The 51365-nt window shown below is 57.6% G+C and carries 42 protein-coding genes and 1 riboswitch (1 of these 43 cut by a window edge); of the genes, 21 read left to right on the top strand and 21 right to left on the bottom strand.

Annotation, left to right across the window (positions count from 1 at the left end; all coding sequences use genetic code 11):
- The 3 genes from oadA to citS form a co-directional block, all read right to left on the bottom strand.
- Positions 1 to 1276 (bottom strand): sodium-extruding oxaloacetate decarboxylase subunit alpha (oadA, locus tag K2184_RS18130; RefSeq protein ID WP_439237770.1); only part of this gene is annotated, 1276 nt, incomplete at its 3' end.
- 15 nt (positions 1277 to 1291) lie between these two features.
- Positions 1292 to 1543 (bottom strand): oxaloacetate decarboxylase subunit gamma, encoded by a 252-nt coding sequence (locus K2184_RS18125; RefSeq protein ID WP_023320313.1) that lies wholly within the window; start codon positions 1541 to 1543, stop codon positions 1292 to 1294.
- Positions 1544 to 1703: 160 nt separating this feature from the next.
- A complete protein-coding gene (gene citS / locus K2184_RS18120; protein WP_004108277.1) occupies positions 1704 to 3044 on the bottom strand; it encodes a citrate/sodium symporter CitS in 1341 nt (446 codons plus the stop codon).
- Between the two features lie 278 nt (positions 3045 to 3322).
- Here citS and citC point away from each other — a divergent pair, with 278 nt between their 5' ends.
- The 14 genes from citC to K2184_RS18050 all read left to right on the top strand — a co-directional run bounded on the left by citC (position 3323) and on the right by K2184_RS18050 (position 19085).
- Entirely contained in the window at positions 3323 to 4351 is a 1029-nt protein-coding gene (gene citC / locus K2184_RS18115; protein ID WP_032745292.1) for a [citrate (pro-3S)-lyase] ligase, read from the top strand.
- A 30-nt stretch (positions 4352 to 4381) separates the two neighbouring features.
- Positions 4382 to 4675, top strand: a complete 294-nt coding sequence (citD, locus tag K2184_RS18110; RefSeq protein ID WP_004108271.1) for a citrate lyase acyl carrier protein — start codon at positions 4382 to 4384, stop codon at positions 4673 to 4675.
- Positions 4672 to 5541: a citrate (pro-3S)-lyase subunit beta gene (gene citE / locus K2184_RS18105; protein WP_004108268.1), complete on the top strand. Its 870-nt coding sequence runs from the start codon at positions 4672 to 4674 to the stop codon at positions 5539 to 5541. The genes citD and citE overlap by 4 nt, the downstream gene beginning before the upstream one ends.
- A gap of 10 nt (positions 5542 to 5551) precedes the next feature.
- Positions 5552 to 7078, top strand: coding sequence for a citrate lyase subunit alpha (gene citF, locus K2184_RS18100; protein ID WP_004108265.1), 1527 nt, complete (start codon positions 5552 to 5554; stop codon positions 7076 to 7078).
- Between the two features lie 82 nt (positions 7079 to 7160).
- Positions 7161 to 8006 (top strand): triphosphoribosyl-dephospho-CoA synthase CitG, encoded by an 846-nt coding sequence (citG, locus tag K2184_RS18095; protein ID WP_371297967.1) that lies wholly within the window; start codon positions 7161 to 7163, stop codon positions 8004 to 8006.
- Between the two features lie 247 nt (positions 8007 to 8253).
- Positions 8254 to 9075: a 4-hydroxy-tetrahydrodipicolinate reductase gene (gene dapB / locus K2184_RS18090; protein ID WP_163524570.1), complete on the top strand. Its 822-nt coding sequence runs from the start codon at positions 8254 to 8256 to the stop codon at positions 9073 to 9075.
- Between the two features lie 457 nt (positions 9076 to 9532).
- Positions 9533 to 10681, top strand: coding sequence for a glutamine-hydrolyzing carbamoyl-phosphate synthase small subunit (gene carA, locus K2184_RS18085; RefSeq protein WP_017145012.1), 1149 nt, complete (start codon positions 9533 to 9535; stop codon positions 10679 to 10681).
- 18 nt (positions 10682 to 10699) lie between these two features.
- The gene (gene carB, locus K2184_RS18080; protein ID WP_004108241.1) at positions 10700 to 13924 is read left to right on the top strand and encodes a carbamoyl-phosphate synthase large subunit; all 3225 of its coding nucleotides are present in this window, start codon (positions 10700 to 10702) and stop codon (positions 13922 to 13924) included.
- Between the two features lie 138 nt (positions 13925 to 14062).
- Positions 14063 to 14947, top strand: coding sequence for an ROK family protein (locus K2184_RS18075; RefSeq protein ID WP_004108238.1), 885 nt, complete (start codon positions 14063 to 14065; stop codon positions 14945 to 14947).
- Positions 14948 to 15050: 103 nt separating this feature from the next.
- The gene (locus K2184_RS18070) at positions 15051 to 15284 is read left to right on the top strand and encodes a YgdI/YgdR family lipoprotein (protein ID WP_004108236.1); all 234 of its coding nucleotides are present in this window, start codon (positions 15051 to 15053) and stop codon (positions 15282 to 15284) included.
- Positions 15285 to 15433: 149 nt separating this feature from the next.
- Positions 15434 to 15967: a glutathione-regulated potassium-efflux system oxidoreductase KefF gene (kefF, locus tag K2184_RS18065; RefSeq protein ID WP_004108234.1), complete on the top strand. Its 534-nt coding sequence runs from the start codon at positions 15434 to 15436 to the stop codon at positions 15965 to 15967.
- Complete coding sequence (gene kefC / locus K2184_RS18060; RefSeq protein WP_004108233.1) at positions 15960 to 17825, top strand: glutathione-regulated potassium-efflux system protein KefC; 1866 nt, start codon at positions 15960 to 15962, stop codon at positions 17823 to 17825. The genes kefF and kefC overlap by 8 nt, the downstream gene beginning before the upstream one ends.
- A gap of 197 nt (positions 17826 to 18022) precedes the next feature.
- Positions 18023 to 18502, top strand: a complete 480-nt coding sequence (folA, locus tag K2184_RS18055; protein WP_004108231.1) for a type 3 dihydrofolate reductase — start codon at positions 18023 to 18025, stop codon at positions 18500 to 18502.
- 94 nt (positions 18503 to 18596) lie between these two features.
- Positions 18597 to 19085, top strand: coding sequence for a plasmid pRiA4b ORF-3 family protein (locus K2184_RS18050; protein WP_224261041.1), 489 nt, complete (start codon positions 18597 to 18599; stop codon positions 19083 to 19085).
- A 406-nt stretch (positions 19086 to 19491) separates the two neighbouring features.
- Here K2184_RS18050 and apaH read toward each other — a convergent pair whose 3' ends face one another.
- The 6 genes from apaH to lptD all read right to left on the bottom strand — a co-directional run bounded on the left by apaH (position 19492) and on the right by lptD (position 26327).
- Positions 19492 to 20340 carry a bis(5'-nucleosyl)-tetraphosphatase (symmetrical) ApaH gene (gene apaH / locus K2184_RS18045; protein ID WP_004108229.1) on the bottom strand — a complete coding sequence of 283 codons (849 nt, stop codon included), beginning with the start codon at positions 20338 to 20340 and terminating at the stop codon, positions 19492 to 19494.
- A gap of 4 nt (positions 20341 to 20344) precedes the next feature.
- Positions 20345 to 20722, bottom strand: a complete 378-nt coding sequence (apaG, locus tag K2184_RS18040) for a Co2+/Mg2+ efflux protein ApaG (RefSeq protein ID WP_004108227.1) — start codon at positions 20720 to 20722, stop codon at positions 20345 to 20347.
- Positions 20723 to 20724: 2 nt separating this feature from the next.
- Positions 20725 to 21546 (bottom strand): 16S rRNA (adenine(1518)-N(6)/adenine(1519)-N(6))-dimethyltransferase RsmA, encoded by an 822-nt coding sequence (gene rsmA, locus K2184_RS18035; RefSeq protein ID WP_004108225.1) that lies wholly within the window; start codon positions 21544 to 21546, stop codon positions 20725 to 20727.
- Complete coding sequence (gene pdxA, locus K2184_RS18030; RefSeq protein ID WP_163524568.1) at positions 21543 to 22532, bottom strand: 4-hydroxythreonine-4-phosphate dehydrogenase PdxA; 990 nt, start codon at positions 22530 to 22532, stop codon at positions 21543 to 21545. The genes rsmA and pdxA overlap by 4 nt, the downstream gene beginning before the upstream one ends.
- Positions 22533 to 22644: 112 nt before the next feature.
- Positions 22645 to 23931: a peptidylprolyl isomerase SurA gene (gene surA / locus K2184_RS18025; protein WP_004108221.1), complete on the bottom strand. Its 1287-nt coding sequence runs from the start codon at positions 23929 to 23931 to the stop codon at positions 22645 to 22647.
- A 53-nt stretch (positions 23932 to 23984) separates the two neighbouring features.
- On the bottom strand, positions 23985 to 26327 hold the full coding sequence (gene lptD / locus K2184_RS18020; protein WP_024273722.1) for an LPS assembly protein LptD: 2343 nt from the start codon (positions 26325 to 26327) through the stop codon (positions 23985 to 23987).
- A 244-nt stretch (positions 26328 to 26571) separates the two neighbouring features.
- Here lptD and djlA point away from each other — a divergent pair, with 244 nt between their 5' ends.
- Complete coding sequence (djlA, locus tag K2184_RS18015; protein WP_004108210.1) at positions 26572 to 27399, top strand: co-chaperone DjlA; 828 nt, start codon at positions 26572 to 26574, stop codon at positions 27397 to 27399.
- A 30-nt stretch (positions 27400 to 27429) separates the two neighbouring features.
- On the opposite strand, the gene K2184_RS18010 is transcribed toward djlA, so the two are convergent.
- Together K2184_RS18010 and K2184_RS18005 are read right to left on the bottom strand one after the other, a co-directional pair.
- On the bottom strand, positions 27430 to 28128 hold the full coding sequence (locus K2184_RS18010) for a response regulator (protein WP_049593850.1): 699 nt from the start codon (positions 28126 to 28128) through the stop codon (positions 27430 to 27432).
- Positions 28118 to 29743 (bottom strand): ATP-binding protein, encoded by a 1626-nt coding sequence (locus tag K2184_RS18005; protein ID WP_004108206.1) that lies wholly within the window; start codon positions 29741 to 29743, stop codon positions 28118 to 28120. The genes K2184_RS18010 and K2184_RS18005 overlap by 11 nt, the downstream gene beginning before the upstream one ends.
- A 324-nt stretch (positions 29744 to 30067) precedes the next feature.
- Between K2184_RS18005 and K2184_RS18000 the strand changes: the two genes are divergently transcribed.
- Both K2184_RS18000 and citX read left to right on the top strand, forming a co-directional pair.
- Complete coding sequence (locus tag K2184_RS18000) at positions 30068 to 31423, top strand: 2-hydroxycarboxylate transporter family protein (protein ID WP_004108203.1); 1356 nt, start codon at positions 30068 to 30070, stop codon at positions 31421 to 31423.
- 168 nt (positions 31424 to 31591) lie between these two features.
- Positions 31592 to 32131 (top strand): citrate lyase holo-[acyl-carrier protein] synthase, encoded by a 540-nt coding sequence (gene citX / locus K2184_RS17995; protein ID WP_017145010.1) that lies wholly within the window; start codon positions 31592 to 31594, stop codon positions 32129 to 32131.
- Between the two features lie 81 nt (positions 32132 to 32212).
- Here the strand turns inward: citX and rluA are convergent, their stop codons facing one another.
- The 6 genes from rluA to araB all read right to left on the bottom strand — a co-directional run bounded on the left by rluA (position 32213) and on the right by araB (position 42631).
- A complete protein-coding gene (gene rluA, locus K2184_RS17990) occupies positions 32213 to 32872 on the bottom strand; it encodes a bifunctional tRNA pseudouridine(32) synthase/23S rRNA pseudouridine(746) synthase RluA (RefSeq protein WP_004108199.1) in 660 nt (219 codons plus the stop codon).
- A 12-nt stretch (positions 32873 to 32884) separates the two neighbouring features.
- The gene (gene rapA / locus K2184_RS17985; RefSeq protein WP_004108196.1) at positions 32885 to 35791 is read right to left on the bottom strand and encodes an RNA polymerase-associated protein RapA; all 2907 of its coding nucleotides are present in this window, start codon (positions 35789 to 35791) and stop codon (positions 32885 to 32887) included.
- A 187-nt stretch (positions 35792 to 35978) separates the two neighbouring features.
- The gene (gene polB, locus K2184_RS17980; RefSeq protein WP_142448031.1) at positions 35979 to 38336 is read right to left on the bottom strand and encodes a DNA polymerase II; all 2358 of its coding nucleotides are present in this window, start codon (positions 38334 to 38336) and stop codon (positions 35979 to 35981) included.
- Positions 38337 to 38528: 192 nt separating this feature from the next.
- Entirely contained in the window at positions 38529 to 39224 is a 696-nt protein-coding gene (gene araD / locus K2184_RS17975) for an L-ribulose-5-phosphate 4-epimerase (protein ID WP_017145008.1), read from the bottom strand.
- Positions 39225 to 39408: 184 nt separating this feature from the next.
- Positions 39409 to 40911, bottom strand: coding sequence for an L-arabinose isomerase (gene araA / locus K2184_RS17970; protein ID WP_163524566.1), 1503 nt, complete (start codon positions 40909 to 40911; stop codon positions 39409 to 39411).
- A gap of 10 nt (positions 40912 to 40921) precedes the next feature.
- Positions 40922 to 42631 (bottom strand): ribulokinase, encoded by a 1710-nt coding sequence (gene araB / locus K2184_RS17965; protein WP_049593854.1) that lies wholly within the window; start codon positions 42629 to 42631, stop codon positions 40922 to 40924.
- Between the two features lie 337 nt (positions 42632 to 42968).
- On the opposite strand from araB, the gene araC reads away from it, so the two are divergent.
- Positions 42969 to 43814, top strand: coding sequence for an arabinose operon transcriptional regulator AraC (gene araC / locus K2184_RS17960; RefSeq protein ID WP_004098545.1), 846 nt, complete (start codon positions 42969 to 42971; stop codon positions 43812 to 43814).
- A gap of 128 nt (positions 43815 to 43942) precedes the next feature.
- Positions 43943 to 44710, top strand: coding sequence for a DedA family protein (locus tag K2184_RS17955; protein ID WP_004108185.1), 768 nt, complete (start codon positions 43943 to 43945; stop codon positions 44708 to 44710).
- Here the strand turns inward: K2184_RS17955 and thiQ are convergent.
- From thiQ to sgrR, 4 genes are all read right to left on the bottom strand, one after another.
- Complete coding sequence (gene thiQ / locus K2184_RS17950; RefSeq protein WP_016807509.1) at positions 44697 to 45398, bottom strand: thiamine ABC transporter ATP-binding protein ThiQ; 702 nt, start codon at positions 45396 to 45398, stop codon at positions 44697 to 44699. The genes K2184_RS17955 and thiQ overlap by 14 nt on opposite strands.
- Complete coding sequence (gene thiP, locus K2184_RS17945; RefSeq protein WP_163524564.1) at positions 45382 to 46992, bottom strand: thiamine/thiamine pyrophosphate ABC transporter permease ThiP; 1611 nt, start codon at positions 46990 to 46992, stop codon at positions 45382 to 45384. Before thiP ends, thiQ begins: the two co-directional genes overlap by 17 nt.
- On the bottom strand, positions 46968 to 47951 hold the full coding sequence (gene thiB, locus K2184_RS17940) for a thiamine ABC transporter substrate binding subunit (RefSeq protein ID WP_004108177.1): 984 nt from the start codon (positions 47949 to 47951) through the stop codon (positions 46968 to 46970). The genes thiP and thiB overlap by 25 nt, the downstream gene beginning before the upstream one ends.
- A gap of 32 nt (positions 47952 to 47983) precedes the next feature.
- Positions 47984 to 48146, bottom strand: a riboswitch (TPP riboswitch).
- Between the two features lie 37 nt (positions 48147 to 48183).
- Positions 48184 to 49839, bottom strand: a complete 1656-nt coding sequence (sgrR, locus tag K2184_RS17935; protein WP_064398314.1) for an HTH-type transcriptional regulator SgrR — start codon at positions 49837 to 49839, stop codon at positions 48184 to 48186.
- 87 nt (positions 49840 to 49926) lie between these two features.
- On the opposite strand from sgrR, the gene sgrT reads away from it, so the two are divergent.
- Positions 49927 to 50079, top strand: a complete 153-nt coding sequence (gene sgrT / locus K2184_RS17930; protein WP_004108171.1) for a glucose uptake inhibitor SgrT — start codon at positions 49927 to 49929, stop codon at positions 50077 to 50079.
- Between the two features lie 228 nt (positions 50080 to 50307).
- Positions 50308 to 51365, top strand: the 5' portion of a protein-coding gene (locus K2184_RS17925) for a sugar efflux transporter (RefSeq protein WP_004108168.1). It continues 127 nt past the right edge of the window; the window shows 1058 of its 1185 coding nt (coding positions 1-1058); its start codon is at positions 50308 to 50310; its stop codon lies off the right edge, out of view.

The raw sequence follows: 51365 nt of genomic DNA, 5'->3' as shown, positions 1-51365 counted from the left end.
CCGCCAGAACGATGCCCTTCTCCTGCGCCTGACGTTTAACATCGGCTTCCAGCTGCGCCAGCTCCGGCTTCAGCAGGTCCGCCGGGCGGCAGGTGATGGCTTCTGCGCCGTCGAGCACGCGGGCCTGCAATGCCGCATTCACCGGCACCGGGGTGTGGCCGTATTCGCCCTTCAGAATGCCGGCAGTCTCCTTCGCGATGGTTTTGTAGCGCTCGCCGGTCAGCACGTTCAGCACCGCCTGGGTGCCGACAATCTGCGAGGTCGGGGTGACCAGCGGGATGAAGCCGAGGTCCTCACGCACGCGGGGGATTTCCGCCAGCACCTCATCCAGACGGTGGGCGGCGTTCTGCTGCTTCAGCTGGCCCTCAAGGTTGGTGAGCATCCCGCCCGGCACCTGGGCCACGAGGATACGGCTGTCGGTGCCCTTCAGCTGGCCTTCGAAGGCGTGGTATTTTTTGCGCACCTCGCGGAAGTACGCCGCGATGCTCTCCAGCCTGAGGATATCCAGCCCGGTGTCGTACTCTGTGCCCGCCAGCGTCGCCACCAGCGCCTCGGTGGCCGGGTGGCCGTAGGTGGCGCTCATGGACGAAATCGCGGTATCGACGCCGTCAACCCCCGCTTCAATCGCCTTCAGCAGGGCCATCTCCGCCATCCCGGTGGTGGCATGAGCATGCAGGTGCAGCTTCACGTCGTAGCGTTTTTTGATTTCACTCACCAGCTCAAAGGCGGCCATCGGGGTGAGAATGCCGGACATGTCTTTAATCGCAATGGAATCGACGCCGGTTTCCAGCAGCTGTTCGGTCAGGTCAAGCCAGGTCTGTAGCGTGTGCGCCGGACTGGTGGTGTAGGAGAGCGTCCCCTGGGCATGAGCGCCGTGGCTGCGCACCGCCTGCAGGGCGGCTTTCATATTGCGCGGGTCGTTCATGGCGTCGAAGACGCGGAACACGTCCATGCCGTTTTTGACGGCGCGCTCAGTGAAGCGCTCCACCACGTCATCGGCGTAGTGGCGGTAGCCGAGCAGGTTCTGGCCGCGGAGCAGCATCTGCAGGGGGGTCTTCGGCATGGCCTTTTTGAGCTCGCGCAGGCGGACCCAGGGGTCCTCGCCGAGGAAGCGGATGCAGGCGTCAAAGGTGGCGCCGCCCCAGCATTCAAGGGACCAGTAGCCCGCGTCGTCGAGCTGAGCGGCAACCGGCAGCATATCGTCGAGGCGCAGGCGGGTGGCGAAAAGGGACTGGTGGGCGTCGCGCAGGACGACATCGGTAATGGCAACGGTCATGGATTCCTCCGAGAATTAAGGGTTAAGTCGGCGATGGTGGTGGAGAGCGGCGGCAATCACCGGCTTTAAGCGGGCGAAATCGTCAGCGTGCGCGGCGGCGGGCGCAGGTGCCGCCTTCGGCGCGACAGCCGGTTCGGGGAAGAAGCGGTTGACGGCGGCGGACATGCCCTGGATGGCGAAAATCAGCAGAAACAGAAACGCCAGCACGAACCCCATGCCGAGGAACATCAGGGTGAAGCCTTCACCCAGCAGTACAGCTTCAGTCATTGAAAGACCCTAAAGTAAGGGCACGACGGCGTGTTTGAAGGCTAACCAAACGATACTTCCGGCTAAGGAGTAGGGTGGATTTCCCGAAGCCGCCCCCGGCTCTGGCCCCTAATTGGCATCGCTGTGGTTGACGCTCAAACATCGCCATCGTGCGTGTTGGTTACATCATCATGCCGAACACAATGCTGGCGATGACCAGCACAATACCGCCGCCCAGACGGGAGGAGATTTGCGCATAAGAGATAAGATTCATACGGTTACAGGCAGAGAGCACTTCCAGGTCGCCTGAGCCGCCGCGGTTAGCCATGCACAGGCCTGCGGTGATGGCGGATTCGATCGGGAAGAAGCCAATCATCCAGCCGCCGACGGCCGCCCCGACGACAGCACCTACAACGATTACCGCAGCGATGATGACGTTCGCGAAGGTAATCGCGTCGATAATTTCCTGCAGGTCGGTGTAGCACACGCCGACGCCGACCATCAGTACCCACAGCAGCTGCTTAGAGAAGAAGTCAGACAGGCGTTTGGCCCCGGCTTTGATCTCCGGCGAGCAGAGGCCGGAAGCATTCAGCGCCGCGACGATCAGCACCATCCAGGCGAAATAGTGGATTGAGACACCGCCAATGCTTGGCAAAATTTTCTTGGCAATGACGTAGGCCAGCAGGAAACAGGTGGTGGCGAGCACCAGGCCGACCGCCGTTTCGCGATGGGTAATCTGGCCTGCTTTTTCATCATCATCGACTTTAAAGGAGGCTTTACGTACCAGTTCGCCTTCCCCGCTCAGCCAGGTGTGTTTTTTACCGATAATATCGAGCAGTGCGGCAAAAACGATGGCGAAGATATTGGCGATGGTCAGAATGGCAATCGCGGTGGAGTAGTACTCTTCACGGGAGCGGCCGGTGACGGAGTGATAAATTTCGGACAGCGGAACCGCGCCTGCGCCGTTGCCGCCGCCCATAATCGGCAGAACGTACAGCATCATGATGCGGTCTACGGAAATACCGAAGCACAGGCCGATGATAATCCCGAAGATAGATGCGCCGAGGATCCCCATAAGGATCGTCGGAATATAACCCAGCAGCGATTTCAACAGCAGTTTACGGTTAACCGAGAGAATTGCGCCAGTTATCAAAACTGCGATGAATAAGTTCAGGAAGTTGCTTTTATCCATCACATTAGTGATTGCATCAATTTCTTTTTGGGTAAAAATGCCTGCGTAAACGAAATAAGCGGCTACGAGGAAGATCATCACCGGCGCGCCGCCAATATATTTATTAAATATCGGCAGCCGTTTGCCAATTTCGCCAAAGATGGCGCCGATAATAAACATGATGGCGAAGCCGCCAACAATGTCGGTCGGCAGCGCGTTATAAAAATGTGAAAGTAGTAAAGTGATTAACGCAAACGCGTATAGCGGAAGCGGCATGCCGAAGATTTTAAACTTCAGCAGTTCACTTACACCATTTTTCTCCGTCGAAGGAGCCTGGCTCATATTAGTCATATGACGTCACCCTGTTAAAAAAAGGAATAATGCCGTTAGAAAAAGCAATAATAGGACGGCGGCATAATAATAAAGATGCGCTACGGCGATATGTGATTACGTTCACTGATTAGTCGTGTTTTTAATTAATTTAATTGTTTTTATTCTTCTGAATTAATTAACAACATAAAAACCATAAAGCAAATTAAGGTACGGGGAAAAGTGTGATTCAAATAAAAGAACCGCTACGGGAACGGTGGCGAAATATAGCTCGTTTTGGTCAATGAAGCGCGAAAAAAATGAATCTGATATTAAAACGCGTCGTGGTACAGAAAGATCCCCGGCGGCGAGAGGCCGTTGACCTCTTTCTTCATCAGCATCAGCTCTCGCTCGAGGCGGATTGCGAAATAGTGATTGTCGCCGAGTACCAGCGGCGCATTGTTGGCTGCGGCGCGATTGCCGGATGCGTGCTGAAGTGCATTGCCGTCGACCCGTCGCTGCAGGGAGAAGGGCTTAGCCTGAAGCTGCTGACTGAACTGATGACCCTGGCGTATGAGCTGGGCCGCAGCGAGCTGTTTCTGTTCACTAAACCTTATAACGCGGCGCTCTTTTCCTGCGCCGGTTTCTGGCCTATCGCCCGTGCGGGCGACAGGGCCGTTTTGATGGAGAACAGCCGCGAACGCCTGACCCGCTATTGCCGCCAGCTCAGGATGTATCGCCAGCCCGGAGAAAAAATCGGCGCCATCGTAATGAACGCCAATCCCTTTACGCTGGGGCATCGCTGGCTGGTGGAGCAAGCCGCTCGCCAGTGCGACTGGCTGCATCTTTTCGTGGTGAAGGAAGATGCTTCATTTTTCAGCTACCAGGATCGCGTGGCGCTGATCGAGCAGGGGATCGCCGGGATCGATAACGTGACCCTGCATCCGGGATCGTCCTATCTGATCTCGCGCGCCACTTTCCCCGGCTACTTCCTGAAAGACAAAGGCGTGGTTGACGATTGCCACTGCCAGATCGATCTGCAGCTGTTTCGCGAACATTTAGCTCCGGCGCTGGGGGTCACCCACCGCTTTGTCGGCAGCGAACCGCTGTGCGAATTAACCCGTAATTACAACCTGCGTATGCGACAGCTGCTGGAAGCGCCCGGCGACGCGCCGACCATTGAAGTGGTTGAGCTGGCGCGGGTTGAGAAAGAGGGCGCGCCGATTTCCGCTTCCCGGGTGCGCAAGCTGTATCAGCAGCGCCAGTGGTCGGCTATCGAGCCGCTGGTACCGCCGGGAACGCTCGCTTTTCTGATGCATCTGGCGGAAAGCGAACGCCAGACCGCCTGATTTTACCGCCATAACTAAGGATCAGCCTCTATGGAAATGATGATTGACGCCCTGGCCGGCACGCTGGAGTCCAGCGATGTGATGGTCAGGATTGGGCCTGCGAATGAGCCAGGTATTCAGCTTGAAATCGACAGCATTGTGAAGCAGCAGTTTGGCGCGGCGATTGAACGCGTCGTCAGAGAGACGCTGACCCAGCTTGGCGTTACCCGGGCGAACGTCGTCGTCGATGATAAAGGCGCGCTCGAATGCGTGCTGAAGGCTCGCGTCCAGGCCGCAGCGCTGCGCGCGGCGCAACAATCTCAACCGCAATGGAGCCAGCTATGAAACCTCGTCGCAGTATGCTGTTTATCCCCGGCGCCAACGCCGCGATGTTAAGCACCTCTTTTGTCTACGGCGCTGACGCGGTGATGTTTGACCTCGAAGACGCCGTCTCGCTACGAGAAAAAGATACCGCTCGCCTGCTGGTGCATCATGCGCTCCAGCATCCGCTCTACCGGGATGTGGAAACCGTGGTGCGTATTAACCCGCTCAGCACGCCGTTCGGCCTTGCCGACCTTGAGGCGGTGGTGCGGGCAGGTGTCGACATGGTGCGTCTGCCGAAAACCGATAGCAAAGAAGATATTCATGAGCTGGAGGCTCACGTCGAACGTATTGAGCGCGAGTGCGGCCGGGAGGTGGGCAGCACCAAATTAATGGCGGCGATTGAGTCGGCGCTGGGCGTGGTGAACGCGGTAGAAATCGCCCGCGCCAGTCCGCGTCTGTCGGCCATTGCGCTGGCGGCCTTCGACTACGTCATGGATATGGGGACCTGCCGCGGCGACGGCACGGAGCTGTTCTACGCCCGCTGCGCGGTGCTGCACGCGGCCCGCGTCGCCGGAATCGCGGCCTATGACGTCGTGTGGTCGGACATTAACAATGAAGAGGGTTTCCTCGCGGAAGCGAATCTGGCGAAAAATCTCGGCTTTAACGGCAAATCGCTGGTTAACCCGCGCCAGATTGAGCTGCTGCACCAGGTTTATGCCCCAACGCTGAAAGAAGTTGAGCATGCGCGGGACGTCATCGCGGCGGCGGAAGAGGCGGAAGAACGCGGACTCGGCGTGGTCTCGCTAAACGGCAAGATGATAGATGGACCGATTATCGATCATGCGCGCAAAGTCGTGGCGCTGTCGGCTTCCGGCATTCGTGATTAAGGAGGAAATAATGAAAGAGACCGTGGCAATGCTTAATCAACAGTACGTCATGCCGGAAGGATTAGAACCTTACGCAGGGGTAACGGCGAAGAGTCCGTGGCTGGCCAGTGAAAGCGAAAAGCGGCAGCGTAAAGTCTGCGCTTCGCTGGAGGAGGCGATTCGCCGCTCCGGGCTGCAAAACGGTATGACCATCTCCTTCCATCACGCGTTTCGCGGCGGTGACAAGGTGGTCAATATGGTGGTGGCGAAGCTGGCTGAAATGGGCTTTCGCGATCTGACGCTGGCCTCAAGCTCGCTGATCGACGCCCACTGGCCGCTGATCGAGCACATAAAAAACGGCGTGATCCGGCAGATTTACACCTCCGGTCTGCGCGGGAAGCTGGGGGAAGAGATCTCCGCCGGGCTGATGGAAAACCCGGTACAAATCCATTCCCACGGCGGCCGGGCGTATTTAGTGCAAACCGGTGAGCTAACCATTGACGTGGCGTTCCTCGGCGTGCCGTGCTGCGATGAATATGGCAACGCCAACGGCTTTAGCGGTAAATCCCGCTGCGGCTCGCTGGGTTACGCCAAAGTGGATGCCGATGCCGCCAGATGCGTGGTGCTGCTGACCGAAGAGTGGGTGGATTATCCGAACTATCCGGCCAGCATCGCCCAGGATCAGGTGGATCTGATCGTGCAGGTTGATGAAGTCGGCGATCCGGCGAAAATCACCGCTGGCGCGATCCGTCTGACCAGCAACCCACGCGAGCTGCTGATCGCCCGCCAGGCGGCTAAAGTCATCGAACATTCGGGCTACTTCAAAGAGGGCTTCTCTTTACAAACCGGTACCGGCGGCGCATCGCTGGCGGTAACCCGCTTCCTCGAAGATAAGATGCGTCGTAACAATATCACCGCCAGCTTTGGTTTGGGCGGGATTACCGGCACGATGGTCGATCTGCATGAAAAGGGCTTGATCAAAGCGCTGCTGGATACCCAATCTTTCGACGGCGATGCCGCCCGTTCGCTGGCGAACAACCCTAATCATATCGAAATTTCCGCTAATCAGTACGCCAATCCCGGTTCGAAAGGAATCTCCTGCGAACGCCTGAATGTGGTGATGCTCAGCGCGCTGGAAATCGACACCGGGTTTAACGTTAACGTGATGACCGGCTCCAACGGTGTCCTGCGCGGGGCGTCCGGCGGCCATAGCGATACGGCGGCAGGAGCGGATTTAACCATTATCACCGCGCCGCTGGTGCGTGGGCGTATTCCGTGCGTGGTGGAGAAAGTCCTGACTCGCGTCACGCCGGGGGCCAGCGTGGATGTGCTGGTGACCGACCACGGTATTGCCGTTAACCCGGCGCGTCAGGACCTGATTGATAACCTGCGTAACGCGGGCATCCAGCTCATGACCATCGAAGAGCTACAGCAGCGCGCCGAACTGTTGACCGGCAAGCCTGATCCGATCGAATTCACCGATCGGGTCGTGGCCGTGGTGCGCTATCGCGATGGTTCGGTGATCGACGTGATTCGTCAGGTTAAAACCGCTGGTTAAACGCGCTGAGGAGAAAGGCATGAGCGAAGTGATAATAAGCCAGCATCGGCCATTGAGCCGTCAAACGGTGACGGCTGAGGAGATGGTTTCTCGCGTGGGACGGGCGCTACTGACTGAAGTTCGCCTGACGCCGAAGCCGGGTCTGGTGGATATTCGTAATGCCGGCGCGCATCGGGATATGGATCTGGCCACCTTTGAGGCCAGTACGGCGGTTGTCGCCCCGTGGATGGAGAAGTTTTTCATTATGGGACACGACACCGCCAATATCACGCCGGAACAGGTGTTGACGATGCTGCGTCCGGTGGGCATGGCCTGCGAGACGGATATGCTGGAAGCCACCGGCGGGGTGAACACCCATCGCGGCGCGATCTTCGCTTTTGGCCTGCTCTGCGCGGCGGCGGGAAGACTGGTTGCCAGAGGGGAGCCGGTTGAACAGCATCGGGTTTGCGATCAGGTGGCCCGATTCTGTCGCGGCCTGGTGGCGCGCGAGCTCTCCTCCTCTGAAGGAAAGAAGGTGAGCAAAGGCGAAGGGCATTTCCTGCGCTACGGGCTCTCCGGCGCCAGAGGCGAAGCGGAAAGTGGCTTTCACACCGTGCGCACTCAGGCGATGCCGGTATTCAATCGCGTCATGGCGAATACCGGCGACGCCAATCTGGCGTTATTGCAGACCCTGCTGCATCTGATGGCCTGGAATGACGATACCAATCTGGTATCGCGCGGTGGGCTGGAAGGGCTGAATTTTGTTCAGCAGCAGGCGCAAAAGCTGCTGTGGGAAGGCGGAGTGCTGGCCGATGGCGGGCTGGAAGCGCTGCGCCAGCTGGATGATGAACTGATTGTTCGCCATCTTAGCCCTGGCGGCAGCGCTGACCTGCTGGCGGTAACCTGGTTCCTGTCTGGTTTTCCTGCCGGGGAGATGTTCCTGCATTAATTGCCCGGTTTTTCATCGATAGCTGACCCCGGATTGACCTGCACATGGCTGAACCGGGGTTCCAGCCCCATTTGTTCATTCCTTCTCTCTGCCCAATGGCCGATTCCCGGCATAATCGTATAGTTTTTACTGATATCGGCGGCAGTTTGTCATAAATTTCTAATTATCGGTGTTTTTGAGTAGCGGCTCATCGTTGGGCTGGTTACTCTGAAAACAATTTACGTAGTGTTAACAAAAGAGAATAGCTATGCATGATGCACATATCCGCGTGGCCATCGCGGGCGCGGGCGGCCGGATGGGACGCCAGTTAATTCAGGCGGTACAGCAGATGGAAGGCGCGGCGCTTGGCGCGGCGCTGGAGCGCGAAGGTTCCTCGCTGCTCGGCAGCGATGCGGGCGAACTGGCGGGCGCGGGCAAGTCAGGGGTGGTGGTGCAGAGCAGCCTTGAGGCGGTAAAAGACGATTTCGATGTCTTCATCGATTTCACCCGTCCGGAAGGCACGCTGAACCATCTCGCTTTTTGCCGTCAACATGGTAAAGGCATGGTTATCGGCACCACCGGTTTTGACGACGCCGGGAAGCAGGCCATTCGCGAGGCGTCGCAGGAGATCGCCATCGTCTTTGCCGCCAACTTTAGCGTTGGCGTTAACGTTATGCTTAAGCTGCTGGAGAAAGCGGCGAAGGTGATGGGCGACTATACCGATATTGAGATTATTGAAGCGCATCATCGCCATAAAGTCGACGCGCCATCAGGTACGGCGCTGGCGATGGGCGAGGCGATTGCCGGCGCGCTGGATAAAGATCTGAAGGAGTGCGCGGTATACAGTCGCGAAGGCTATACCGGTGAACGCGTTCCCGGCACCATCGGCTTTGCAACCGTGCGCGCCGGGGATATCGTCGGCGAACATACGGCGATGTTTGCGGATATCGGCGAACGTATTGAAATCAGCCATAAGGCTTCCAGCCGGATGACTTTTGCAAATGGTGCCGTTCGCTCTTCATTATGGCTAAAAGGCAAGAAAAATGGTCTTTTTGATATGCGTGATGTGCTTGAATTGAACTCTTTATAACGATTATTACCCATCGTGATGTGGTTATTGCTTTCAATAAGTAATTGATTGCAAGGGGCAATACTTTATTGCCCTTTTTTATTTTTTGATTTTTGCGATTTTTATTGGATGAACTCTCCAAAAAAATACATTATCCACCCTGATTTTGTTGTTTTATTGTAAATTTTGACCATCCGGTCCACTTTTTTACACCTTGAGCGCAGTTTTTACACTCTTGCGCCTCCGCAAGCGTTTTCCCAGGCGAGTTAGTTGATCTTTTTGCCGCTTAAAGCAGAGATTACAGAGTAGTCGCCTGAAACAAGATTAAAAATATCCGCTTTAAGTTGACTTTTACCCGCCATCTCTCCAGAATGCCGCCGTTTGCCAAAATTCTGCGGGCAACAGATTTGCATTGATTCAGATCTACATTATGAATTAATATGCAAATAAAGTGAGTGGATATTCTCTGGAGGGTGTTTTGATTAAGTCAGCGCTATTGGTTCTGGAAGACGGAACCCAGTTTCACGGTCGGGCCATTGGGGCTACCGGCACGGCGGTTGGGGAAGTCGTTTTCAATACTTCAATGACCGGTTATCAAGAAATCCTCACTGATCCTTCCTATTCCCGCCAAATCGTCACTCTAACTTATCCCCATATCGGCAATGTCGGCACCAATGCCGCCGATGAAGAATCTTCTCAGGTACACGCGCAGGGTCTGGTCATTCGCGATCTGCCGCTGATTGCCAGCAACTTCCGCAATACCGAAGACCTCTCTTCTTATCTGAAGCGCCATAACATTGTAGCGATTGCCGATATCGACACCCGTAAGCTGACCCGCCTGCTGCGTGAAAAAGGCGCGCAGAACGGCTGCATCATCGCCGGCGATAGCCCGGATGCGCAGCTGGCGCTGGAAAAGGCAAAAGCGTTCCCGGGCCTTAACGGTATGGATCTGGCGAAGGAAGTAACCACCGCAGAAACCTACAGCTGGACGCAGGGAAGCTGGACCCTTGCGGGTGACCTGCCGGAAGCCAAAGCGGAAAGCGAGCTGCCGTTTCACGTGGTGGCCTACGATTTCGGCGCCAAGCGCAACATTTTGCGCATGCTGGTAGACCGCGGCTGCCGTCTGACGGTGGTTCCGGCTAAGACTCCTGCCGAAGAGGTGCTGAAGATGAATCCGGACGGGATCTTCCTGTCCAACGGTCCCGGCGACCCGGCGCCTTGTGACTACGCTATCGACGCGATTGAGAAGTTTCTGGAAACCAGCGTTCCTGTATTCGGCATCTGCCTCGGCCACCAGCTGCTGGCGCTGGCGAGCGGCGCGAAGACCGTGAAGATGAAGTTCGGCCACCACGGCGGCAACCATCCGGTAAAAGATATTGATAACAACGTGGTGATGATCACCGCGCAGAACCACGGTTTCGCGGTGGATGAAGCGTCTATGCCGGCCAACCTGCGCGTCACCCATAAGTCGCTGTTCGACGGCACCCTGCAGGGGATTCATCGTACTGACAAACCGGCGTTCAGCTTCCAGGGACACCCGGAGGCGAGCCCCGGCCCGCACGATGCCGCACCGCTGTTCGACCATTTTATCGAGTTAATTAAGCAGTACCGTCAGTCCGCGAAATAATCAGGAGTTAAGAGAGCCATGCCAAAACGTACAGATATAAAAAGCATCCTGATTCTGGGCGCGGGCCCGATTGTTATCGGTCAGGCGTGTGAATTTGACTACTCCGGCGCCCAGGCGTGTAAAGCGCTGCGCGAAGAGGGCTACCGCGTCATTCTGGTGAACTCTAACCCGGCCACCATCATGACCGACCCGGAAATGGCCGATGCTACCTACATCGAGCCGATTCACTGGGAAGTGGTGCGCAAGATCATTGAGAAAGAGCGTCCGGATGCGGTTCTGCCGACCATGGGCGGCCAGACGGCGCTGAACTGCGCGCTGGAGCTGGAGCGTCAGGGCGTGCTGGCCGAGTTCGGCGTGACCATGATTGGCGCGACCGCCGACGCGATTGATAAAGCGGAAGACCGCCGCCGTTTCGACGTGGCAATGAAGAAAATTGGCCTCGACACTGCGCGTTCCGGGATCGCACATACCATGGAAGAAGCGCTGGCGGTTGCCGCTGAAGTTGGCTTCCCGTGCATCATCCGTCCTTCCTTTACTATGGGCGGCACCGGCGGCGGTATCGCCTACAACCGCGAAGAGTTCGAAGAAATCTGCGAACGCGGTCTGGATCTCTCGCCGACGAATGAGCTGCTCATTGATGAGTCGCTGATTGGCTGGAAAGAGTACGAGATGGAAGTGGTGCGTGATAAAAACGACAACTGCATCATCGTCTGCTCTATTGAAAACTTCGACGCAATGGGCATCCACACCGGCGACTCTATCACCGTCGCGCCGGCACAGACCCTGACCGATAAAGAGTACCAAATCATGCGTAACGCCTCGATGGCGGTACTGCGTGAAATCGGCGTAGAGACCGGCGGTTCCAACGTTCAGTTCTCGGTGAACCCGAAAGATGGCCGCCTGATCGTTATCGAAATGAACCCGCGCGTCTCCCGCTCCTCGGCGCTGGCCTCGAAAGCCACCGGCTTCCCGATCGCTAAAGTGGCGGCGAAGCTGGCGGTCGGTTACACCCTTGATGAGCTGATGAACGATATCACCGGCGGCCGCACCCCGGCGTCGTTTGAGCCGTCCATCGACTACGTTGTGACCAAAATCCCACGCTTCAACTTTGAAAAATTCGTCGGCGCCAACGACCGTCTGACCACCCAGATGAAATCGGTGGGCGAAGTGATGGCGATTGGCCGCACCCAGCAGGAATCCCTGCAGAAAGCGCTGCGCGGTCTGGAAGTGGGCGCCACCGGCTTCGACCCGAAAGTGAGCCTCGACGATCCGGAAGCGCTGACCAAAATCCGCCGCGAACTGAAAGATGCTGGCGCTGAGCGTATCTGGTACATCGCTGACGCTTTCCGCGCGGGCCTCTCCGTTGATGGCGTGTTCAACCTGACCAATATCGACCGCTGGTTCCTGGTGCAGATTGAAGAGCTGGTGCGTCTGGAGGAGAAAGTGGCTGAAGTCGGTATTACCGGCCTCGACGCCGACTTCCTGCGTCAGCTCAAGCGTAAAGGCTTTGCCGATGCGCGTCTGGCGAAGCTGGCTGGCGTGCGCGAAGCGGAAATCCGCAAGCTGCGCGACCAGTATGACCTGCACCCGGTCTACAAGCGCGTGGATACCTGCGCGGCGGAATTCGCTACCGACACCGCCTATATGTACTCCACCTATGAAGATGAGTGCGAAGCCAATCCGTCCGTTGACCGCGATAAAATCATGGTGCTCGGCGGCGGCCCGAACCGTATCGGCCAGGGCATCGAGTTCGATTACTGCTGCGTCCATGCCTCCCTGGCGCTGCGCGAAGACGGCTACGAGACCATTATGGTCAACTGTAACCCGGAAACCGTCTCTACCGATTACGACACCTCTGACCGCCTCTACTTTGAGCCGGTGACGCTGGAAGACGTGCTGGAAATCGTGCGCATTGAGAAGCCGAAAGGCGTTATCGTGCAGTACGGCGGCCAGACGCCGCTGAAGCTGGCGCGCGCGCTGGAAGCCGCAGGCGTGCCGGTTATCGGCACCAGCCCGGATGCAATCGACCGTGCGGAAGACCGTGAGCGCTTCCAGCACGCGGTTGACCGCCTGAAGCTGAAGCAGCCGGCGAACGCCACCGTGACCGCGATCGAAATGGCGGTCGAGAAGGCGAAAGAGATTGGCTACCCGCTGGTGGTGCGCCCGTCCTACGTTCTCGGCGGCCGCGCGATGGAAATCGTCTACGACGAAATCGACCTGCGTCGCTACTTCCAGACCGCCGTCAGCGTCTCTAACGATGCGCCGGTGCTGCTGGACCGCTTCCTTGACGATGCGGTTGAAGTTGACGTCGATGCCATCTGCGACGGCGAAATGGTGCTGATTGGCGGCATCATGGAGCATATCGAGCAGGCGGGCGTACACTCCGGCGACTCCGCGTGTTCGCTGCCGGCCTACACCCTGAGCCAGGAAATTCAGGATGTGATGCGCGAGCAGGTGCAGAAGCTGGCCTTTGAGCTGCAGGTACGCGGTCTGATGAACGTGCAGTTTGCGGTCAAAAACAACGAAGTCTACCTGATTGAAGTCAACCCGCGCGCGGCGCGTACCGTCCCGTTTGTCTCGAAAGCCACCGGCGTACCGCTGGCGAAAGTCGCGGCGCGCGTGATGGCGGGCAAAACGCTGGCTCAGCAGGGCGTCACTAAAGAGATCATCCCGCCGTACTATTCGGTGAAAGAGGTGGTTCTGCCGTTTAACAAATTCCCGGGCGTTGACCCGCTGTTAGGGCCAGAAATGCGCTCTACCGGCGAAGTCATGGGCGTTGGCCGCACCTTCGCGGAAGCGTTCGCCAAGGCGCAGTTAGGCAGCAACTCGACGATGAAGAAACAGGGACGCGCGTTGCTCTCCGTACGCGAAGGCGACAAAGAGCGCGTGGTGGATCTGGCGGCAAAACTGCTGAAGTTTGGTTTCGAGCTGGATGCAACCCACGGTACTGCGATTGTGCTGGGCGAAGCCGGCATCAACCCGCGTCTGGTGAACAAGGTGCATGAAGGCCGCCCGCACATTCAGGACCGCATCAAGAATGGCGAATACACCTACATCATCAACACCACCGCAGGCCGTCAGGCGATTGAAGACTCCAAGCTGATTCGCCGCAGCGCCCTGCAGTACAAAGTGCACTACGACACCACGCTGAACGGCGGTTTCGCTACCGCAATGGCCCTCAATGCCAACGCGATAGAGAAAGTGACCTCGGTGCAGGAAATGCACGCGCAGATTAAAAAGTAATCTCATCTGCCAGTAAAAGCGCCTCCGGTGGCCAACGCCGGAGGCGCTTTTTTTTGCGTTGCGATAAAGCGAAATAGGGGGAGAGGGTTCATCCTTAATGGAACAAAACCATTTCATGACGCACGCAAGGATAACGACATGGCGATACTTTTGTTTGATTGGGGCGGCACATCGATTAAATATGGCGTCTGGCAGCAGGGGGAGCTGAAGGACACCGCATCGGTTGAGACGCCTGATAGCTGGGAAGAGATGAAAAATCGGCTATTGGAACTTTATCAACAGTTTCAGTCGCGCTACGCCATTGATGGGATCTCAATTAGTGCTCCTGGGTGCGTGGATCCTCAGAGCGGGGTCATTAGCGGCCTGAGCGCCATTCCCTATATTCATCACTTTCCCATCGTCGAAGAGCTTTCCGGGCTGTTTTCACTGCCGGTATGCATTGAGAACGACGCCAACTCGGCGGGTATCGCCGAGGCGGCATTGGGCGCGGGCCGCGAGTATGACAGCGTACTGTTTGTGATTGCCGGTTCAGGTATCGGTGGCGCCATTGTCGACAATAAAGTCCTGCGCCACGGCAGCCATCGCTACGCCGGGGAATTTGGCATGATGACCCTGCACGAGGGGCAAACCTTTAGCGAACTGGCAACCGCCGTCGCTACGGCGCGTCGTTATGCCCGGCGCATGTCGCTGGCGGCTGACTCCGTCTCCGGAGAGGATGTCTTTCGCCTGGCCGAGGAGGGCGACAATATCGCGCAGCAGGAAGTGGCGCAGTTTTACCACTGGATGGCGACAGGCTTACTGAATTTGCAGGTGTGCTACGACCCAGACTGCCTGATTATCGGCGGCGGTATCTCCGCCAGCGATAGGATTTTTAACGGCATCAAGCAGCGCCTGAACGAGCTGGTGAATGAAAAAGATTTAGCAGAATTTTTACCGCAGGTGGTGCTCTGCCAATACCGCAACGATGCTAACCTGATCGGCGCGGCGGTGAACTTCGAACAAAAACAGAGGGATCGGCGCTAACAGGCCACTTCGGAGAGTTCTGGTTTTCTCTCCCCGGACAGTCAGCTAGCCTAAAGTGGTTAGGGTGATAATGAATATGACTGAATAACGGGAGAGAAACACCATGTACAACAAGCCCCTCACCGCCGCTATTTTTGCCGCTGCTGCGCTTTTCACCGTGGCTGGCTGTTCATCTAATCAGTCGCTAAAAACCACCGATGGCAAAACTATTGTCACCGATGGCAAACCCCAGGTGGATGACGACACCGGTCTGGTGTCCTACAAAAACGCGGAAACCGGTCGTACCGAGCAGATCAATCGCGATCAGGTTAAATCGATGGATGAACTGGATAACTAAGCGTTATTCATGGCCCCGCATCGCGGGGTCATCCCTGCCTGAGCGATCCTCGCCCTGAATGAGAGATAAATCACACTTATCATTGTAAGCGATTCAATTAACTGTCTACACTCTTGCTGATTACAACAAGAGCTAACGCAGGCTAATCAATGATCCTCATAATTTATGCGCACCCTTATCCGCAGCACTCGCATGCGAATAAGCGGATGCTTGAGCAGGCAGGGACGCTTGATGGCGTAGAGATACGCTCCCTCTATCAGCTTTATCCTGACTTTAATATTGATATCGCCGCCGAGCAGGCGGCGCTGGCTCGTGCCGATCTGGTTATCTGGCAGCATCCGATGCAGTGGTACAGCGTGCCGCCGCTGCTCAAGCTGTGGATGGATAAAGTGCTGGCGCACGGCTGGGCATACGGTCACAACGGTATCGCGCTGCGCGGTAAATCGCTGATGTGGGCGGTTACTACCGGCGGCGGCGAAAGCCACTTTGATATTGGTTCCTTTCCCGGTTTCGACGTCCTGGCGCAGCCGCTGCAGGCGACAGCCCTCTACTGCGGCATGACATGGCTACCGCCGTTTGCAATGCATTGCACTTTTATCTGCGATGACGAAACCCTACAGGCGCAGGCGCGCCGCTATCGGCAACGCTTAATCGAATGGCAGGAGGCGCACAACCATGGATAGCCATACGCTGATACAGGCGCTCATCTATTTAGGCTCCGCCGCGCTGATCGTGCCGATTGCCGTACGTCTGGGCTTAGGGTCGGTGCTCGGCTACTTAATTGCCGGCTGTATTATTGGCCCGTGGGGGCTGCGGCTGGTCACCGACGCCGAGTCGATTCTGCACTTCGCGGAAATCGGCGTGGTGCTGATGCTTTTCGTTATCGGTCTTGAGCTCGATCCCCAGCGCCTGTGGAAACTTCGCGCTTCGGTGTTCGGCGGCGGGGCGCTGCAGATGGTCGTCTGCGGCGTGCTGATCGGCCTGTTCTGCATGTCGCTTGGTCTGCGCTGGCAGGTTGCCGAGCTGATTGGCATGACGCTGGCGCTCTCTTCAACGGCGATCGCTATGCAGGCGATGAACGAGCGTAACCTGACGGTCACCCAGTTGGGCCGGAGCGCCTTTGCGGTGCTGCTGTTCCAGGATATTGCGGCTATTCCTCTGGTGGCGATGATCCCGCTGCTGGCGGCGAGCGGCGGCTCGACGACGCTGGGCGCGTTTGCACTCTCGGCCCTGAAAGTGGCGGGTGCGCTGGCGCTGGTGGTGGTGCTTGGCCGCTATCTGACCCGGCCGATGCTGCGTTTTGTTGCGCGCTCCGGCCTGCGTGAAGTCTTCAGCGCCGTGGCCCTGTTCCTGGTGTTTGGCTTCGGGCTGCTGCTGGAAGAGGTTGGGCTGTCGATGGCGATGGGGGCATTCCTGGCCGGGGTGCTGCTGGCGAGCTCGGAGTACCGCCACGCTCTCGAAAGCGATATTGAACCGTTTAAGGGGCTGCTGCTGGGGCTGTTTTTTATCGGCGTCGGGATGTCTATCGACTTCGGTACTCTGGTGACTCATCCGCTGCGGATCCTGATTTTGCTGGTGGGATTTCTGGTGATTAAATCCCTGATGCTGTGGTTGATCGCCAGGCCGTTAGGCGTACCTCGCGCGCAGCGCCGTTGGTTTGCGGTGCTGCTGGGGCAGGGGAGTGAATTTGCCTTTGTGGTCTTCGGCGCGGCGCAGATGGCCGATGTCCTGGACGGCGAATGGGCGAAGGCGCTGACCCTGGCGGTGGCGCTATCGATGGCTGCCACGCCAATCCTGCTGGTGTTGCTGACCCGTCTGGAGAAATCCACCAGCGGTCAGGAGCGCGAGGCGGATGAAATTGACGAAGAGCAGCCGCGGGTAATTATTGCTGGCTTTGGCCGCTACGGGCAGATTGCCGGCCGCGTGCTGCTCTCCAGCGGCGTGAAGATGGTGATTCTCGATCACGATCCTGACCACGTCGATACCCTGCGTAAGTTTGATATGAAGGTGTTCTACGGCGATGCGACGCGGGTTGACCTGCTGGAGTCGGCGGGGGCGGAAAAAGCGGAAGTGCTGATTAACGCCATCGACGATCCGCAGACAAACCTGCAGCTGGCGGAGCTGGCAAAAGAGCATTTCCCGCATCTGCAGATCATCTCCCGCGCCCGCGATGTCGATCATTACATCAAGCTGCGCCAGGCCGGCGTTGAGGCGCCGGAGCGTGAAACCTTTGAAGCGGCGCTGAAGTCCGGGCGTATGACGCTTGAGGCGCTGGGCCTGGGAGCCTACGAGGCCCGCGAGCGCGCCGATCTGTTCCGCCGTTTCAACCTGCAAATGGTCGAAGAGATGGTGGCCATGGCGGAAAACGATGCGGCCTCCCGGGTGGCGGTATTCAAGCGCACCAGCGATATGCTGACCGGAATAATCAACGAAGACCGCAACCATTTATCGCTGGTTCAGCGTCATGGCTGGCAAGGAACGGAAGAGGGGAGGCATACCGGTGATATCGCTGATGAGCCGGAAAATAAACCCCCGGCATAAGGGGGAATTCAGGGTGTTACGTTAGCTTTACAAGTAACATTTTGTTTTCAATTTAGATCCTGTCTGGCGGCTCACGGGGCTTACGTGGGCTCGCCAGCAAATCTTAAAATTTTCTGATTCTTTACTCTCCGCCCAGTCGACGAAGTATTACGCTTTCCGTATAGTGGCGGCAATTTTTTGCATTCGGGAATTATTCAATGATCAGTCTGATTGCGGCGTTAGCGGTAGATCGCGTCATTGGTATGGAAAATGCCATGCCGTGGAATCTGCCTGCCGATCTCGCCTGGTTTAAGCGCAATACCTTAAACAAACCGGTAGTGATGGGGCGTCTCACCTGGGAATCTATCGGTCGCCCGTTACCGGGGCGTAAAAATATCGTTATTAGCAGCCAGCCCGGCACCGACGATCGCGTGCAGTGGGTGAAGTCGGTCGATGAAGCCATCGCCGCCTGCGGCGACGTCGAAGAGATGATGGTGATCGGCGGCGGACGCGTTTATGAGCAGTTCCTGCCAAAAGCGCAAAAGCTTTATCTGACCCATATTGATGCGGAAGTGGAAGGCGATACTCATTTCCCGGATTACGATCCGGACGAGTGGGAGTCGGTATTCAGCGAGTTCCACGATGCTGATGCGCAGAATTCCCATAGTTACTGCTTCGAGATTCTGGAGCGCCGCTAAGTTATAGTGCTCTCCACCCCGGTAGCGCAAGGTTGCCGGGGTTTGGTGTATGCTGACATCCTGAATGTATGGCGATCATCAAAAGGAGACTTGCATGAACAAATTCTATCAGTTGAAAATCACCCTCAAAGATGTCAGTCCGCCCATCTGGCGTTCTTTTGTCGTGCCCGCAAGTATCACGCTCGATCGTCTTCATGATGTGATTCAGATTGTGATGGGGTGGGAAGATTGCCATCTTCATAGTTTCAAATTCAAAAAAACGATCTGGCTTGAAGAGCCTAAATCCGCCGATGATGAAGATGAAGCGTTGACCCGCCTAAATGAACTCCTCAAGAAAAGCGGTAACTCGCTGATCTATAACTATGATTTTGGTGATGCTTGGGTGCATGAAATTGTCCTCGAAAATAAAAACTTCATCAAGGAGGACGCTATCCCCACACCTTTTGGCTGTATTGAAGGCAGGATGCGTTGCCCGATGGAAGATAGCGGGGGCCCAGCCGGCCATATGCATTTGCTTGATATCATTAGTGAGCCTCATAAAAATAAAGAGGATTTTGAGGCGCTACTGGATTTTATTGAGTAGCCAGATGCCGATCCGCAGAAAATGATGGAGCATTTGTATACTTTTGACTCTGACGAAGTGAACGCGGCGTTGGTACTGTACGCGCGCTGGTCGAGAGACCGCCCCTTGCCTTTGGCTGAAGAGATGTATTGATAACCAGTCTGCCAGCGGCTGTGTCCATTTGATGTAGACACGATGCCTGGATGGGGTTGGCGCTCTTTCAGCGCTCCGGGAAGGATGAAAAACGACTATAGAAAATGTGATTGTGTTTCTGCCGGATGGCGGCTCGCGCCTCACCCGGCCTGGAAAAGCAGAAATATCAGCCGATCGTGCATGGCCCCTTAGGCCCGAGCAAGCGAGGCCGCCGGGCAATTTCACAACAACGCACTGTGTCAGCAGCCTGAGCGCTTCTTCAGAGCAGCGTTCTTCAGGAGGCGATCGCCTCGCCTTCATCAAGATTTGGCTGCCGGTTTGACGGCTGCGTGAAGTACGTCTTATCTTCCCAGCGCAGGCAGGTCAGATCGCCGCCCCAGCAGCAGCCGGTATCCAGCGCGTAAATACCTTCCGGCGTGCCTTTTCCTTCCAGCGAAGCCCAGTGACCGAAGGCGATGCTGTATTCGCTGGCCACCGGGCCGGGAATCGCAAACCACGGCTTGAGCGGCGCGGGCGCATTTTCCGGCGCCTCTTTGGCATACATATCCAGCTGGCCGTTCGGGAAGCAGTAGCGCATGCGGGTAAAAGCGTTAGAGATAAAGCGCAGGCGCGCCAGTCCGCTCAGTTCGTTGCTCCAGTTGTTCGGCATGTCGCCGTACATCGCATCGAGGAAGAACGGATAGGAGTCGCTGGCAAGCACGGCTTCCACGTCGCGTGCGCACTGTTTAGCGGTTTCCAGATCCCACTGCGGCGTGATCCCGGCGTGGGCCATAACCAGCTTTTTCTCTTCATCGATTTGCATCATCGGCTGACGACGCAGCCAGTTGAGCAGATCGTCGGCGTCCGGCGCCTCAAGCAGCGATTTCAGCCGATCTTTGGGTTTATTGCGGCTAATGCCCGCAAAGACCGCCAGCAGGTGCAGGTCATGATTGCCCAGCACGATGCGTACGCTGTCGCCAAGCTGTTTCACGAAACGCAGTACTTCGAGCGAACCGGGGCCGCGCGCGACCAGGTCGCCCGTCAGCCACAGCGTATCAGTCTCAGGGTTAAACTCCACCTGCTCTAATAGTGCGATCAGTTCATCGTAGCAACCGTGAACGTCGCCAATAAGGTATGTAGACATTGTTTTAATGGATGAGAGTGGGTACTGCGAGACGGAAAACAGGGATTTCAATGGTGAACGGCGCGCCGTTCACATCGATCATCTCATAATGTCCCTGCATGGTGCCCAGCGGCGTTTCAATGACCGCGCCGCTGGTATATTGGTATTCACCGCCGGCCGGAATATGCGGCTGCTCGCCGACAACGCCTTCCCCCTGGACTTCGGTCTCACGACCGTGCCCATTGGTGATAAGCCAGTAGCGGCCAAGAAGCTGAACCTGAGTCCGCCCCAGATTGCGAATGGTGACGGTATAAGCGAAGACGTAGCGCTCTTCTTGCGGAGAAGATTGCGATTCGATATAGACGCTTTGCACCTGTACACAAACTCGGGGCGAATTAATCATGGTTAGCTCTCCTTGGTGGGCGCGTTCTCAGATAACCAGTTAGCTAGCTGACAGTACTGCGCCACGGAAATATTCTCTGCGCGCTTCGCCGGGTCGATGCCCAGCTCGGTCAGAACTTCAACGCTGAACAGATTGCCCAGACTGTTGCGGATCGTTTTCCGACGCTGGTTAAATGCTTCTGTCGTGATGCGGCTCAGCACGCGTACATCTTTAACGGGATGCGGCAGCGTGCGGTAAGGCACCAGGCGCACCACGGCGGAATCAACTTTAGGCGGCGGCGTAAAGGCGCTCGGCGGAACTTCAAGCACCGGGATAATCTGGCAGTAGTACTGCGCCATGACGCTTAGTCGACCATACGCCTTACTGTTCGGCCCGGCAACCAGACGATTGACCACCTCTTTTTGCAGCATAAAGTGCATATCGGCAATGGCATCAGTATAGCTGAACAGATGGAACATCAGCGGGGTCGAGATGTTGTACGGCAGGTTGCCGAATACGCGCAGCGGTTGGCCCATGTTCTGCGACAGCTCGCCGAAGTTCATGGTCATCGCATCCTGCTGATAAATCGTCAGCTTTGGTCCGAGGAACGGATGCGTTTGCAGACGAGCGGCCAGGTCGCGGTCCAGCTCGATAACGGTGAGCTGGTCGAGGCGTTCACCGACCGGTTCGGTCAGCGCGGCGAGGCCGGGGCCGATTTCAACAATCGCCTGGCCTTTCTGTGGATTGATGGCCGAGACAATGCTGTCGATCACAAACCGATCGTTGAGAAAGTTTTGCCCGAAGCGTTTACGGGCTAAGTGGCCCTGATGGACTCGATTATTCATTGAGTATTAACAATCATTTTAATGGCGAGATTAAGCGCCGTGATAAAACTGCCGACTTCCGCTTTCCCCTGGCCCGCAAGTTCAAGCGCGGTGCCGTGGTCAACGGAAGTGCGAATAAATGGTAAACCGAGCGTAATATTCACGCCGCGGCCAAAGCCCTGGTATTTTAGCACGGGCAGGCCCTGATCGTGATACATCGCGAGTACCGCATCGGCATGGTCGAGATATTTCGGCTGAAACAGGGTATCTGCCGGCAGCGGGCCGCTGAGATTCATCCCCTTCGCGCGCATCTCTTCCAGCACCGGAATAATGGTATCAATCTCTTCCGTGCCCATATGGCCGCCTTCGCCCGCGTGCGGGTTCAGGCCGCAAACCAGCACGTGCGGGTTATTGATGCCAAATTTGGTGCGCAGATCGTGATGCAGAATGGTGATGATTTCCCGCAGCAGCTCGGGGGTAATCGCATCGCTTATTGCTTTAAGCGGCAGGTGAGTGGTCACCAGCGCCACGCGCAGCGCTTCGGTCGCCAGCATCATCACCACTTTACTGGCCTGCGAGCGCTCTTCAAAGAACTCGGTATGACCGGTGAAGGCGATCCCCGCATCGTTGATAATGCCCTTGTGCACCGGCCCGGTAATCAGCGCGGCGAATTCGCCGTTCAGACAGCCATCACAGGCGCGGGCCAGCGTTTCCACCACATAGCTGCCGTTGCTGACGTTGAGCACGCCTGGCTCAACCGGCGCATTGAGAGCGACGGGAAGAAGCGTCAGGGTGCCTGCGCGCTGCGGCGTAGCGGGAACGGTAGGGTCATAAGGCAGAAGCGATAAAGGAAGACCGAGCAGGCTTGCCCTGTCGGATAACAGAGCGCCATCGGCGCAAATCACCAGCTCGACCGGCCAGTTGCGCTGTGCAAGCTGCACAACGAGGTCGGGGCCAATCCCGGCAGGTTCGCCGGGAGTGATAACAACTCGATTCATACACTTCATCCTTCAGGCGTTCTCTTACTGGCTGCGCTTCGTCGCCCCAGTCAGAGGCCAGGGCGATTCGCCGAGCCGCCTCGATACACCCTGAGTGATGTTGTGTATGAGGCTAATGCGATTAGTTGCTCAGTACCTTAACGTAGGCGCTGGCGCGCTGTTCCTGCATCCAGGTCGCCGCTTCTTCAGAGAATTTACGGTTCATCAGCATGCGGTAAGCGCGATCTTTCTGCGCGGCGTCGGTTCTGTCGACGTTGCGGGTATCCAGCAGCTCAATCAGGTGCCAGCCGAAGGATGAGTGAACCGGTGCGCTGGTCTGGCCTTTATTGAGGCGCAGAATAGCGTCGCGGAAGGCCGGATCGAAGATATCCGGCGTTGCCCAGCCTAAATCACCGCCCTGGTTTGCCGAACCCGGATCTTCAGAGAACTCTTTTGCCGCTTTAGCAAATGTGGTTTTGCCGCTCTTAATGTCAGCCGCAATTTGCTCCAGCTTTGCCCGGGCCTGATTGTCATTCATGATCGGCGACGGTTTCAGCAGGATGTGGCGGGCGTGAACTTCAGTCACGGAGATATTCTGGCTGCCGCCGCGCATATCGTTGATTTTCAGGATATGGAAGCCAACGCCGGAACGTACCGGACCAACGATATCGCCTTTCTTAGCCGTGCTCAGCGCCTGGGCGAAGATGCCCGGCAGTTCCTGAATACGACCCCAGCCCATCTGGCCGCCTTTCAGCGCCTGCTGGTCGGCTGAGTAGGTGATCGCCAGTTTGCCGAAATCCGCGCCGCTGCGCGCCTGCTGAACCACCGAGTTGGCCTGGTCCTGAGCTTCTGCCACCTGCTCGGAAGTGGGGTTTTCCGGCAGCGGGATCAGAATGTGGCTGAGGTTGAGTTCGGTGCTGGCGTCGTTCTGATCGCCAATCTGCTTCGCCAGGGTTTCAACTTCCTGCGGCAGAACGGTAATACGGCGACGTACTTCGTTGTTACGCACTTCCGAAATCAGCATCTCTTTGCGGATCTGATTACGATAGGTGTTGTAGTTAATACCGTCATAGGCCAGACGGCTGCGCATCTGATCCATGGTCATGTTGTTCTGTTTGGCGATGTTGGCGATAGCCTGGTCCAGCTGATCGTCAGAGATCTTCACGCCCATTTTCTGACCCATCTGCAGGACAATCTGGTCCATGATCAGACGCTCAAGGATCTGATGACGCAGGGTGGCGTCATCCGGCAGCTGCTGCCCGGCCTGGCCGGCGTTAAGTTTTACCGATTGCATCAAGCCATCGACGTCGCTTTCCAGAACAACGCCATTATTGACGACAGCCGCTACCTTATCGACAACCTGTGGGGCAGCGAAACTGGTATTCGCGATCATGGCGATACCGAGAAGCAGCGTTTTCCAGTTCTTCATACTTTTTCCATTTCAATTAACCGCAATTGCGGATTACGTTTAAACCAGCCACATCACAGGGAGCTCTGGTACGGTAAAATGTTCGAACGCAGCATCTGCTGGGTGCCGAGACCGTAATTGGAGCTCAGGCCGCGCAGCTCAATGTTAAAGCCGAAGGTATTGTCGTATTTGCTTTCGCTGCTGCTGTTATCCCAGCCGTTGATCTTACGTTCATAGCCAACGCGGATAGCGTAGCAGCAGGAGCTATACTGCACCCCTAACATCTGGTTCGCTGACTTTCTGGTATTCGTATCGTAGTAATACGCGCCGACGACTGCCCAACGATCGACGATTGGCCAGCTGGCGGTCATTCCCACCTGCGAAATACCATCTTTATACTGCTTAGCGGTGGAATACGAAGGCAGAGTCGCCTGAATGTATTCCGGACTTGCATAACGATAGTTAAGTTGTACTAAACGGTTTTCGTCGCGACGGTATTCCACGGTTCCGCTGCTGGTCGCGACGTTATCCAGACGCGTATCGTACTGAATTCCCCCGCGTAAACCCCAGTCGTCGGTAATGCGCCAGTAGGTATCCCCGGCCCATACCAGTGAACCTCGCGTGTCGTTGTTCTCCCAGTTGATGTTGTCGTCACCGGTACGTGCTTCGGTGAAATAGTAGATTTGACCAACGGAAATATTAAAACGTTCAACTGCGGCGGCATCATAAACGCGAGATGTGATGCCGGTGGAGACCTGGTTGGCGGACGCAATACGGTCCAGACCGCTGTAGGTGCGGTCGCGGAACAGGCCGCTGTAGTCTGATTGCAACAGCGTTGAGTCGTAGCTGCCGATCTTGCTCTGGTCACGATACGGGATATACAGATACTGCATGCGCGGTTCAAGCGTCTGGGTATAGTTCTCTTGCATATCGCGCTCGAAAACCATTTTGCCGTCGACTTTAAACTGCGGCATGACGCGGTTAACGGAGTCTTTATAGTCAGTGCCGTTGGCCGCGTTGTAGCTATCAAGGTTGCTTTGCTGGTAATGGGTGGCCAGCAGTTTTGCCTCAGTATTGATGCTTCCCCAGCCGTTAGACAGCGGCAGGTTGATGGTTGGCTCAAGGTGAAGACGCGTTGCTTCCGGCATTTTGCTGTTCGAGTTAACAAAATGCACCGCCTGGCCATAAAGATGCGTATCAAACGGGCCGACGTCGTTCTGGTAGTAGTTCACGTCCAGCTGCGGCTCGGCGGAATAGGCATTGCTTGAGTCGCGGTCAAAGACCTGGAACTGCTTGGTCGATACGGTGGCATCGAAATTCTGATTCGCGTAGCCGGCGCTGAGTTTCTGCGTGGCATAGCCATCGGTACTGGAACCGTATTTGGAGCTGAAATCGTTAAAGTAGTCCGGGTCGCTGACTTTGGTGTAGTCGGCGTTGAAACGCCACACCTGGTCTACGACGCCTGAATGGTTCCAGTAGAACAGCCAGCGGCGGCTGTTGCTGTCGTTCGAATGATCGTCATGATAAATTTTATCCGACGGCAGGTAGTCGAACTCAAATAAACCGGTCCCTGCTTTGGTCAGATAGCGGAATTCGTTTTCCCACATCACGCCGCCGCGCTTGCTCATATAGTGCGGGGTCAGGGTGGCGTCAAAGTTAGGCGCGATATTCCAGTAGTAAGGGAGATAGAACTCCGCGCCGTTTTTGGTGCTGTATTTAGCGTTGGGGATCAGGAAACCTGAACGGCGCTTATCGCCCACCGGCAGCTGCAGGTAAGGACTATAAAAAATCGGCACTGAACCGAGCTTAAAGCGCGCGTTCCAGATCTCAGCCACCTGCTCTTCGCGGTCGTGGATAACTTCGCTGCCGACCACGCTCCAGGTGTCAGAGCCCGGCAGACAGGAGGTAAAGCTGCCGTTTTCCAGAATGGTGTAGCGGTTTTCACCGCGCTGCTTCATCAGGTCAGCGGTACCGCGCCCCTGACGGCCTACCATTTGGTAATCGCCCTGCCAGACGTTGGTATCTTTGGTGTTGAGATTCGACCAGGCCTTCGGCCCTTTGAGGATCACCTGATTATCGTCATAGTGCACGTTGCCGAGGGCATCAACCGTCCGCACCGGCTGCGGCTGGCCTTCCGCCTGCTGCTGGTGGAGCTGGACCTCATCGGCCTGCAGCCGGCTGTTTCCCTGATTAATATCGACGTTGCCGGTAAATACGGCGTTATCAGGGTAGTTGCCTTTCGCATGATCGGCATCGATCGTCACCGGCAGGTCGTTGGGTTTCCCTTCGACCAAAGGACGATTGTAGCTTGGGACGCCAAGCATACACTGCGTGGCGAGATCGGCAGCGAGGCCCTGTTGGCTATACAAGGCGCTGGCGATCATGGTGGCCAGGAGGCTGGGAATACGTTTTTTCATACGTTGTATTTGTTGTTCCGTCATCGTGTGGCAGCGGCTTGCAAACGGTCAGAGCCTAACTTACTCGTCTAAATCGCGCTAGTGTTAATCCTGCCCGTTTCGAGCCCGAGCGTTAGGCACCGTGTAGAATGACGAGTATGATAAAGCAAATTATAGGCTATGTCCCACAATTGACCGAGGCGTAAACGCTTTGTAACGTGCGGTCAGATATAGCTTAACTGGCGGCAGAGAGATTGGGGAGTCTATGCAGTATTTGGGTAAAATAATTGGCGTTGCGGTTGCGTTGATGATGGGCGGCGGCTTTTGGGGCGTGGTACTGGGCTTTTTAATCGGGCATATGTTTGACCGCGCGCGCAGCCGCCGGCTGAACGTCTTTGCCAACCAGCAGGAGCGCCAGTCGCTGTTCTTCTCGACGACGTTTGAAGTGATGGGGCACCTGACTAAATCTAAAGGGCGCGTCACCGAAGCCGATATCCACGTCGCCAATTTGCTGATGGATCGCATGAATCTTCATGGCGAAGCGCGGACGGCGGCACAGCACGCGTTTCGGGTAGGGAAATCAGATGATTATCCGCTGCGTGAGAAAATGCGCCAGCTGCGCAGCGTCTGTTTTGGCCGCTTTGATTTAATTCGGATGTTTCTGGAAATTCAGCTGCAGGCGGCTTTTGCCGATGGCGATCTGCATCCCAACGAGCGTGAAGTGCTGTTTGTGATTGCCGATGAGCTGGGCATCTCCCGCGCTCAGTTTGAGCAGTTCCTGCGCATGATGCAGGGCGGGGCGCAGTTCGGCGGCGGGTCGCAGCAGCAATCTTACGGCCAGCGCGGCGGCAACGCCGGCTGGCAGCAGGCGCAGCGCGGACCCACTCTGGAAGATGCCTGCAATGTGCTGGGGGTAAAACCGACTGATGATGCCGCCACCGTCAAGCGCGCCTATCGTAAGCTGATGAGCGAGCACCATCCGGATAAGCTGGTGGCGAAAGGGCTACCGCCGGAAATGATGGAGATGGCTAAGCAGAAAGCGCAGGAGATCCAGAAAGCCTGGGAGCTGATCAAAGAACAGCGCGGCTTCTGAACGACCGGCCTCTCCCGGGCGGGGGAGGCGTCACGATGGGCTGGCGGCGCGGCGGTACATACGCCGCGGATGGCCAATCTTGCCGTACAGCATTTCCACCTCCAGAAAGCCGATTTCCACGCAGTGCTCCAGATAGCGACGAGCCGTGGTTTTGCTCAATCCAGCCTCGCTCACCACGTCATCGACCGAAAAGCAGCGTTCTTGATCGCCGGTAAACAGATTTTGCACCAGCGCCAGCGTTTTTTCTTCAATCCCTTTACTACCGCTATCGGCACGATAGTTTTTGGCCTGTAGCTGATACAGCGAATCCACGTTCTGCTGGTCGACAATCTTCCACTCGCGCTGCTGATCGTAAAACTGCACAAACCGTTCAAGGGACTGGCTCAGGCGCTTCCATGACACCGGCTTAAGAATGTAGTCGAAGGCGCCGTTGCGGATTGCCAGACTACAGGTTTCCATATCGCTGGCGGCGGTGATAAAGATCACCGAACAGTTAGCCTGGGCCATGATCGGGTCGTTCATCAGCGTGACCCCTTTGCCGTCCGGCAGATAATTATCCAGCAACACCAGCTGGGGCGGTCTGGCGTTGAGTCTCTGCCGCGCCTGGGCGAGGGAGGCCGCCATGCCTGCCAGCCGCATGCGCGGGTGTTTTTGAATAAGCTCGGCGTGCAGCCGCGCCAGTTCGCTTTCATCTTCGATGATCAGAACATCGACCAGGTCATGATGCATAGTGCGTCTCTTCTTGCGGATGGGCTGGCCCGCTGGCGGGGATAAACAGCGTAAAAATCGCGCCGCGCGGGGCGTTGTCGGCCACTTCAATTGTGCCGCCGGCCTGGGTAACGTAGCGCTCAATAAGATACAGGCCAATACCGTGATCGCCGCGGGTTTTGGTGGTGACGCCGCGCTCAAAAATATGCTCGCGGATCTCCGGACGAATACCGACGCCGCGGTCGGCGACTTCAATCATTAATTCCCGGGCGTTGAGCTGAATCAGAATCTCGACCGGTTCGTGCGGCAGTTCGGCGCGCTGGGTAGCCTCAATAGCGTTATCCAGCAGATTACCGATGATAGAGATAAGCTCGGACTCCATCAATGACGGCAGCGGACGGTCAATGCGGCAGGCCGGGTCAAAGCTCAGTTCAACCCCTTTTTCCCGCGCGCGGGCGGCTTTGCCCAGCAGCAGACCGCACAGCGTCGGCGAATTAAAGTGCGATGAGATAAAGTCCAGCAGCTCCTGGGCATGCTCCGACTGCGCCTGAATGTAGCGAATCGCCTCATCATAGTGGCCCATATGCAGCAGGCCGGAAAGGGTGGTCATACGGTTCAGCTGTTCATGGCGCATGATGCGCAGATTATCAACGTAGCGCTTCACCTGGCTGAGCTGGGCGCTCAGCGAGTTGATTTCGTCGCGGTCGCGGAAAGTGATCACCCAGCCCTGCAGTTCACTCTCCAGCAGGATACGCACCCGGCTGGCGAGAACGGTCAGCTGATTAAAGCGGCACAGCTCGTCGTGGGTATCGTTTTCGAGCATCTCCCCGCTGGCGAAAAACGGCTGCGGCGTAATGACGCTATCGATAGACTTACCGCGCAGCTGATGCGCCGGCTGGCTCAGTCCGAGCAGGCTGCGGGCGGCATGATTTATCACTTCGATACGCCGGTGATGGTCAATTACGATCACCCCTTCGTATATCGACTCCATCATCGCCTTTTGCTGGCGCACCAGCAGGCCGATTTCCCGCGGCTCCAGCGAGAAAATTTGCTTCTTAATGCTGCGGGTGAAGTACCAGGAGAAGATAAACAGCGCAATCAACAGCAGCACTGCAGCGACAAAGATATTGATGACTTTTTCCAGCGTGATGCTGTCGAGATAGCTGGTAAGGTAGCCGACGGAAACAATACCGATGACCCGGCCCGCATCGTCGAAAATCGGCGCTTTGCTGCGCAGGGAAATCCCCAGTCCCCCTTTGCGGATGGTGGTGGCGCTTTTCCCCTCCAGCACCGGCTGGTTATCGCCGCCAACCAGCCGCGTGCCGACCCATTCCGGGTGGACCGAATGAAACAGATGCACGCCTCGCCTGTCGCCAATGACAATAAAGCTGGCGTCGCTGTGGGCGGCGATATTTTGCATAAAAGGTTTTATCGCCAGCGCGTCTTCACGCGCGACCTGTTGGCGTAAATCCGGCATCAGGGCAATTTCTTGCGCCTGTATTTTCGCGCGGGCGCTCATTTCCTGATAAAGCTGACGGCTGGCGTCAAAATAGTAATACACGCCCAGCAGCGCGAAAAGCACTGAGAAAAAAGCGACCAGTGAAATGAACAGCTTAAATTGAAATGAAACCTTCATAATTCTATTGCACCGTATCAGGGATGCGGCACTGTATCATCTTTGGCCATACCGACATCGTGGCTGAGGGAAAACGGTGACCCCCTTCGCAGGCGTCCGGAAACCACAATTATCTGCTGGCGCGGAATTTATCAAGGTTAATCAGGCGCTGGATTTAAAAACCTTAAAAACCACGGCAATAAATCAGAGCGGTTTCACAATAATAATAGAAACCATAAAAACCATAGTGACCATTAAAACTTCTTTTTTAATCTGCCGATCCTCACATTAACTCTGCGCATGGCCCTCTAACCTGAAAAATAATAATAACCAGAGGGCTTAATTATGAGCACCACAGACAATGCATTCTCTGCAACCATCGACCCTATCAATACCCCGAAAGCGCCGCTTAAGCAGCGCTGGTGGCATATCCTCGATAACTGGAAAGTCGGTATTATCCCGCTGCCGCTCTTTCTGCTGGCCGGCGGCCTGATTGCCCTGGACTGTTTAGGCGGCAAGCTGCCGAGCGATATCGTCGTGATGGTGGCGACGCTGGCCTTTTTCGGCTTTGCCTGCGGTGAATTCGGCAAACGCCTGCCGGTTCTGGGTAAGCTTGGCGCAGCGGCCATCTGCGCGACTTTTATTCCTTCTGCGCTGGTTCATTACGGCCTGCTGCCGGAGGTGGTGGTGGAATCGACCACCAAATTCTATAAGTCGACCAACATTCTTTATCTTTATATCTGTTGCATTATCGTCGGCAGCATTATGAGCATGAACCGCACCACGCTGATTCAGGGCTTTCTGCGAATTTTCTTCCCGATGCTGTGCGGAGAAATCGTCGGCATGGTCGTTGGCGTCGGCGTCGGTACCGCGCTGGGGCTGGAGCCGTTCCAGGTATTCTTCTTTATCGTCCTGCCGATCATGGCCGGCGGCGTCGGCGAGGGAGCGATCCCGCTGTCGATTGGCTACGCCGCGCTGATGCATATGGATCAGGGCGTGGCGCTTGGGCGCGTGCTGCCGATGGTGATGCTGGGCAGCCTGACGGCGATTGTTATCTCCGGCTGTTTAAATCAGCTGGGCAAGCGTTTTCCGCATTTGACCGGTGAGGGACAGCTGATGCCGAACCGCCGCAATGAGACGCATCGCGAAACGCCCGTCGAGGGCAAAATGGACGTAACGACGCTGGCCTCCGGCGCGCTGCTGGCGGTGCTGCTCTATATGCTGGGCATGCTGGGGCAGAAGACCATCGGCCTGCCCGCGCCGGTGGGCATGCTGTTCCTCGCGGTGCTGCTGAAGCTGGTGAACGGCGTCTCTCCGCGCCTGCAGGAGGGATCGCAGATGGTGTATAAGTTCTTCCGCACGGCGGTCACCTATCCGATTCTGTTTGCCGTCGGCGTGGCGATCACCCCGTGGCAGGAGCTGGTCAACGCGTTTACCGTAACCAATTTGCTGGTGATTATCAGCACCGTAACGGCGCTGGTGGCGACCGGTTTCCTGGTCGGCAAAAAGATTGGCATGTACCCGATTGACGTGGCGATTGTCTCCTGCTGCCAGAGCGGTCAGGGCGGTACCGGCGACGTGGCGATACTGACCTCCGGCAACCGCATGAACCTGATGCCGTTCGCGCAGATCGCAACCAGGATCGGCGGCGCGATTAATGTTTCGCTGGGTCTGCTGTTCCTCAGTCACTTTCTGGCCTGATTTAACTTTTTTATAACCGCTAAGTCTGCTTTTTCGTGCTAAATGGCGCAGAAAATATCTGCGCCCCGTCTCCAAAACAGGGATCGTTTAGCGATACAATCAGCGCCATTATTCGCGACTGCGACGGCAGCCTGTCCGCTGCCTGTAATTGAGTGAGGAGAGAAACAAATGTCAGTGGATACTCTCGCCCGTGAGGGCGTAAGCATGGAAGCGCTGCTGGCGGCGAAAGAGCAGCGCGCCGCGCGTCAGGCCGACTGGTTAGCCCATTATCAGCGGCCGGTGATTTCGCTGACCCTGGTGACCCCGGGCGCGGTGAAAGACAGCATTCGCTACCGTAATATGATGGGCGTAGCGCTGCAGGCCTGCGATCAGATGCTGTGGAAACACCGCTGGCAGACGCTGGATCGCCAGGTGCTGTGGCTGCCGACCGGTCCGGAAGCGCTGTGGTGCGTCGATCACGCCGCCAGTGAAATCAAAGCCTTCTGTACCGATCTTGAGCATACCCATCCGCTGGGCCGCCTGTGGGATATCGACGTTATTTGCCCGAAAGATGGCCTGGTTGGCCGTCAGTCAATGGGGGAAAACCAGCGCCGCTGCCTGCTGTGCGATGAACCTGCGCACGCCTGCGCGCGCAGCCGCCGTCATGACACCGGGGAGGTTGTCGCCCGCGTTGAGCAGATGATTGATGCGTGGTTTGCCCGCGACTAACGCCGGTGTTCCGCTGCGATGATGAGCGAAGAATTGCCCGGGTATGCCGCTGGCGGCAAGACCCGGGACAGATTTGAACGATCAGAAGTCGATCGGCGCGCGGAACGTCATCGTATTACCGAATGACGGATGTGTGATGGTCAGGGTTTCAGCGTGCAGCAGCAGACGCGGCGCCATGGCCAGCGCTTCCGGCGACGCATAAAAGCGGTCGCCAAGAATCGGATGGCCCAGCGCCAGCATATGCACGCGCAGCTGATGCGAACGCCCGGTAATCGGCTTCAGGCGCACGCGGGCGGTGTTGTCCGTCGCGAACTCCAGCACTTCATACTCGGTTTGCGCCGCTTTGCCGGTTTCGTAACACACCTTCTGCTTTGGCCGGTTCGGCCAGTCGCAAATCAGCGGTAAATCCACCAGACCCTCGGCTTTTTCCGGGTGCCCCCAGACGCGGGCGACGTACTGCTTTTTCGGCTCGCGTTCGCGGAACTGCCGCTTAAGCTCGCGCTCTGCCGCTTTGGTCAGGGCTACCACAATCACGCCGCTGGTCGCCATATCCAGCCGGTGCACCGACTCGGCCTGCGGGAAATCGCGCTGAATGCGCGTCATCACGCTGTCCTTGTGCTCAGCCAGCCGGCCCGGTACGGACAACAGGCCGCTTGGCTTGTTGACCACCATAATGTGCTCATCCTGGTAGAGGATAACCAGCCAGGGATCCTGCGGCGGATTGTAGTTTTCCATCGCCATATTCGCGTTCCGTTACTGGTGGGTGACCACGATTAAGCGCAGAGCATCCAGGCGCCAGCCTGCCTGCGCCAGCGCGTCCATGACTTGCTGACGGTTGCTCTCGATAGCCGCCAGTTCATCATCGCGGATGTTCGGGTTAACGGCGCGCAGCGCTTCAAGGCGCGACAGTTCGGCCGACAGCTTATCGTCGGCTTCTTGACGCGCGGCGTCGATCAGGGCCTGGGCCGCTTTGGCCACCTGGCCTTCGCCCTGCTGCAAAATGGCGTGGACGTCCTGCTGGACGGCGTTGACCAGCTTGCTGCCAGTGTGGCGGTTTACCGCGCTCAGCTGACGGTTAAAGCTTTCGAACTCCACCTGACCGGCAAGGTTGTTGCCGTTTTTGTCGAGCAGCATGCGCACCGGCGTCGGCGGCAGGAAGCGGTTGAGCTGCAGATGCTTCGGCGCCTGGGCCTCAACGACGTAAATCAGCTCCAGCAGCAGGGTACCTACCGGCAGCGCTTTGTTCTTCAGCAGCGAGATGGTGCTGCTGCCGGTATCGCCGGAGAGGATCAGATCCAGACCGTTGATAATCAGCGGATGCTCCCAGGTGATGAACTGCGCGTCTTCGCGGGACAGGGCGACGTCACGCTCAAAGGTAATGGTGCAGCCATCTTCCGGCAGGCCAGGGAAGTCCGGTACCAGCATATGGTCGGAGGGGGTCAGGACAATCAGGTTTTCACCACGGTCGTCCTGGTTGATGCCGACGATATCGAACAGGTTCATGGAGAAAGCGATCAGGCTGGTGTCGTCATCCTGTTCTTCAATGCTTTCCGCAAGCTGCTGGGCTTTTTCTCCGCCGTTGGAGTGGATCTCCAGCAGACGATCTCGGCCCTGTTCCAGCTGCGCTTTCAGCGCTTCATGCTGCTGGCGGCAGGCTTTGATCAGGTCGTCGAAGCCGTCGGTATTTTCCGGCGCGGCGAGATAGTTAATCAGTTCATTATGCACGCTGTCGTAAACGGTACGGCCGGTCGGGCAGGTGTGCTCGAACGCGTCCAGACCTTCGTGATACCAGCGCACCAGCACCGACTGGGCGGTTCTTTCCAGATACGGAACGTGGATCTGAATATCGTGGGCCTGGCCGATACGGTCAAGACGACCGATACGCTGCTCCAGCAGATCCGGGTTGAACGGCAGGTCGAACATCACCAGGTTGCTGGCGAACTGGAAGTTGCGGCCTTCCGAGCCGATTTCAGAACACAGCAGCACCTGAGCGCCGGTATCTTCCTCGGCGAACCAGGCGGCGGCGCGGTCGCGTTCGATAATGGACATCCCTTCGTGGAACACCGCGGCACGGATGCCTTCGCGCTCGCGCAGAACCTGCTCCAGCTGCAGCGCGGTGGCCGCTTTAGCGCAGATCACCAGCACTTTCTGCGAGCGGTGGCTGGTGAGATGGCCCATCAGCCATTCAACGCGCGGGTCAAAGTTCCACCAGGTACCGGTATCGCCTTCAAATTCCTGATAAATCTGCTCCGGATAGAGCATGTCGCGGGCGCGCTCTTCGGCCGTTTTGCGGGCACCCATAATGCCGGAAACCTTGATGGCCGTCTGGTACTGGGTCGGCAGCGGCAGACGAATCGTATGCAGCTCGCGTTTCGGAAAGCCTTTGACGCCGTTACGGGTATTGCGGAACAGCACGCGGCTGGTACCGTGGCGGTCCATCAGCATTGACACCAGCTCCTGACGAGCGGCCTGGGCATCATCGCGATCGCTGTTGGCGGCCTGCAATAACGGCTCGATATCCTGTTCGCCGATCAGATCGCTCAGCGCGTTCAGCTCGGCGTCGTTCAGCTTATTGCCGGCCAGCAGCAGGGCGACGGCGTCGGCAACCGGACGGTAGTTCTGCTGCTCTTCAACAAACTGGGCGAAGTCGTGGAAACGGTTGGGGTCGAGCAGGCGCAGACGGGCGAAATGGCTCTCCATTCCCAGCTGCTCCGGCGTCGCGGTGAGCAGCAGAATGCCCGGCACGCATTCGGCCAGCTGTTCAATCGCCTGATATTCCCGGCTCGGGGCGTCTTCGCTCCAGACCAGGTGGTGCGCTTCATCAACGACCATCAGATCCCACTCCGCTTCGCACAGGTGTTCCAGACGCTGCTTGCTGCGGCGTACGAAATCCAGCGAACAGATCACCAGCTGTTCGGTTTCAAACGGGTTAATTGCATCGTGCTGCGCTTCGGCATAGCGCTCATCGTCAAACAGCGAGAAGCGCAGGTTAAAGCGGCGCAGCATTTCCACCAGCCACTGGTGCTGCAGGGTTTCCGGAACGACAATCAGTACGCGTTCGGCGGCGCCGGAGAGCAGCTGCTGATGCAGGATCATCCCGGCTTCGATGGTTTTACCCAGACCCACTTCGTCCGCCAGCAGGACGCGCGGCGCATGGCGGCGGCCAACGTCATGAGCGATATTCAGCTGATGCGGGATCAGGCTGGTGCGCTGACCGCGCAGGCCGCTCCACGGCATGCGGTACTGTTCGCTCTGGAATTTGCGCGCGCGATAGCGCAGGGCAAAACGATCCATACGGTCAATCTGTCCGGCGAACAGACGGTCCTGCGGTTTGCTGAAAACCAGCTTGCTGTCGAGCAGCACTTCACGCAGGGTAACGTTGGCTTCCTGGGTGTCGAGTCGGGTGCCGGTGTAGGCCAGCAGGCCGTTCTCTTCATTAACTTCGTCAACCTGGAGTTGCCAGCCTTCATGGCTGGTGATGGTGTCGCCCGGGTTAAACATCACGCGGGTGATCGGGGAGTCGTTGCGTGCGTACAGACGGTTTTCGCCGATGGCGGGGAAAAGCAGGGTCACCATGCGCGCGTCCAGCGCAACGACCGTCCCTAATCCCAGTTCGCTCTCTGTGTCGCTAATCCAGCGTTGACCAAGTGTAAAAGGCATATATGTTCGGCTCTTTAGTTCTTTAATTGCAGGCAATAGTTGATCATCTCCATGGAGAATCGGAGATGCGTCAAAATTGGGTCCAGGAATGGAAAGGGCGCTATATTACTGGATGGCGGAACGTTCGTCACGTCCTCCTCACCCTTCATTTTGCGGCTTTTGTGCTGACGGAACGAGTGAGAAAAAATCAAAATAGCCCCAGTTGCCCCGTCACTATTGTAGCAAAATCGTCGTCGACAAAGGGAAGTATTCCTTCGGCGACAGGCTCTAATTGCTTAGAGAGATAGTGCTCATAATCCAGCGGCGACTGCTGATAATCCACTGGTTCCGGCCCGCCGGTAGTCCAGACGTATTTAATGCTGCCGCGCTGCTGATACTGCTGCGGTCTACCCAGCCGAACGTTGTGCTCATCAGCCAGCCGCGCCGCGCGCACGTGCGGCGGCACGTTGCGCTGATACTCCGCCAGCGGACGGCGCAGGCGTTTGCGATAGACCAGTCGATCGTCAAGCTCGCCGTTCATCAGCTTATCAATGGTTTCGCGCACATAATCGCGATAGGGCTGATGGCGGAAAATGCGCAGATAAAGCTCCTGCTGAAACTGCTGGGCCAGCGGCGTCCAGTCGGTGCGTACCGTCTCCAGGCCTTTAAACACCATGCGCTGCTCGCTGCCTTCCTGAATCATCCCGGCGTAGCGCTTTTTACTGCCGGTATCCGCGCCGCGAATGGTAGGCATGAGAAAGCGGCAGAAGTGGGTTTCAAACTCCAGCTCCAGGGTGCTGGCGAGCCCCTCTTTGCCCAGCTCCGTCGCCCACCATTCGTTGACGAAGGCCACCAGCGACCGACCGATAGCGCCAGCTTCCTCTTCGCTGTGGGCCCGCTTGAGCCACACGAAGGTGGAGTCGGTATCGCCGTAGATAACGTCATAGCCCTGGGATTCAATCAGCGCTTTGGTCTGGCGCATAATCGCGTGACCGCGCATGGTAATGGAAGAGGCCAGGCGCGGATCGAAAAAGCGGCAGGCACTGGTGCCGAGCACGCCGTAGAAGGCGTTCATAATGATCTTCAGCGCCTGCGACAGCGGTTTGTTTTTATGCAGCTTGGCTTCGTCGCGCCCGTGCCAGATCTGCCCGACAATCCCCGGCAGGCAGTGCTTATCTCGCGAGAAGCGCGCGCCGAGAAAGCCTTCGGTGCTGTGAGCGTCATCGGGCTGCGCCAGACCTTCAACCAGCCCCACCGGGTCGATCAGGAAGGTGCGGATAATCGACGGGTACAGGCTTTTGTAGTCCAGCACCAGCACAGAATCGTACAGACCGGGGCGTGAATCCATTACGTAGCCGCCAGGGCTGGCCTGCGGCGGCACTTCTCCGAAGTTCGGCGCGACGTAGCCGAGCCGGTGCATGCGTGGAAAATAGAGGTGGCTGAAGGCGGCGACCGAACCACCGTGGCGATCCGCAGGCAGGCCGTTGACCGTCGCGCGCTCCAGCAAAAACGGCATGATCTCGGTTTTATGGAAGATGCGGGTGACCAGCTCGCAGTCTTGCAGGTTGTAGGTGGCCAGCGCCGGTTTATCCTGGTGAAAACGGCGGTCGATTTCATCCATCCGATCCCAGGGATTATCAATGGCTTTGCCCTCGCCGAGCAGCTCGCGGGCGACCGATTCCAGCGCAAAAGAGGAGAAGTTCCAGAACGCGGATTTCAGCGCCTCAATGCCGTCGATAATCAGGCGGCCGTTGGCCTGAGCAAAGAAGACGCCATTCTTAAAACCGTGTTCGCGCCACTCCAGTTCGCTGTTGCCGCGCCCGAGCAGCAGCGGGATGCGATAGCGCTCGGCGTGCTTTTGCAGGACGCGTAAATCGAACTGCACCACGTTCCAGCCGATCAGCACGTCCGGGTCGTGAGCGGCAAACCAGGCGTTAAGCTTTTCCAGCAGCAGCGGGCGGCTGGCGACGTACTCTAGCTGGAAGTTGACGGCAGGGGGCGAGGCGGGCTCCGGCCCGAGCATATAGACAACCCGCTGGCCGCAGCCTTCAAGACCGATGCAGTAGAGCTCGCCGTGGCGGCTGGTTTCAATATCCAGCGAAACCCATTTTAGCGGCGGGCGGTAGTGGGGATTGGGCTTCATCCGGGCGTTGACCAGCTGCTGGCCGCGCGACTCGCCTTCAACCCACACCGGGGCGGTGATAAAGCGCTCCATCAGATAGCGCTCCGGCGGGCGAACGTCGCCTTCATAAACCGTGACGCCGTTTTCGCGCAGCTTTTTTTCCAGCCGCATCAGCTGGCGGTGAGCGCGGCAGTAAAGGCCAAAAACCGGCTGGCGATGAAAATCTTTCAGGCTGAGCGGGGCAAGGCGATGGCCGTTTTCCCCCTGCAGCAGGCGTTCAACCTGCGTGCGCTGGGATTCAGGGATAAACGCCACGGACTCCTGGGGCGGCAGCGTGACCTCAAGCGGGCCGTCATCGGTCGCCAGCCAGAAAGTCAGTTCGGTGCCCTGCGGGGTATCCCGCCAGTGACGGGTCAGTAAAAAACCTTCTCGTGGCTGCGTCACGCCGTGCTCTCATCAGTAAAAACCAGGCCTGATTATAGCCTGGTTCACCGAGTAATGCTGGGATTTTATACAGGTGTGGCGCGGGCTATCTCCCGGAGGCGGCGCTGCGCACCAGTCCGGGCTACCAGTCCTGCAGACGGCTGCGCACCTGTAGCCCGGCTAAGCGCAGCGCGAGCCGGGGAGAGCGCGGGTTTATTGCCCGTAATAGGCTTTCGCGCCGTGCTTGCGCAGATAGTGTTTATCCAGCAGCGTCTGCTGCATCTCCGGCAGCTGCGGCGCCAGCTGGCGGCAGAAGATGCCCATATAGGCGATCTCTTCCAGCACAATGGCGTTATGCACTGCGTCTTCGGCGTTTTTACCCCAGGCAAACGGCCCGTGAGAGTGCACCAGCACGCCGGGCATTTGCGCCGGATCGATGCCTTTTTCACGAAAGGTTTCGACGATCACTTCGCCGGTTTGCCACTCGTACTCGCCGTTGATCTCGTCGTCGGTCATCAGGCGGGTGCAGGGAACCGCGCCGTAGAAATAGTCGGCGTGGGTCGTGCCGGTAGCGGGAATCGACTGTCCGGCCTGCGCCCAGATGGTGGCGTGACGCGAATGAGTGTGGACAATACCGCCCAGCGTCGGGAATGCCTGATACAGCAGACGGTGGGTCGGGGTATCAGACGAGGGTTTTTTCTGGCCTTCAACCACTTCGCCGGTCTCCAGGCTGACCACCACCATATCCTCGGCGGTCATGACGCTGTAGTCGACGCCTGAGGGTTTAATCACCAGCACGCCCCGTTCACGGTCGACGGCGCTGACGTTGCCCCAGGTGAGAGTGACCAGATTGTGCTTTGGCAGGGCCAGGTTGGCTTCGAGAACCTGGCGTTTAAGATCTTCTAACATAATGTGCTCCGAATAGCTGGCGAGTCAGCTTCTCCTCACCCCGACCCTCTCCCGGAGGGCCAGGGAGGAAGCCGTCCCGTGCCCGAACTTTTCTTCCCGGTTCAAGGGTAGGGGAGAAAAGCAGTTTCGCGCCCGAGCGGTACCCTCTCCTTATGGGAGAGGGTAAGGGTGAGGGGACGATCTCTTAGCGTTTTGAACCGTAATACACTTCGTTCCAGCGCAGCGCATCCTTGAAGGAGGGCAGGCGGGTCTCGTTGTCAATCACGGTCAGTTCGATATCCTGTAGCTCTGCGAACTGGCGCATATCATCAAGGGTCAGCGCATGGCTGAAGACGGTATGGTGCGCGCCGCCAGCAATGATCCAGGCCTCGGACGCGGTGCGCAGATCCGGATGGGCTTTCCACAGCGCATTGGCCACCGGTAGCTTCGGCAGCTCGTGCGGCGTTTTCACCGTCTCAATGGTGTTCACCAGCAGACGATAGCGATCGCCGAGATCGATCAGGCTGGCGACGATCGCCGGGCCGGTCTGGGTGTTGAAGATGATGCGTGCTGGATCGGCTTTCCCGCCGATGCCCAGCGGCTGCACGTCGAGAATCGGTTTCTCCGCGGTAGCGATGGTCGGGCAGACTTCCAGCATATGCGAGCCCAGCGCCAGATCGTTGCCTTTCTCGAAGTGGTAGGTGTAATCCTCCATAAAGGAGGTGCCGCCCTGCAGACCGGTTGCCATCACCTTCATGATGCGAAGCAGGGCGGCGGTTTTCCAGTCGCCTTCGCCCGCAAAGCCGTAGCCCTGCTGCATCAGACGCTGTACGGCGAGACCCGGAAGCTGTTTCAGGCCGTGCAAATCTTCAAAGGTGGTAGTAAAGGCGTGGAAGCCGCCCTGTTCCAGGAAGCGCTTCATCCCCAGCTCAATGCGTGCGGCATCAAGAAGGTTCTGCCGCTTATCACCGTGGATTTGCACCGCTGGCGTCAGGCGATAGCTGCTTTCATACTCATCGACCAGGGCGCTGATTTCGCCATCGGTGACCGCATTGACGACCTGTACCAGGTCGCCCACCGCCCAGGTGTTAACCGAGAAACCAAACTTAATCTGCGCGGCGACTTTATCCCCGTCGGTGACCGCCACTTCACGCATGTTATCGCCGAAACGGCACACTTTCAGGTGGCGGGTATCCTGTTTCGAAACCGTCTGACGCATCCATGCGCCGATGCGCTGATGGGCTTCTTTATCCTGCCAGTGGCCGGTTACCACGCTGTGTTGCTGACGCATCCGCGCGCCGATGAAGCCAAATTCGCGGCCGCCGTGGGCGGTCTGGTTCAGGTTCATAAAGTCCATATCGATGCTGTCCCACGGCAGCGCCGCGTTGAACTGGGTATGGAACTGCATCAGCGGTTTATTCAGGATCGTGAGGCCGTTGATCCACATTTTCGCCGGTGAGAAGGTATGCAGCCACACCACCATTCCGGCGCACTTATCATCGTAGTTTGCGTCGCGACAGATATGGGTGATCTCATCCGGCGTGGTACCCAGCGGCTTAAGCACCAGTTTGCACGGCAGTTTGGCTTCCGCATTCAGGCTGTTCACCACATGTTCTGCGTGCTTTGTCACCTGGCGTAGCGCTTCAGGGCCATACAGATGCTGGCTACCGATGACGAACCACACTTCATAATTATCAAAAATTGTCATTTTCATGTCCTTAATGGGTGAAGGCTGCCTGAGATTGCGGCGCGGATTCCGCTTTTGCAGTCGAAGGGAGGTAACGTTGTTCCGCGCTGAGCGACCACTGCTGGTAGCGCTGATAGAGTTGTTCAAAACGTTGCGCCTGCGCCGGGCGAGGCTGCAGGGTGCTTTCCACCCGGCTGGCCATTTGCTCCTGCGCGGCAGGAATATCGTGGTAGACGCCGGCAGCAACGGCGGCGAAGATAGCCGCGCCCAGCGCGCAGCACTGATCGGACGCGACGATTTGCAGCGGGCGATTCAGCACATCGCAGCAGGCCTGCATGATCACCGGGTTTTTGCGCGCGATGCCGCCGAGCGCCATCACGTTATTGACCGGGATCCCCTGTTCGGTGAAGCACTCCATAATGGCGCGGGCGCCGAAGGCGGTGGCGGCAATCAGCCCGCCGAACAGCGCCGGGGCGTCGGTGGCGAGGTTCAGATCGGTAATGACCCCTTTCAGACGCTGGTTGGCATTCGGCGTACGGCGCCCGTTAAACCAGTCCAGCACTACCGGCAGGTGGTCGAGAGACGGATTTTTCGCCCATGCGTCGGTCAGCGCGGGCAGCAGCTGTTTCTGGCTGGCTTTGATCTGTTCTTTAAGTTCCGGGTGGGCCTGCGCCAGCTGCTCCAGCGGCCAGCCGAGAATGCGGCCAAACCAGGCGTAGATGTCGCCAAAGGCGGATTGCCCCGCTTCCATACCGATAAAGTCAGGCACGACGCTACCATCAACCTGGCCGCAAATGCCCTTTACCGTGCGCTCGCCAACGCTCTGTTTATCGGCGATCAGAATGTCGCAGGTGGAGGTGCCGATAACTTTAACCAGCGCATTTGGCTGCGCTCCGGCGCCGACGGCGCCCATATGGCAGTCGAATGCGCCGCCGGAGATGGCGACGGTTTGCGGCAGGCCCAGACGCGCGGCCCATTCGGTGGTCAGCGTGCCGACCGGCAGATCCGCAGTCCAGGTCTCGCTGAACATCGGGTAGGCCAGGTTCCGGTTAATTATCGGGTCAAGTTCATCGAAGAACCCGGCTGGCGGCAGGCCGCCCCAGCTTTCATGCCAAAGGGATTTATGCCCGGCGCTGCAGCGGCCGCGGCGAATATCCTGCGGGCGCGTCGTCCCGGAAAGCAGGGCCGGCACCCAGTCGCACAGCTCAATCCACGACGCGGCGGCCTCGGCGACGGCGCGGTCCTGGCGAGTCACGTGGAGAATCTTGGCCCAGAACCATTCGCTGGAGTAGATACCGCCGATATAGCGGGAGTAATCTTCTTTGCCGGGCTGGTGGCACAGGCGGGTAATTTCCTCCGCCTCCTCCACCGAGGTATGGTCTTTCCACAGCACGAACATGGCGTTGGGGTTGTTGGCGAACTCTTCGCGCAGCGCCAGCACGTTGCCGTCAGCGTCGATGGGCGCGGGTGTTGAGCCGGTGCTATCAACGCCGATACCTACGACGGCAGCGCGCTGTTCGGCGCTAAGGGCGGCGAGGACGTTTTTCAGCGCGGCTTCCATTGATTCGATATAGTCGCGTGGATGATGACGGAACTGGTTGTTCGGGCCATCGCAGAATAGCCCCTCCTGCCAGCGCGGATACCACTCGACGCTTGCGGCGAGCTCTTCGCCGGTCGCGCACTCTACCGCCAGGGCGCGTACTGAATCACTGCCAAAATCGAGGCCAATCGCAATTGCCATACTGTTACTCCATGCTAAAAATCATTCATGGTGCAACAGTAGATATCTGGGCTGAAAACCGTCAGGCCGTATTCGCTAATCTTATGGACTATATTGCTGTGAAGCTGCAAAGTGTGACGCCGTGCAAATATTCAATGTGGACTTTCCTGCCGTCTTTATAGACACTTCAGTTATGCGCCAAAAGTGCCTGAATTGTGCGCCTTGCTCAGTTTTTGCCGAGATGAGGCGGGTTTTAATCCGATTTCTAACGTGCGTCGCAGTACGGGTCTTCAGCCTGAGGATAAAATACAAGGTATGGACAATTGGTGTCCTTAATGTCTCCGGGAGAGCAGAGTTTATGGCCGAAACGCAAAACGATCCTTTGTTGCCGGGTTACTCTTTTAATGCCCATCTGGTGACGGGCCTGACGCCGATTGAGGCCGACGGCTATCTGGATTTCTTTATTGACCGTCCGCTGGGCATGAAGGGCTATATCCTTAATCTGACGATCCGCGGCGAAGGGGTGATCAATAACCACGGGGAGCAGTTTATCTGCCGCCCCGGCGATATGCTGCTGTTTCCGCCGGGAGAGATACACCACTACGGCCGCCATCCCGATGCCCGCGAGTGGTATCACCAGTGGGTCTATTTCCGGCCGCGCGCCTACTGGCATGAATGGCTTAACTGGCCAACGATTTTTGCCCAGACCGGCTTTTTCCGCCCGGATGAGCAGTGGCAGGCGCGCTTTGGCGAGCTGTTCGGGCAGATTGTGGAGGCCGGGCAGGGCGCGGGGCGTTATTCCGAGCTGCTGGCGATCAATCTTATGGAGCAACTGCTGCTGCGCCGTATGGAGGCCATCAATGAATCGCTGCATCCGCCGCTGGATAACCGGGTGCGCGATGCCTGCCAGTACATCAGCGATCATCTGGCGGACAGCCATTTCGACATTGCCAGCGTCGCCCAGCACGTGTGCCTGTCGCCGTCGCGCCTGTCGCATCTGTTCCGCCAGCAGTTAGGGATCAGCGTACTGGGGTGGCGGGAGGATCAGCGCATTAGCCAGGCCAAGCTGCTGCTGAGCACGACGCGGATGCCGATCGCTACCGTTGGCCGTAACGTCGGTTTTGAGGACCAGCTCTACTTTTCGCGCGTGTTTAAGAAATGCACCGGCGCCAGCCCGAGCGAGTTTCGCGCTGGGTGTGAATAAAAAGTAAAGAAAGTGAAATGATGGCCCGGATTTTTAACACAGCCAGTAAACTATACAAACAAATGATGGCTTGACGAAGTATGAACGGCTCCGGAGAATCCGTGCTTCGTTTTTAATCCGGGTACATTATGCAAGCATTGCTGGAACACTTTATTACTCAATCGACGGTCTATTCCCTGATAGCCGTTCTGCTGGTCGCCTTCCTCGAGTCGCTGGCGCTGGTGGGGCTTATCTTACCGGGAACGGTGATGATGGCCGGATTGGGGGCGCTGATCGGCAGCGGAGAGGTTAACTTCTGGCAGGCGTGGCTGGCGGGGATTATCGGCTGTTTGCTCGGCGACTGGATATCATTCTGGCTTGGCTGGCGGTTTAAAAAGCCGCTGCATCGCTGGTCTTTTTTAAAGAAAAACAAAGCGCTGCTGGATAAAACCGAACATGCGCTGCATCAGCACAGCATGTTTACCATTTTGATTGGCCGCTTTGTCGGGCCAACGCGCCCGCTGGTGCCGATGGTCGCCGGGATGCTCGATCTGCCGGTCGCGAAATTCATTCCGCCGAATATCATTGGCTGCCTGCTATGGCCGCCGCTCTACTTCTTACCGGGGATACTAGCCGGGGCGGCAATTGATATTCCGGCCGATGAGAATAGCGCCAGCTTTAAGTGGCTGCTGCTGGGGGCGGCGCTGCTGGCGTGGCTGGCGGCGTGGCTATGCTGGCGATTGTGGCGCAGCGCCAAAAGCGCCGGCGATCGTCTCACCCGCTTTCTGCCGCGTTCGCGCCTGCTGTGGATCGCGCCGCTGATGGTATGCGCCGCCGTCGCGGCCCTGGTGCTCGCCTTCCGTCATCCGCTGATGCCGGTCTATCTCGACATCCTGCATAAGGTTATTTTGCGCTAATTCCCAGTAGCGCCGAGGCGCTGCTGCTGCCGTTGAGCAGCGCGGCGGTCTCGCCATCCCAGGCAATCCGTCCCTCAGCCACGACCACCGACCGCGGCGCGATACGCGCGGCATCTTCCACGCTGTGCGAGACCATTAACAGCGTCAGCTGCTGTTGCCGGCAGATGTCGGCAACCAGGGTCAGCATCTCCTGACGCAGCGCGGGATCGAGCGCGGAGAAGGGCTCATCCAGCAGCAGTACCGGCTGCTGGCGTACCAGACAGCGCGCCAGCGCCGCACGCTGACGCTGGCCGCCGGAAAGCTCGCCCGGCAGCCGCTCTAACAAGGCGTCGATTCCCATCTGCCCGGCAATGGCCTGCAGGCGGGCGGTCTGCGTCGCGTTCAGCTTGAGCCCCGGATGCATTCCCAGAGCAATGTTCTGGCGGATGGTGAGATGGTTAAACAGATTATTTTCCTGAAACAGCATCGATACCGGGCGACGCGCGGGCGGCGTGTAGGTATGGGGCTGACCATCGATCTCGATACTGCCGCTGGCAGGCGGCAGAAAACCGGCAATCAGGTTCAGCAGCGTACTTTTCCCGGCGCCGCTGGGGCCAAGAACCGCAATGCGCTCACCGCGTTCGACGGCAAGCGTGAAACGCATCGGCAGATGCTGATAAAGCCAGGTCACATCATTCAGTTTTAGCATCGCGTCCCGGAAGTTTTTCAATCACGCTAAAGAGTAAAAAGCACAGCAGCAGAAGCAGGAGGGCGGTGACGGCGCCGTCCTGGCTGCGATAAGAGCCAATTTGCTGATACAGATAAAAGGGCAGAGTACGAAAATCTTCGTTGCCGAACAGCGCTACGACGCCGAAATCGCCAATCGACAGCACGCAGGCGAAGGCCAGCGCCTGGGCCAGCGGCCGTTTTAAAGCGCGAAGCTCGACCACCCGGAGGCGGGTAAAGCCGTGCATCCCCAGCGACTCGCAGAGGGTACCGTAGCGGGCGGCGATATCGCGCATCGGGTTTTCCAGCACCTTAAGCGCGTAGGGGATCGCCATCAGCGCATTGGTGAAAACGACGATGGCGTCGGCGGATTCCGGCAGGCCCACGCTATTATTGAGCAGCAGGAAGAAACCGGTGGCCAGCACGATGCCCGGCATGGCGAGGATCAGCATGCCGCTCAGCTCAAGCGCCTGACCGGCGAGAGGGCGACGGCGGGCGCGGAGCTCACGGCTGCTCCACAGCAGCATCATGGTCAGGATGACGCTTAAGAGTCCGGCGGCAAGGGCGATACGCAGCGATGTCCACAGCGCCTGCCAAAGCGCGGGCTGCTGCAGCACGCTAAACAGATTGCTGTTCAGCCCGTCGCCTATCACCGCCAGCAGCGGCGGTAGCAGCAGTAAAAGCGCAGCGCCGATCAGCGCCGTGTCGCACAGCCGGCTATATAGCCGGTCGTCGGGATCGCGCCAGCCGCGGATATGACTGGCCCCGATGGCGAGCGCTTTACTCAGGCGCTGGCTAAGCAACACCAGCCCGAGACAGCAGATCATCTGGATAAGCGCCAGCATCGCCGCGCGCGCCGGGTCGTAGTCGAAATTGAGAGCCTGGTAAATCGCCAGCTCGATCGTCGTGGCCCGCGGACCTCCGCCCAGCGACAGCACGGTCGCAAAGCTGGCGAAACAGAGCATAAAGATCAGCGCCGCAACCGGCGGGATTTGCCGCCGCAGCCACGGCCATTCAACCAGCCGGAAAAAGACGTAGCCGCGCATGCCGAGCTGGGCGGCGATTTGCCGCTGCTCGCCGGGGATATTTTCCAGCGTCTGCAGCAGCAGGCGCGTAGCCATCGGCATATTAAAGAACACGTGCGCCAGCAGGATCCCCTGTAGCCCGTAGGGCGAGAATTCCCACTGCCAGCCGAACGCGTTGCATAATTCAGCCAGCCATCCCTGACGACCGTAGACGCTCAGAATACCGAAGACCGCCACCAGTACCGGCAGGATTAAGGTCATCGCGCAAAGGCGCAGCAGCAGCGTGCGCCCGGGGAAACGTCGCCGGTACAGAGCGCGGGCGAGGAATATCGCCGGTAGCACCGAAAAAAGCGCGGAAAGGAAGGCTTGCAAGAAGGAGAAACGCACCACGTGCCAGAGATAGCCGTCGCTGATAAGCGCTTTCCAGGTGGTCTCCGGGGCGCTGAACCATAGCGCCAGAAAGGCGGCCAGCGCCACGACGACCAGAACGATGGCCGCCGTGAGTCCCGGCAGGAGCCAGCCGAAAGCTAGCGGCTGACGGCGCGTTGCCATGCGCTAATCCAGTTCTGACGTTCGGCGGCCACCTGTTGCGGTGTAAATTCGAGGGTCGTCTGCGGTTTCATCAGCGCGTCAAAGCCTGGCGGAAGCGCAACCTGAGTGACCGGATACATCCAGTTGCCGGTGGGGATCGCATTCTGGAAGCCCGGCGATACCATAAATTTGAGGAATTTTTCCGCCAGTTCCGGCTGCTTGCTGGCCGCGGTGCGGGCGGCGACTTCGACCTGCAAATAGTGTCCTTCAGCGAAGTTTGCCGCGGCGTAGTTATCCTTCTTCTCTTCGATAATGTGGTAAGCCGGGGAGGTGGTGTAGCTCAGCACCAGATCGCTTTCGCCTTTCAGGAACAGGCCGTAGGCTTCGCTCCAGCCTTTGGTGACGGTGACGGTTTTCGCCGCCAGCTTCTGCCAGGCTTCCGGCGCTTTATCGCCGTAGACTTTTTGCATCCACAGCAGCAGGCCCAGACCCGGCGTGCTGGTACGCGGATCTTCATAAATCACCCGCCATTTTTGCTCGCCCTCAACCAGCTCTTTCAGGCTCCTGGGCGGATTTTTCAGCTTGTTTTTATCGTAAACAAAGGCGAAATAGCCGTAATCGAACGGGACGAAGGTGTCGTTGTTCCAGCCGCCGGGTACGTTCACCGCGCTGGCAGGGACGCCGCTTTTGGCGAACAGCTTACTTTGCGAAGCCGCTTCCAGCAGGTTGTTATCCAGCCCCAGCACTACGTCGGCTTTGCTGTTTTTGCCTTCCATCCGCAGACGATTGAGCAGCGAGACGCCATCTTCCAGCGCCACGAACTTCAGCTCGCAGCCGCAGTCGGCTTCAAAGGCTTTTTTAACCGCCGGGCCAGGGCCCCAGTCGGCGGAGAATGAGTCGTAGGTATAAACGGTGAGCAGCGGTTTGGCAAAAGCGGGCGCGGCGGCCAGCGCCAGCAGGGGGAGTAATTTTTTCAACACTTTGCACCTCAGAAAAAGGGGGGGGCAAAGGATTTTGAGAGGGCCTCAAATCCCTTCGCCGGCGTTATCCGGATCAGGTTCGACGGGTATTTTCTCAGCCCATACGCTTTATCTTCGGGTTGCTTCCGCGCTAACCGCGCGTTGAAGCAACTTGAATGAGATTGCGTATGTTTATTAGCACCCCGTTGAGAACGGCAGTTAGTGTAATGATTTTGTCAGCGGACTGAAAGCATTACGGCTCCGGCGGCGCGAACCACGCGGATTTAAAGTCAAACCAGCCGAGCGTGTTCATGCGTACGCCGCGCATACTGCGCTGCCCCTGGATCATCAGCCAGTGGTGAATGAGCGGCACCACGGTTTGATTGGCCAACAGCTGCTGGCTCCAGGTCGCCGGATTCAGCTCACCCGCGCGCCAGCGAGCGGCGTCCTGCTCCCAGTCGATGGGGATACAATTGCGAATCAGGGGAACTTCATACAGCCAGGCAAACAGGGAGAAATCGATCGGCAGCGTAAAGTTGGCGCTGTTGAGCCATACGTCGCTGACCACCTCACCGCGGTGCCACTCCTGATACTCCAGTTCCTGGATCTCCAGCTTAACCTGATGCTCGGCCAGCAGCGTCGCCATGATCCCGCCCATCACGCGATGCTCGACGTGGTCCTGGTAGTAGGTCAGCCTGACCGTTTCAAGACCGGGCGGTTTTTCACAGGCGTGGCTGCGCGCATGATGCCAGCGGGGCAGCAGGCCATACGCCGGGAACCAGTTGCCCTGATAGTGCTCACCCGCGTGATAGAGCAGATTAGCGGGCTGGAATACATAGCTTAGCCACTGGCGTACCGCGCTGTTCGCGCCGAGCGGGCTACGGGCATCGAACAGCAGGTAATAACACCCCTCTTCCAGACGGCTTTCCACCGCCTTTTCGCTTTGCGTGGTGCCCTGTAACGTTAACCCACCGTTGGGCTCTTCGCTGATTTCCGGCAGAACCCAGACGTTCACTTCATCGATCAGCGCCCGGTAGCCGAAATAGTCGTCGAAGGCGTGAATTTTGAGCTGGTTCTGATTATTACGCACAACCGAGTATGGCCCTGTCCCCACGGGGATGCTGGAGAAATTCTCCATCGTTCGCCACTCATGCGGAAGGATCATGGCCGGTACCTGACTTAACAACCACGGTAGCCAGCGATCGGGTTGGCTGAGATGAATGTCGAGAGTCCAGGCGGTGGGGGAGTCGATACGCTCGATGTGAGAGAAGAGCGGCAGCGTGTTACTGCGCTGCAGGGAGGCGATGACATCCTCCATCTCCAGCTCACGCCCATGGTGAAAATGAATGCCTGGACGCAGAAAAAAACGCCAGTGGGTCGGCGCGATCTGCTGCCAATGGTGAGCAATATCGGCTTCCAGTTCCCCATTTTCCTCATTTACTCGCGTCAGGGCGCTAAAAATCTGCCGGGCAATATGGGTTTCCGAGCGGCGCAGCGCGCTGCCGGGCAGCAGATTTTTCATCGGCCGGTAGTAGAGCACGCGCAGGATATGCCGACCCTGGCGAAAGCTGCGGCCTAAATGGGAAACCAGCATTTGGCGGACGGCGGCTTTATCGCCAACCAGCTGCACCAGCTGATCGATTCTGTCCTGCTCCAGCAGATCTTCCGCCCTCTGCTGCTGCAGCGCGAGACCGGTATAGAGAAAAGCGAGCCGGGAACGCTTGCCGCGTCCGGCCTCCGCCTCCCAGGTCAGCCAGCCGCGCGCCTCCATCATGTTGAGTAAGGTACGCATATGACGACGCGAGCAGCTTAGCATCTCTGCCAGTTCATTCAGCGTTGTCTCCTGCGACTTGCCGTCGCAGCACTGCCACAGGCGGATGAACTGCTGTTGTAAACGACCGGAAGACATAAAAGGGGAACTCCTGATAAAAACTCAGCAATTTATTACTTCCTATATTAAGTCAATAATCAACGTCGATGAAGCGAGGAGGTGAATATGATGGGGTCAACCATTAAACAGTTCTACCAACGCTACTTTTCTGCGACGCAGGATGCGTCATGGCTGGCCCGCCTGATGGCAGGAAGACAGCAGGAAATTCTCGGCGAACTGATGCAGTGGGGAGTTACGTCGCAGGCCTCTGATCATTGACTTGCAGACATCATGTGTGACTGAGTATTGGTGTTATACTCGTCGTCTTTCAAGCTGCAGGTGCGTTGGCTGCGCCCGCTCGCCCAGGTCACATAGTTATCTATGTTCCCAGGGACTTACGTTCTGGCCGCCTGCCCGCAACTCGAAATCCATAGAGTATAGAATCACCCGCCAGCAGAAAACTTCTGCTGGCTTTTTTCGTTTTCTTCGCGTGCTTAAGGATATTTCATGCTGTGGTTAATGACGATGGGTCGACGTCTTAACGGCGTTTACGCCGCTTTTATGCTTGTCGCTTTCATGATGGGAATCGCAGGCGCGCTGCAGGCGCCGACGCTCAGCTTATTTCTCAGCCGCGAAGTGGGCGCGCAGCCTTTCTGGGTAGGGCTATTCTATACGGTTAACGCCATTGCCGGCATACTGGTCAGCCTGGCGCTGGCTAAGCGCTCCGATAGTCGGGGCGATCGCCGACGGCTGATTATGTTTTGCTGCCTGATGGCGGTGGGAAACGCGCTGCTGTTTGCTTTTAATCGCCACTATCTGACGCTGATTACCTGCGGGGTTATGCTGGCCTCCGTGGCGAATGCCGCGATGCCGCAGCTTTTTGCTCTCGCGCGGGAATATGCTGATAGCTCGGCGCGTGAAGTGGTGATGTTCAGTTCGATAATGCGTGCGCAGCTCTCGCTGGCATGGGTTATTGGCCCGCCGCTGGCCTTTATGCTGGCGCTGAACTACGGCTTCACCACCATGTTTTCGATTGCTGCCGGGATCTTTGTTATTAGCCTGGCGCTGATTGCCTTCAAGCTGCCCTCGGTCGCCCGCGTTGAACAACCCTCGGAAGGCGCTGAAGTTCTGGTACAGGCCGGAGGATGGCACGATAAAAACGTACGCATGCTGTTTATTGCCTCGACGCTGATGTGGACCTGCAACACCATGTATATCATTGATATGCCTTTGTGGATCAGTAGCGATCTTGGCCTTCCCGATAGCCTCGCGGGGATTCTGATGGGCACCGCCGCCGGGCTGGAGATCCCGGCGATGATCCTGGCGGGCTATTACGTTAAGCGCTGGGGGAAACGCAAGATGATGGTGACTGCGGTGGCGGCGGGCGTGCTGTTTTATATCGGTCTGATTCTGTTTCACGACCGCGTGGCGCTGCTGGTGTTACAGCTGTTTAATGCCGTGTTTATCGGCATTGTTGCCGGCATTGGCATGCTGTGGTTTCAGGATTTGATGCCCGGACGGGCGGGCGCCGCGACGACGCTGTTTACCAACAGTATCTCTACCGG

It is taken from the genome of Klebsiella sp. K5-306 (assembly GCF_051835185.1).
Lineage (GTDB): Bacteria > Pseudomonadota > Gammaproteobacteria > Enterobacterales > Enterobacteriaceae > Klebsiella > Klebsiella oxytoca.
This window is presented reverse-complemented; position numbering and strand designations above follow the sequence as displayed.

What these genes read in the sequence shown, in the direction of transcription:
- K2184_RS18125 (WP_023320313.1), bottom strand. Translation starts at nt 1,543, where the DNA reads ATGACTGAAGCTGTACTGCTGGGTGAAGGCTTCACCCTGATGTTCCTC.
- citS (WP_004108277.1), bottom strand. Translation starts at nt 3,044, where the DNA reads ATGACTAATATGAGCCAGGCTCCTTCGACGGAGAAAAATGGTGTAAGT.
- citC (WP_032745292.1), top strand. Translation starts at nt 3,323, where the DNA reads ATGAATCTGATATTAAAACGCGTCGTGGTACAGAAAGATCCCCGGCGG.
- citD (WP_004108271.1), top strand. Translation starts at nt 4,382, where the DNA reads ATGGAAATGATGATTGACGCCCTGGCCGGCACGCTGGAGTCCAGCGAT.
- citE (WP_004108268.1), top strand. Translation starts at nt 4,672, where the DNA reads ATGAAACCTCGTCGCAGTATGCTGTTTATCCCCGGCGCCAACGCCGCG.
- citF (WP_004108265.1), top strand. Translation starts at nt 5,552, where the DNA reads ATGAAAGAGACCGTGGCAATGCTTAATCAACAGTACGTCATGCCGGAA.
- citG (WP_371297967.1), top strand. Translation starts at nt 7,161, where the DNA reads ATGGTTTCTCGCGTGGGACGGGCGCTACTGACTGAAGTTCGCCTGACG.
- dapB (WP_163524570.1), top strand. Translation starts at nt 8,254, where the DNA reads ATGCATGATGCACATATCCGCGTGGCCATCGCGGGCGCGGGCGGCCGG.
- carB (WP_004108241.1), top strand. Translation starts at nt 10,700, where the DNA reads ATGCCAAAACGTACAGATATAAAAAGCATCCTGATTCTGGGCGCGGGC.
- K2184_RS18075 (WP_004108238.1), top strand. Translation starts at nt 14,063, where the DNA reads ATGGCGATACTTTTGTTTGATTGGGGCGGCACATCGATTAAATATGGC.
- K2184_RS18070 (WP_004108236.1), top strand. Translation starts at nt 15,051, where the DNA reads ATGTACAACAAGCCCCTCACCGCCGCTATTTTTGCCGCTGCTGCGCTT.
- kefF (WP_004108234.1), top strand. Translation starts at nt 15,434, where the DNA reads ATGATCCTCATAATTTATGCGCACCCTTATCCGCAGCACTCGCATGCG.
- kefC (WP_004108233.1), top strand. Translation starts at nt 15,960, where the DNA reads ATGGATAGCCATACGCTGATACAGGCGCTCATCTATTTAGGCTCCGCC.
- folA (WP_004108231.1), top strand. Translation starts at nt 18,023, where the DNA reads ATGATCAGTCTGATTGCGGCGTTAGCGGTAGATCGCGTCATTGGTATG.
- K2184_RS18050 (WP_224261041.1), top strand. Translation starts at nt 18,597, where the DNA reads ATGAACAAATTCTATCAGTTGAAAATCACCCTCAAAGATGTCAGTCCG.
- apaH (WP_004108229.1), bottom strand. Translation starts at nt 20,340, where the DNA reads ATGTCTACATACCTTATTGGCGACGTTCACGGTTGCTACGATGAACTG.
- apaG (WP_004108227.1), bottom strand. Translation starts at nt 20,722, where the DNA reads ATGATTAATTCGCCCCGAGTTTGTGTACAGGTGCAAAGCGTCTATATC.
- rsmA (WP_004108225.1), bottom strand. Translation starts at nt 21,546, where the DNA reads ATGAATAATCGAGTCCATCAGGGCCACTTAGCCCGTAAACGCTTCGGG.
- pdxA (WP_163524568.1), bottom strand. Translation starts at nt 22,532, where the DNA reads ATGAAGTGTATGAATCGAGTTGTTATCACTCCCGGCGAACCTGCCGGG.
- surA (WP_004108221.1), bottom strand. Translation starts at nt 23,931, where the DNA reads ATGAAGAACTGGAAAACGCTGCTTCTCGGTATCGCCATGATCGCGAAT.
- lptD (WP_024273722.1), bottom strand. Translation starts at nt 26,327, where the DNA reads ATGAAAAAACGTATTCCCAGCCTCCTGGCCACCATGATCGCCAGCGCC.
- djlA (WP_004108210.1), top strand. Translation starts at nt 26,572, where the DNA reads ATGCAGTATTTGGGTAAAATAATTGGCGTTGCGGTTGCGTTGATGATG.
- K2184_RS18010 (WP_049593850.1), bottom strand. Translation starts at nt 28,128, where the DNA reads ATGCATCATGACCTGGTCGATGTTCTGATCATCGAAGATGAAAGCGAA.
- K2184_RS18005 (WP_004108206.1), bottom strand. Translation starts at nt 29,743, where the DNA reads ATGAAGGTTTCATTTCAATTTAAGCTGTTCATTTCACTGGTCGCTTTT.
- K2184_RS18000 (WP_004108203.1), top strand. Translation starts at nt 30,068, where the DNA reads ATGAGCACCACAGACAATGCATTCTCTGCAACCATCGACCCTATCAAT.
- citX (WP_017145010.1), top strand. Translation starts at nt 31,592, where the DNA reads ATGTCAGTGGATACTCTCGCCCGTGAGGGCGTAAGCATGGAAGCGCTG.
- rluA (WP_004108199.1), bottom strand. Translation starts at nt 32,872, where the DNA reads ATGGCGATGGAAAACTACAATCCGCCGCAGGATCCCTGGCTGGTTATC.
- rapA (WP_004108196.1), bottom strand. Translation starts at nt 35,791, where the DNA reads ATGCCTTTTACACTTGGTCAACGCTGGATTAGCGACACAGAGAGCGAA.
- araD (WP_017145008.1), bottom strand. Translation starts at nt 39,224, where the DNA reads ATGTTAGAAGATCTTAAACGCCAGGTTCTCGAAGCCAACCTGGCCCTG.
- araA (WP_163524566.1), bottom strand. Translation starts at nt 40,911, where the DNA reads ATGACAATTTTTGATAATTATGAAGTGTGGTTCGTCATCGGTAGCCAG.
- araB (WP_049593854.1), bottom strand. Translation starts at nt 42,631, where the DNA reads ATGGCAATTGCGATTGGCCTCGATTTTGGCAGTGATTCAGTACGCGCC.
- araC (WP_004098545.1), top strand. Translation starts at nt 42,969, where the DNA reads ATGGCCGAAACGCAAAACGATCCTTTGTTGCCGGGTTACTCTTTTAAT.
- K2184_RS17955 (WP_004108185.1), top strand. Translation starts at nt 43,943, where the DNA reads ATGCAAGCATTGCTGGAACACTTTATTACTCAATCGACGGTCTATTCC.
- thiQ (WP_016807509.1), bottom strand. Translation starts at nt 45,398, where the DNA reads ATGCTAAAACTGAATGATGTGACCTGGCTTTATCAGCATCTGCCGATG.
- thiP (WP_163524564.1), bottom strand. Translation starts at nt 46,992, where the DNA reads ATGGCAACGCGCCGTCAGCCGCTAGCTTTCGGCTGGCTCCTGCCGGGA.
- sgrR (WP_064398314.1), bottom strand. Translation starts at nt 49,839, where the DNA reads ATGTCTTCCGGTCGTTTACAACAGCAGTTCATCCGCCTGTGGCAGTGC.
- sgrT (WP_004108171.1), top strand. Translation starts at nt 49,927, where the DNA reads ATGATGGGGTCAACCATTAAACAGTTCTACCAACGCTACTTTTCTGCG.